This is a genomic window from Brevibacterium senegalense, assembly GCF_000285835.1.
Taxonomy (GTDB): Bacteria; Actinomycetota; Actinomycetes; order Actinomycetales; family Brevibacteriaceae; genus Brevibacterium; species Brevibacterium senegalense.
The window spans coordinates 180,140-237,810 of record NZ_HE978602.1; the positions used below are offsets into that span (position 1 = coordinate 180,140).

Sequence of the window (57,671 nt, forward strand, 5' to 3'; positions counted from 1 at the left end):
GTCGCTGGGACCCGGATTCCCGCTACGCCCGGCTGGCGCACCGGGAGGCGACGGAGACCGCCGCGTTCCTGCTGGAGCGGATGCAGCTGCCGGACGGCGGCTTCGCCTCGGGGCTGGACGCGGACTCGGTGGACGACGCCGGTGAGCGCACCGAGGGGGCGTACTACCTGGAGACCGCGGACGGGGTGCCCGCCCCGTTCCAGCCCCTGGGCCCGGTCGAGGCCGCGCACCCGGACCGCCCCTTCGCGGTGGGCTTCCCCACGGTCGCGGAGTGGGCGCACGGGGAGGATGGCTCCGACGAGGAGAGCTCCGAGGACGTCGCTCCCTGGGCAACCCCGGAGGCCGTCGCCGCCCGCGAGGAGATCGCCGGCAGGCGCGCCGACCGACCGCTGCCGCAACGCGACGACAAGCTCGTGACGGAGTGGAACGCGCTCGCCATCACCGCGCTCGCCCAGGCCGGTCGCGTCCTGGACGACGAGCGGCTCACCACTGCGGCGCGGCGCGCCTTCGATGCGGTCCTCGCGGCGAACCGCGGTGACGCCCCAGCAGCCGGCGACGCGACCGCACCCACCGATGGAGCTCCGGCCGGCACGAGGCCGACCACGGATGCGACGGGCGGTGCCGACGCGGGTGCGGAATCAGGTCCCCGCGTCGTCCGCAGCAGCACGGATGGAGTCGCCGGTCCCGGCCAGGCGACCCTGGCGGACGTCGCGCAGCTGTCGATCGCGGCGCACGCGGTGGGGGAGACGGAGGCGTTCGACTCGCTCGTGCGCGAGGCGCTGGGTTTCGTCGTCTTCCCGGTCCGGCAGGACGGGACGGACGAGCCGGCGACCCGGCGGGGGCAGGCGACCGCACAGGGCGCGGCAGTCTCGGGAACAGGGGAGCCGGGAACGGACGGCACGGCGGCCTCGGGAACGGCCGGCGCACAGCGCTGGGAGGGTGCGAGCCTGCTCGACGCGCACGGTGACGGGATCGTGCCGGTGCGCGGCTCGGACCCGTTGGACGATTCGACGCCCTCCGGGCGGGCGGCCCTCATCGAGGCGCTGCGGCTGGCGGACGAGAGGGCCGGTGACCGGACCGCGGACCATGCGGACGATGCGGACCGCGCCGACGCCGCGGACCTGCGACAGCTGCGTGCGATCCTGCTCGCCTCCGTGCTGCCGGCGCTGCAGCAGGCGACCCGGTCGCTGGGGTGGGTGCTGGCGGAGGCGGAGCTGGACGCCGCGACCCGTTCTCAGTCGGATCCGTTAGCGTGAGGGAATGAGCACGCACACGATCACGTCAGAGAACCTGCAGTCCACCATCGCGGACAACGACATCGTCATCCTCGACTTCTGGGCCGACTGGTGCGGGCCCTGCAAGAGCTTCGCCCCGGTCTTCGAGCAGGCGTCGGAGCAGCACACGGACATCGCCTTCGGCAAGATCGACACGGAAGACCAGCAGCAGATGGCCGCCGCGTTCGGCATCTCCTCGATCCCCACTCTCATGGTCTTCCGCGAGGGCGTGGGTGTCTTCCGCCAGGCCGGCGCGTTGCCCGCCCCGCAGCTGGAGGAGCTCATCAGCGGTGTGCGCGGCCTCGACATGGAGGACGTGCACGCGAAGGTCGCGGAGCAGCAGAAGAAGATGGCGGAGGAGCAGGCGGCGAAGGAGTCCCAGCAGGGCACCGGCGGAGCGCCGGGCACCTCGCCCACGGACTTCTGAGCGACGGACCCCCGAGCGACGGTCGGATGGGCGGAGGCCCGCCCAGCCGACCGTCAGTCAGCTCGCCAGGAACCGGCCCAGAGCCGCGCGGAGGTCGGCCAGGTCGGACAGCGCGCACATCTCGCGCGCCGAATGCATCGACCACAGCGCCGGCCCCACATCCACCGTCGTCATGCCCAGTCGCGTCGCGGTGAGCGGGCCGATCGTCGACCCGCACGGGATCGTGTTGTTCGAGACGAACTCCTGGAAGCCCACCCCGGCGTCGCGGCACGCCCGCGCCCACACGGCGGTCCCCACCGCGTCCGTCGCGTAGCGCTGCTGCGCGTTGATCTTCAGCAGCGGTCCGCCGCCCAGGACCGGCCGGTTCACCGGGTCGTGGTGCCCCTGGTAGTTGGGGTGCACCGCGTGCCCCGCGTCGGAGGACACGCACACGGATCCGGACAGTGCCCGGAGGTGGGCCGTCCGATCGCCGCCCAGTCCCGCGGTGATCCGCTCGAGGACGTCGGCCAGGAACGGGCCGCTCGCACCGGACCGCGTCTCCGACCCCACCTCCTCGTGGTCGAACGCCGCCAGCACCGCGATCCCCGTGAGGTCGGCCGGATCAACCTGTGCCAGCGCACTCGTGCCCGCCCACACGGAGGCCAGGTTGTCGAGCCGCGGCGACGCGAGGAACTCGCTGTGCGCGCCGAACACCGCCGGCTCCTGCACGGGGAACGTGTGGACGTCGTAGCCGGCGACGTCTGCGACGTCGACCCCCGCCGAGGCCGCCAGCAGCCCCAGCACCAGCGACCCCGCCGCGTGGTCGGTGTCGGTGGTGCCGGACATCGCGCCGCCGCTGGTCCCGGCCGCCGCGCTCGCTGCGCCATCCGCCCCGCCGGTCGCGGCAACTCCCGCCGCACCGGTCCCCACCAGGTCCGCGAGCCCGATGACCGGCTGCGTGTGGCGCTGCCGATCGAGGGTGAGGCCGTCGTTCGCCTTCCGATCCAGGTGGATCGCCAGCTGCGGGATGCGCGCGATGGGCCCGGTCTGCGCCAGCACGGCGGTGCCGTCCGTGAGGACGAGGCGCCCGGCGAAGCACAGCTCGCGGTCCAGCCAGGAGTTCAGCAGCGGGCCGCCGTAGACCTCCACCCCGGTCTGCAGCGCGCCGGCGGCCGTGAAGTCCGGTTGCGGCTTGAGCTTGAAGCCCGGCGAGTCCGTGTGCGCGCCCACGACGTGGAAGGGCAGCGCCGCGATGCCGGCGCTGCCCGCGCCGGAGCCCGCGCCTGTGCCCGCGTCGTTCGCGCGGTCGCCGCCCGCCTCATCCGCGGCCGGAACCGCGAACGCGAGGACCGCACCGTCGCGGACCACGACGTACCGACCGCCGGGCTCGATGACCCACGCCTCGTCCTCGTCGAGTTCCGCGAAGCCCGCGTCCACCAGCCGCTCCCGCACCGCGTACGCCGCGTGGAACGAGGACGGCGACTCCATCACGAGCGCGGACAGGTCCGCCGCCAGCGCCGCGTGCACCGCGGAGGTCGACCCCCCGCCGCTCGCCGCGTCGTCCCCGCTCACCGCCGAGGTCGATCCGCCACCGGTCACGTCACCCTGAGGAGCTGAGTTCGTCATGCTCCCACGGTAGCCGGTGGGGCTATCGTTGACTCACGTGTTCGCCACTCTCATCCGCCTGCTGGGCTGGGGGTACATCCCCATCGCCGTCATCGCGAAGCTGCCCTTCGCGATGTCCGTCGTCGCGGTCATGACGGCGGTGTCCGCGCTGCGGGGCTCGTACTCGGAGGCGGGTGCCACGGCCGCTCTGGTGGGCGTGGGCACGGCGATCTCCGGCCCGCTGCTGGGCGCCGCCGCCGACCGCTGGGGCCAGCGCACCGTCCTCCTCATCCTGGGTGTGGCGAACACGGCCGCCCTCCTGGGCCTGGCCTGGGCCCTCCTCGAGAGCGCCGCCTCCCCCGTCATCCTCACGACGGGCCTGCTCATCGGCCTCACCGCCCCGCAGGCGTCCTCGATGGTCCGCTCCCGCTGGCTGCTGGCTATCGACGCCGAGGTCCCGGTCGCCTCCCGCAGCCGTTCCACCAACGCGGTCCTCTCCTACGAGTCCATGACGGACGAACTCATGTTCGTCTTCGGCCCCGTCATCGTGGGCGTGGCCGCCGTCGCGTGGGGCACCGTCTCACCCGTCGTGGGTGCGGCGACCCTCACCGCCGTGGGCATCACCGCGTTCGCGCTGCACCGCTCCGCGCAGTACGCGCAGGGCCGCACCGACCCCCGCCCGGGCACCTCGCCCCAGGGCCCGGCCACCGCCGAGGCCGCCCCGGCGGCACTCCTCTTCCGCCCGGTCGTCCTGCTGCCGGTGGGCGGCATGGCCTGCATCGGCCTCTTCTTCGGCTCGACGCTCACGAGCCTCACCGCCTTCATGGAGACGCTGGGCCAGGCGGATGCGACGGGGATCCTCTACGGGGTCATGGGCGTGGGCTCCGCGATCTGCGCGCTGTCCGTCGTCGTCCTGCCCGAGGCGTTCCGCCTGCGCGCCCGCTGGCTCGTCTTCGCGACCCTCACACTGGCCGGCTGCCTCCTCTACACACAGGGGCAGACCCTCACAGCCTTCGTCATCGCGCTGCTCATCATGGGCTGCGGCGTGGGCCCCAGCCTCGTCACCCTCTTCGCGATCGCCTCCCAGCACGCACCCGCCGGTCGCCTCACCACCGTCATGGCGATGATGAGCACGGGCGTCGTCGTGGGCCAGTCCGCCAGCTCCGCGCTGAGCGGCACCCTCCTGGACGGAGCGGGACTGGCCGTGGGACTGTGGGGCCCGGCGGCCTCGGGCGCGCTGCTGGTGGCGCTGGGACTGGCCTACCACTGGAGCGCACCGCGCACCCGGCGATCTCGCACAGAGGTGCCCTAGGATGGCGACCGGGCCGTGGACAGCGCGGCCGTGCCCGCGTCGCGGTGCGATCGAACGCGACGCACACCCCACTCCCTGACGATCTGAGGTACTCGTGGAACAGTTCACCTCCGAATGGCAGGCGTGGCACGATGAGCGCCTCGCCGCGCTCGCCACACCCTTCGGCATGCTGAGCATCACCGGCCTCCACTGGCTGCAGCAGGGCGAGAACACCTGGGAGGGTGCTCCCGGCCGCTTCGACCTGGACGGCGACACCATCACCTTCCGGATCGGCGCCGGACACAGCGCGGGACCCACGCGCGCCGCGCTCGAGGCGGCCGCCCAGCAGGAGACGCAGACGGACTCGGCGGTGGAGCTGGGGTCGACGGCGGACGGCGCGTCCTGGATCCGCCTGCCCCGCGACGGCGCCCTCACGTGGCTGGTGTCCGACCACACGGCGTACGAGGCGATCGACCGCGACGGCCGGATCGGCATCCGCGTCCACGATTCGAAGTCCGCGCTGCTGGCGCATTTCGTCGACATCCCCGCGTTCCCCGTCACGGAGGCCGCCGTGGTGAGCGGCCGCTTCGAGCCCTACCCCCAGCCGCGCGTGCGCCGCATCGCGACCGCGCTGCCCGGCCTGGAGATGGACCGGACGACCGTGGGCACCGTGACCTTCGCCCTGGGCGGCCGGACCCACACACTCACCGCCGCCGGCAGCCCGGAGACCGGTCTGGTCCTCGACTTCCACGACACGACGAACGGGGACACGACCCCGTCCTGGCGGACGCTGAGCGTGGGTCTGCCCGCCGCGGACGGCTCCGTCACCCTCGACTTCAACCGCACCGTCATCTACCCCTTCGCGTTCCACCCGTGGGCCACGTGCCCGGCACCGGTCGAGGAGAACATCCTGCGGCTGCCCGTGCGCGCCGGCGAGAAGACCCCCACCCGCACGCTCACCGAGGAGGGCCTCACCCACCCCGTGGGCGTCGTCGCCCTGTCCGACGCGTTCGACGGCCCCGAGGTCTTCCGCTGGATCGAGGAGTCCGGCGCCCAGCTGTTCGGCCACCGCGTGCGCCGCGGCACGCAGATGCCCGGCCCGGCCAGCGCCTCCGCGTTCATCGTCTACGGCATGCGGGACGCGCAGGACCACGCGGACGCCGCCACCGAGGCCGCGGTCCGCGAGTTCGCCGACGACGCCCTCGCCGTGGGGACGCCGCTGGTGGGAGTGGGGTCCTCCGGCGCTCAGATCGTGTTCGAGGCCGCCCGCCACCTGCAGCGCACGACGCACGGCGTCGACGGCGGGCAGGCCGCTCCCGAGGCCGCGGGCACCGGCGCCGGTGCCTCCGGTGCCGCTGCGGCCGGGTCGGGGGACTCCGCCGCCGCGGACGACGACCCCGGACTGCGGATCCTGCAGGAGTCGCCCCTGCCGGTCGTCGTGAGTGCGGACTTCGCCCACGACCGGCTGCTGCGCGGCAGCGTGACGATCTGCCCGGACTCCGCACTGGGCTTCGTCGACATCGAGGGGCTCGCCGCGCAGGTGGGGGACGACACCCCCACCCGCAGCCGCGTGTGGAACGACCTCATCGACCGGTTCACCCGGCTCGTCGTCACGAGCGGCTGAACCCGAACACGACAGAACACGAATTGAGGGCGGGGCCCACCCGGTCGGGTGGGCCCCGCCCTCGTCCGTCTCACGGGAGCGCGCGGGTCACCAGATCGAGACGCGCTCCTGGGGCGCCAGCCACATGCCGTCGCCCTCCTGCGTCCCGTAGACCTCTGCGAACGCGTCCATGTTCTTGACGATCTGGTTGCAGCGGAACTCCTCCGGCGAGTGCGGGTCGACGGTGAGGCGGCGCCGGCGCTCCTCGTCGCGCATCGCTGTCTGCCACGCGCGGGCCCACGCCTCGAAGAAGGTGCGACCGTCCTGGGCCGTCACCTCCGCGCCGCGGGCGGCGGTCCGCGTCTGCAGCGCCGTCCACGCGATCGACAGACCGCCCAGATCGCCGATGTTCTCGCCGATCGTGAGCGCGCCGTTCACGTGGTCGTCCGGTCCCAGACCGCGGGGCACCAGCACCTCGAACTGGTCGATGAGCGAGCGCGTCTGCTCGTCGAAGCGCGCGCGGTCCTCCTCCGTCCACCAGTCCGTGAGCGTGCCGCGGCCGTCGTAGCGCGAGCCCTGGTCATCGAACCCGTGCCCGATCTCGTGGCCGATGACCGCGCCGATCGCGCCCAGGTTCTGCGCGTCGGAGGCCTCCGGGTCGAAGAACGGCGGCTGCAGGATCGCTGCGGGGAACACGATCTCGTTCATGACCGGGTGGTAGTACGCATTGACGGTCTGCGGGGTCATGAGCCATTCGGTCCGGTCGATGGGCTGTCCCAGTCGGCCGATCTGTCGGTCGTGCTCCGCCTGGGCGGACCGGCGGACGTTGCCCACGAGGTCGTCCGCGCGGATCTCCGCGGGGTACTCGCGCCAGCGGTCCGGATACCCCACCTTGGGGGTGAAGAGTCGCAGCTTCTCCAGCGCGCGACCCTTCGTCTCCTCACCCATCCAGTCGAGGGTGCGGATCGAGGAGTCGTACGCGTCGATGAGAGAATCGACCAGTTCCGCGATCGCGTCCTTCGAGGTGCGGGGGAACTCCTCCTCGACGTAGATGCGGCCCACCGCCTCGCCCAGCAGCGACTCGACGAGGCTCACGCCGCGCTTCCACCGGTCGCGCACCTGCGGGACGCCGGAGAGGGTGCGGCCGTAGAAGTCGAAGTTCGCCTGCAGCACCTCGTCCGCCAGATAGGGCGCGAACGCCTGGACGGTGCCCAGCATCGCCCACGCCTGCAGATCCGCCAGCGGGGTCTCCGCCCACACCTCGCCCAGGCCGGACAGGAAGCTGGGCTCGCCGATGATGACGTGCGGGACATCCGCCGCGCCCACCCCCTCGAGCCACGTGCCCAGGGCGAAGGCCCCGGCCGTCTGGGCGGCCTCGGCGGGGGTCATCCGGTTGTAGGTCTTCTGCGCGTCGCGGGTCTCGACGACGTCCCAGTGGTGCTTCGCCAGGCGGGTCTCGAAGTCCATGACCGCCTGGGAGATCTCCTGGGCGTCGCGGCCCGTGCGCGCGTCCACGCCGGTGAGGGAGACGAAGCGGGCCAGGTGATCCGTGTACTGGGTGCGGACCTCCGCGTGCTGGTCCTCGCGGTAGTAGGACTCATCCGGCAGGCCCAGCCCGCCCTGGTGGACGTAGAGGACGTAGCGGTCCGGTTCCTTCGCATCCGCGGACACGTAGGCGGCCAGCACGCCCGGCCCGCCCGCGCGCTCCAGCTGCGCCAGCACGCGGACCAGATCGTCGTGGTCGGTCGCCGCGGCGATCGCGTCGAGATCTCCCGCCAACGGCTCCAGGCCCAGGGCCTCGACCCGGTCCTCGTCCATGAACGAGGCGTAGAGGTCCGCGACCTTCCGCGCCTCCTCCCCGCCCTGGCCGCCCGCATGGGTGATGATGTCGCGGACCTTCTCCTCCGCCGTGTCGAACAGGCGGCGGATGACCCCGTCAGCGGCGCGGTCGTCCGGGATGACGTGCGAATCGATCCAGTCGCCGTTGACGTGGAGGTAGAGATCGTCCTGGGGACGGACGGCGGTGGAGCCCTGCGGGGTCCCGGTGGTCTCTGCGCTGTGCTGTGTCGTCATGCCCCCACACTAGGTCGTCGGCCCCGCCGCGTCGCACCCTCCGCCCGCCCGGAGACGGCCCCGGGGATGAAGTTCCCAGGCTCATCGGGGATGATTGCGGGGTGTCCGGCCGCCCACAGGCGGTGCGGACGGACAGACGTTCATCCTGAGGAGGAATCGTGTCCCTGCGCTCTCGCACGTCTCCGCGCTCCCGCGCGCTCGCACTGGCCGTGGCCGGTCTGCTCATGCTGTTCGGCCTGACCGCGGGGCCCGCGGCGCAGGCGCATGATCAGCTGGTCGGCTCGAACCCGGAGGAGGGTGCGGAGCTCGACGAGCAGCCCCAGTGGATCGAGATGGACTTCAGCGGCGAGATCCAGGACGTGGGCACGGAGGTCCAGGTCCTGCAGGACGGCGGCGACGACGTCTCCGCCGGCGAGATCACGGTCGAGGGCACCACCGTCTCCTCCGCGCTGCCGGACAACCTGACGCCGGGTACCTACACGGTGCAGTGGCGGGTCGTGTCCTCCGACGGCCACCCCATCTCCGGTGAGTTCGACTTCACGCTCACGGACGCGGTGGGCGCCGGTCAGGACGGCGAGGGCGACGAGGCAGCCCAGGGCGAGGACGGCGACGGCGCCGCAGAGCTGGGCGGCGCGGCCGTCGACCAGCCGGAGGACGGCGCGCAGGACCAGGGCTCGCTCAGCGAGGACGCGGACTCCTCCGGTCTGTCCACCCCCATGATGATCCTGCTGGGCGTGGGCGGTCTGGCGATCGTCGTCCTGATCGTCATGCTCCTGACCCGCAAGCAGAAGGGCCTGCCCGGCACCCCGGGCAACCCGGAGACCGGCGACAAGCCGGCGGGCTCCGACAAGCCGGGCACGCCCAAGGAGTGACCTCCACCCGCCCCTGAGGCCGGAGCCGGCTGACGGCCGGACCGGCTCACCCTGGACGGCCCACCCCGGACACGACGACGCCCGCGGAGCACACGCTCCGCGGGCGTCGTCGTGCGTGCGTGCCGCTCAGCCCCCCAGACGCCGAGCCAGCTCCGCGCCCGCCTGTGCGACGACCGGCTGGGGGTCGCGCAGGCACGTCTCCTCCGGAGCCAGGGAGCGCAGCTCGATGATCCCGGTGACGCCGGGGGAGTCGTCCGCGGTCAGCTCGGCCGCCCCGCACACGACCCAGACGGGCAGCCCCGCCTCGCGTGCCCGGTCGATGACCTCGCCGGGTCCCTTCCCGTGCAGGGTCTGCGCATCGAAACGGCCCTCGCCGGTGACGACCAGGTCTGCCGCCGCCAGTGCGTCCGCGAAGCCCACGAGCTCCATGATGTAGTCCGCCCCCGGGCGCATCTGCGCGCCCAGCACGGTCATCGCGCCGAACCCGGTGCCTCCGGCCGCACCCGCGCCCGGGGTGAGCGCCAGGTCCTCGACGGTCGTGCCCTCCGGCAGCAGCGCACCCAGACCCGCGGTCTGCGCCAGCCGGTCGCGGAAGTGGGCCAGGGCGCGGTCCAGGAGGGCGACCTCGGTGGGTTGCGCACCCTTCTGCGGCCCGTAGACGGCGGCCGCCCCCACCTCGCCCAGCAGCGGGTTGTCGACGTCGCTGGCGAGGATCACCTCAGTGCCGCGCAGACGCTCGTCCAGACCCGTCAGGTCGATCCGGTCGACCTCCAGCAGGCCCAGCCCGCCCGGTGGCACCGGCTGGCCGGAGTCGTTCAGCAGCTGCGCGCCCAGCGCGGTCAGCATGCCAGCGCCGCCGTCCGTCGACGAGGAGCCGCCCACCGCCAGCACGATCCGGGTGCAGCCGGCGTCCAGCGCGGCGGTGATGACGGCCCCGGTCCCGTGGGTGCCCGCGTTGAGCGCGGAGTCGCGGGACGGGGTGACGAGGGCGAGGCCCGAGGCCTGGGCCAGCTCGACGAGGGCGGTGTCGCCGGAGCGCGCCCACTGGGCCTCGACCGGGTGTCCCAGCGGACCGCCCACGGTCGTCGTGCGACCCTCGAAGCCCGCGGCCAGCGCTGCGGCCACGGTGCCGTCCCCGCCGTCGGCGATCGGCACGGACGCGACGGTGTGCCCGGCGTCCGTGAGAGCGGGGGTGAGTGCGGTCGCGACCTGGGCAGAGGTGAGGGTGCCCTTGAACTTGTCGCAGGCCAGGAGGATGTGCATGATCTCCACCCTATCGGGGCGGGGCGGGGCGGGTGACCGTGACCCACGACGCCGTGGCCCGGTCCGCCGCATCGCGTCTCGTCCACGCGGAGCGCTGTGCGTCCCGTGGACGTCATGCCATGACGGCCACACATGTTTCAGCGTGACCGCCACGGTGCACTCAGTGTAGCGGAGGAGTCCGCGGCTGTCGCCACGGAGAGTGAACGCGTTCGTGCAGGTGGGGACGCAGGTCAGCGGCCCGGCTGAGTCTCGTCCGGGGAACCGTCGCCGGTGGGTGGCGGGACGACCGCCGGGATGGAGGCGGTGTCGATGGTCTCGCGGCGGGGACGGTGCGGGGTGACGGTGCGTCCCGGGTCCATCGCCCGCAGCCCGGCCCCCGCGATCACGAGAGCCGCGGTCGAGCAACCAGCCACGATCCAGATCGCCTCGTGGGCACCCAGCCGCTCGATGACGCTGCCCGCTGCGGCGGACCCGATCGCCACCCCGAACCCCAGCGCCGTGGAGATCCACGCGAGCGATTCCGTGAGCCGCTCCGGCGGGGCGAGGGTCTGGATGACGGAGCTGACGGCGATGAGGCTGGGCGCGATGCCTACGCCCACGACGAAGAGGAGGATCGCGAAGAGCACCATGTCGTTCGCCAGGAGGAGCAGCCACGACCCGGCGGTCAGCACCACCAGCATGAGCGGGAAGCGGAAGCGGGCCTGCAGCCGCCAGTCCATCGCGCCGTACACGGCGCCGGCCAGCAGAGACCCCGCTGCCAGGGCGCTCAGCGCGATGCCCGCGAAGGCCTTCGCACCCTGCTCATCGCCGAAGCCCACGGCGATGACGTCAATCGCGCCGAACACGACGCCCAGGAACACCTGGCAGACGACCGCGACGAAGATGCCGGGATGCGTGAGCACACGGCCGGACCGGTCGACGGACCGACCGCGGGGCACCGGCTCCGTCGCCTTCTGCGGGTAGAACAGCAGGGCGCCGGCCAGAGTCGCGACGCCGGAGATGAGCACGCCGGCCGGTGCGATCCACAGGGTCGCCAGGGCCGTCACGACGACGGGGCCGGTCACGAAGAGGATCTCGTCGGCCACCGCCTCCCAGCTGAACGCGGTGTCCAGCTGCCGGGAGCTGACGACGATCGCGTTCCAGCGGGCGCGCACCAGCGAGCCCAGGCTGCCCACCGAGGCCCCGGCCAGTCCCGCACTGAGGAAGACGGTCCCCACCCACCAGTCCAGGAGCACGGACGCCAGCAGACCGCTGAGGGCGACGAGGTGGATGCAGACGACGGGCACCATGACCCGCGCCTGACCGTGCGCGTCGACGAGGCGGGCGATGAGCGGATTCGTGATCGCCTGGACGACCATGAACACGCTCGTGACGAGGCCCGCGATCTCGTACGAGCCGGTCTCGCCCTGGATGAAGAGCACGATGCCGATCCCCAGGACAGCGATCGGCAGACGGGCGACGAGCCCGGCGAGGGAGAACCTGAGCGCCCCGGGCAGCGCGAAGATCTCCTGGTACATCCGCAGCATGAAGGTGATCCTACGACCGCCGTGGGAGTCCGGAGGACACGAACGCCGGTGTCAGGCCAGGGCCGCGTCGACGACGGCGCGGGCCTCGGCCTGCACCTGCGCCAGGTGGTCTTCGCCGCGGAAGGACTCCGCGTAGATCTTGAAGACGTCCTCGGTGCCGGACGGCCGCGCCGCGAACCACGCGTGCGCCGTCCGCACCAGGAGCCCGCCGATCGCCTCGCCGTTGCCCGGCGCCTCCGTGCGGATCTCCTCGATGGGGTCGCCCGCCAGCTGCGTGCTCGTGACGTCCGCGGCGCTGAGCGTCCCCAGCGCCGCCTTCTGCGCGGGGGTGGCCGGTGCGTCGACCCGTGCGTACGCGGTGGTGCCGTGCTCCTGGGCCAGCTGCGCGTACCGCTGCGAGGGGGACCGCCCGGTGACGGCCAGGATCTCCGCCGCCAGCAGGCCCAGGACGATGCCGTCCTTGTCCGTCGACCACGTGCCGCCGTCGCGGCGCAGGAACGACGCGCCCGCGGACTCCTCGCCGCCGAACGCGACGGTGCCGCCCAGCAGCCCGTCCACGAACCACTTGAAGCCCACGGGGACCTCGAAGAGTGAACGCCCCGCCGCACGGGTCACCCGGTCGATGAGTGCGGAGCTCACCAGTGTCTTGCCGATCCGCGCCGCCTGCGGCCAGTCCGGCCGGTGGGTGAGCAGGTGATCGATCGCGACGGCCAGGAAGTGGTTGGGGTTCATGAGGCCCGCGTCCGGGGTGACGATGCCGTGGCGGTCCGCGTCCGCGTCGTTGCCCAGCGCCAGGTCGTAGTCGTCGCGGGCGGCGATGAGGGAGGCCATCGCCCACGGCGACGAGCAGTCCATCCGGATCTTCTCGTCCCAGTCGAGGGTCATGAACGAGAAGGTGGGGTCCAGCTCCGGGTTCACGACGGTGATGTCGAGGTCGTAGGTCTCGCCGATCGCCACCCAGTAGTCGACCGCGGCGCCGCCCAGCGGGTCCGCGCCGATCCGGATGTCCGCACCCCGGATCGCGTCCATGTCGATGACGGCGCCCAGGTCGCTCACGTAGGCGTCGAGGTAGTTGAAGTTCGTCGTGTTCTCCAGGTGGAACGCCCGCTGGAACGCGGTCCGGGGGATCGACTCCCACCCCTGCTCCAGCAGCTCGTTGGCGCGCCGCTCGATCCACGCGGTCACGTCCGTCCCCGCCGGACCGCCGTGGGGCGGGTTGTACTTGATGCCGCCGTCCTGGGGCGGGTTGTGGCTGGGGGTGATGATGATGCCGTCGGCGGTGCCGTGGGCCCCCGCCCGATCGCGGTTGTGCGCGAGGATCGCATGCGACACCACCGGCGTGGGGGTGAAGCCGTCCCGGTCGTCGATCATCGCGGGCACGTCGTGGGCCGCCAGCACCTCCATGACGGTGAGGAAGGCGGGTTCGGACAGAGCGTGGGTGTCGCGCCCCACGAAGACGGGACCGGTGAAGCCCTGCTCGCGGCGGTAGTCGACGATCGCCTGCGTCGTCGCGGCGATGTGCGCCTCGTTGAAGGACCGGCGCAGACTGGAGCCGCGGTGCCCCGATGTGCCGAAGGTGACCCGCTGCTCTGCGACACCCGGGTCCGGAACGAGGTCGTGGTAGGCGTCCAGGAGGTCCGGGATGTCGACGAGGTCGCGGTCCTCCGCCTGCTGGCCTGCTCTGTTCTCCATGCTCACACTATGCACAGATCCGGGGGCCACCGGGGCGAAGTTCTCGCATAGTGGCCCCCGGATCTTGCGGGAGTGGTCGCTCAGTCCCGGATGCAGCCGCGGCCGGAGGTCATCCGGTCGATCATCCCGGTCGCGGCGGTCCCGCCCACCACGTCGATCGTGTAGCGGTTCCCGTCGTCCGTCACGAGTCCGGGGTCCTCGCCCTCCCGCACGTAGGGTGCGTCCGCGACGTCCAGCTGTGGGTGCTGCTCCATCGTGCTGCCCGGCTGGACGGCGGAGCCGATCGTGACGGCCTGCGGCATGTCGCCCAGCTCCGCCTCCCAGGCCAGGCAGGTGCCCACCCAGTCCGGCTCGCCGTCCGCGGGGGAGTAGAGCGTGACGCGGAAGCCGTCCCACTCCTTCGTCTCCGAGCGGTAGCCCTGGTGGTCGCCGGTCTCCGCGAACTCGGAGGACTCGTCGACGGGGTCGCGCAGGAACTCCGCGATCGCGTCGAAGGTCTGAGCGTCGTCCAGATCCTCCTCGCCCACGATGACGCCGTCGTCGCCGTCCGCCGCGATCACGAGGGTCTCGTCCGGGCGCGGCACTGTCTCGAGGATGTCCTCCGAGTGCACCAGCTGCCGGATCGCCCCCGCCTCGTCGTCCCACTGGACCGTCGTCCAGCTGCGACCGCTGGGGGTGTCCGTGTCGCCGTCCTGCGCCTCGCGGATGAAATACCGGTAGCCGTCCCCGTTGCGCAGGCTCGAGTGGACCAGCGCGGTGCCGATGCCGGCGGGCTCGCGCAGCTGGATGTCCGCGGCGGAGGAGGCCACCGCCTCGCCGCCGGAGGCACCGCCGCCGTCGCCGTCCTCGTCCAGGATGTCCCCCGCCGTCACGAGGCCCACGATCTGCATGGCGTCCTGGGTGCCGCCCACGATGAGCTCGCCGGAGTCCAGCAGCGCCTCCGCACCGCTGGGCGCGTCCCCGCCCGTCGCCTCGCAGCGGAAGGGGACGGACGCGTACACCCGGCCGCCGGGCCCGATCTCCAGGTAGGTGGGCGCTCCCGTGATGGTGAGCTCGACCTCGGCGCCCATGTCCGTCAACTCGTCCGTGGGGTCCGACGGGGTGAAGGCGGACCGGCTGCCCTGCACGGTCACCGGGCCGTCGTGGTGGCAGGCGGTGAGCCGGTCGTAGGTCGTCGCACCGAAGTCCAGGTCCAGGTCGCGGGAGACGGCCGCCGGGTACTGGTCCCCGGCCTCCGCCGTCGCCGAGGCCGTGGTCGTCGGCTCTGCCGCCGCGGCCGTCTCCTGGGGCTGGGGATCGGAGGAGGGGATGCAGGCGGACAGCAGCAGGAGTGCGGCGGCAGCGGCGGCGGTCGCCGCGGCGGGTCGGAGGCGGTGGTTCATGCGCGCGTCACATCACCCAGGGCTCGTCATCGCCGTCCGCGACGATCGGCTTGCCGTTGTCCAGGTTCCACGACCCCATGCCGCCTGACACGTCGATCGCGTCGAAGCCGTTGGCGTTGAGCCACGCGACGGCCTGGCGCGATCGACCGCCCGTGCGGCAGATGACGTAGACGTCGACGTCGTAGGGGAGTTCCCCGTAGCGGGCGGGCAGGTCCGCCAGCGGGATGTGGAGGGCGCCGTCGATGTGGCCGGCCGCCCACTCGTCGTCACCGCGGACGTCGAGGATGGGCGCACCGTCGGGGATGTCGTGCACAGAAGCTGTGGGATTGTCCATGCGCCCAGTCTAGGAGGACCGCCCGCAGTGCGAACGGGTCGCGGTGTTGCGGTTCGGCAACCGATGCCGTCCCGCGGGGACCGCGCGGCGGGGAGCCGCCCGTGCGCCGGAGTGCCCAGGGCTCAGAGGCGCGTGCGCAGCTCCGTCTTGAGCACCTTGCCCGCAGCCGAGGTGGGGAGTGCGTCGACCAGGTGGACCTCGCGGATCTTCTGGTATGGCAGCACCTGCCCCGCGAACCAGTCCATGATCTCGACGGCCAGGCCCGTGTCCTGGGCACTGCCCACCCGATCGTCGGATCCGGCAGCGGCGGGGGCGGCGGCCTCGGCGGCTGTCGCAGAGGTGACCGCCGCGGCCAGGGCAGTCGGCACGATGAAGGCGACCGGGATCTCGCCCACGTCCGCGTCCGGGCGTCCCACGACGGCGGCCTGCGCGACGCGGGGGTGGGCGGTCACGATGTCCTCCAGCTCGCGGGGGTACACGTTGTAGCCCTTGTAGAGGAGCATGTCCTTCGCGCGGTCGTGGATGCGGACGAAGCCCTCGTCGTCGATCGAGGCGATGTCACCCGTGCGCAGCCAGCCGTCGACGTACTGGGCGGCGGTGAGTTCCGGGGCGCCGTGGTAGCCGTCGGTGACCTGGGGGCCGTGTGCCCAGAGCTCGCCCTCGGTGCCGGTGGGGAGGACCTGGGTGCCGTCGGCGCTGCGGATCTCCACACGTGTGTCCGGGATCGGCACGCCCACAGTGCCGGCACGGCGCAGGCCGGCGGGTGTCAGGTCCGAGGCGGTGACGATGCACGTGCCCTCCGTCAGCCCGTAGCCCTCGCCCACGATCGCGTTCGGCATGACCTGCGCGATGCGCGCCAGCGACGTCGCGTCGAGCGGTGCGGCGCCGGACAGGGCGGCGCGGATGGAGGTCGCCTGGCGGCCGGTCGTCGCGGAGTGCGCGGCGAGTGCGAGGTACATGGGCGGGTTGCCGGAGGTGTACTGGGCCTGCCAGCGGTCGCACAGGTCCAGGAACGTGTCCGGACGGAATCGGCCGGTCAGGACGGTCGTGATGCCGCCCAGGACGAACATCGCCAGGCTCGAGATGCCCTGCGCGTGGAACAGCGGCGGCACCTGGATGGAGACCCCCTCGCCCGGCTGCAGGAGCGGTGCGCCCAGCCCCTCGATCGGTGCGAGGGCCAGGTCGCCGTCCGCGTCGCGGACGACCCGCGAGTGCAGGCGCCACGCGGCGGCCTGCGTGAGGTTGCCCAGGACGTTGCGGTGGAGGACCCGCACGGCCTTCGAACGGCCGGTGGTGCCGCCGGTGAACTGGAAGTGCGCGACCTCCTCCCGGTCGACGATCACGGGGGCGAAGGCGGTGGGGGTACCGGCGGTCTCGGCGGAGGAGGTGTCTGCAGAGGTGCCGGCGGCGGTCGGGTTCGGCGTGGAGAAGGCGACGAACACGGGCTGGGCCGGATCGGAGGTGAGGGAGCGGGCGATGGTGACCTCGGCCTCGGCGGCGGGGCCGGCCCACGACGGCTCCGTCACGAGCACGCGGGTGAGGCCCGCCTCCGGGGCGGCCGCACGGGCGGCCTCGAGGTGCGCGGGGTGGACGATCAGCAGGTGCGCGCCGGCGTCGGTGAGCTGGCGGGCCAGCGCGGGCGCCGGCTGGAGGGGGTTCACGAGTGTGACGGCGGCACCGGTGAGCAGGGCGCCGAAGTACGCGACCGGGAAGTCGAGGACGTTGGGCAGCTGGATGCCCACGACGCGGCCGGGGCCGGCGCCGTCGGCGGCGAGCCGGGAAGCCAGGTGGAGGGCGCGGTCGCGCAGCTGGGCGAAGGTGATGGTGTCCTCGCCGTCGACGAACGCGATGCGGTCGGGGACGCGCTTCGCGGCGGACAGGAGGATCTCCGGCGCCGCGGCCGGGACGTAGTCCAGGGCCCGGGGCATGTGCGCGGGGTAGTACCCCGGCTGGGCGCCGGGGGTGGCGGTGCCGGTGGGAGTGGTGGCTGCGGCTGTGCCCGTGGTCGTCATCGATCCTCCGTGTCCTGCGTCCGCGCGAGGCCGCGCGTCAGCCTCCGAGCATAGGACTGTCTGATCGTTCGATCAAGACGGGGTGCGGCCACCACTCAGCGCGACACGCCGCAGTGGTGTCCGACGGGACCGCGGCCGCCGGGGTGCGTCGGGCACGCAGGGTGTGCGTCGCGGACGCACCCTCACATGCGACCGGTCGCGGCGGCGCGCTGGTGCCAGCTCAGTGCCTCGTCCAGCAGGTGCGGGGCGTGGCGCGCAGAGGGGTTCGCCGCGTAGGCGCGGTCGTGGTAGTCGTGCAGCCGGTCGCGGAAGTCCGGGTGGGCGCAGTTGTCGATGATCCGGCGGGCGCGCTCGTTGGGTGCGGTGCCGCGCAGATCCGCGATGCCCTGCTCCGTCACGATGACCTGCACGTCGTGCTCCGTGTGGTCGACGTGGGGGACCATCGGCACGATCGCGGACAGGGCACCGCCCTTCGCGGTCGACGGGGAGACGAAGAAGTTGAGGAACGCGTTGCGGGCGAAGTCGCCGGAGCCGCCGATCCCGTTGATCATCGTCGAGCCGTTCACCTCCGTGGAGTTCACGTGGCCGTAGATGTCCGCCTCGACCATCCCGTTGATCGCGATGACGCCCAGGCGGCGGACGATCTCCGGGTGGTTCGACATCTCCTGGGTGCGCAGGAGGATCCGGCCCTTGTACGACTCGATGTTCTCGTTGAACCGCTCCGCCGTCTCGCGGGTGAGCGAGAACGCGGTCGCGGAGATCGAGTCGAGCTTGCCCGTGTCCAGCAGCGCCAGGAGGTTGTCCTGGATGACCTCGGTGTACGAGGTGAGGTGCTGGAACTCGGACTCCGCCAGGCCCGCCAGCACCGCGTTCGCCACGTTGCCCACACCGGACTGCAGCGGCAGCAGGTTCGCGGGCATCCGGCCGGCGGACACCTCGTGGCGCAGGAAGTCCAGGAGATGGTCGGCCATCGCGCGCGAAGCCTCGTCCAGAGCTGCGAAGGCGTTGTCGCGGTCCGGGGCGTTCGTCCGCACGATCGCGACGACCTTGTCCGGGTCGACGCGCAGGTAGGGGTCGCCGATCCGCTGCAGGGGGTCCTGGATCTCGATGGGCCTGCGGTGGGGCGGCAGCTTCGTGCCGTAGTAGACGTCGTGGAAGCCCTCGTACTCCCGCGGATGCCACTCGTTGACCTCGAGGATGACGCGGTCGGCGAGGTCCAGCCAGGTCTTGTTGTTGCCCACGGAGCTGCCCGGGACCAGAAGGCCGTTGGGCAGGATCGCGGCGACCTCGACGACGGCCACGTCCAGGTTGCCGTGGAACCCGAACCACACCTGCTGCGCCAGGTGCGACAGGTGGATGTCCGTGTACTCGACCTCGCCGGCGTTGATCTGCTTCCGCAGGGTGGGGTCCGCGACGAACGGTGCGCGCTTCGCGATGCCGTTCACCCGTGCCAGCTCGCCGTCGACCTCCTCGCCCGTGGACGCGCCGGTCAGCAGCGAGATCCGGAAGTCCTCGCCGCGGTCGTGCGCCGCTTCGATCCGATCCGCCAGCGCGGCGGGGACGGCCTTGGGGTGGCCGGCGCCGGTGAACCCGCTCATGCCCACGGTGTCACCGGGGCGGATGTGGGTGGCCGCCTGCTCCGCGGTGGTAACTTTCGAAGCCAGAGCCGAGTCGGTGATGCGCGTCATGCCCGCATTCTCTCAGCGCGCGTTCAGGACGACGAATCGCCGGCGGACCCGGAAGGACCCCGCACATGCTCGATGCCCTGCTGACGCTCACAGAAGTCGGCCCGGACTCGTTCACGGGAGAGCCGCGGCCGGGGTCCCGGCTGCCCAAGACCTTCGGCGGGCAGTCGTTCGCCCAGGCGCTCGCCGCGGCCTGCAGCACGGTGGATCCGGCCAGACCGCCGGTGTCCGCGCAGGGGCTGTTCCTGTCCGCCGGCGACACGGAGGGGCGGATCGGCTTCGACGTGGAGCGGGTGCGCGACGGCCGGTCGATGGACATGCGCGCGGTGCAGGCGCATCAGGGCCACCGGCAGATCCTGCGACTCACGGCCGCGTTCCAGGACCCGGTCGACGGGTTCGCGCACGCCGTGCCCGCGCCGCAGGTCCCGGCCCCGCAGGACACGCGTCCCATCGCGGATGTCATGGAGCAGTACAGTTCGCTCGATGCGTCCGGCTGGCGCACGGAGTGGGCGTTCCTCGACCTGCGCTACGTCGAGGGGAACCTCATCGACCCGTCACCGGACGAGGGGCGCCAGCAGATGTGGCTGCGCCTGCCCGAGGCCGGAGAGACCCGTGCGCAGCCGTGGCGCCTCCGCTGCGCCCTGGCCTACGTGAGCGACTTGGGGCTGCTGGCCGCATCCCTGGTGCCGCACGGGCGGATGCTGGGAGCGCCGGACATCCCGCGCGCCACGCTCACCCACTCGGTCCACTTCCACGCGGATCCTGAACCGGGCGGCTGGATCCTCATCGATCAGCGATCGAGGTGGGCAGGCGGCGGCCGCGGCCTGTCGGAGTCGACGCTCTACTCGGAGGACGGGACGCCTCTGGTGTCGTGCGTCCAGGATGGCCTCATCCGGCAGCGGAAGCCCCGGCCCCAGTCGGGCTGACGCCCGTGGGCGTCCCGGCCCCAGTCGAGCTGACGGTCCCGGACGTCCCTCTCCGGTCCGTCCCGATCCGAAGCCTCGGATTCGACAACGGCCCGGTTCCGACCATGCGGAACCGGGCCGCGGCCTCGGCGGGTGTGAGCCTGTCAGGTCACGTGTTCACAGCTCACTTCCCGGTCCACTGGGGCGCGCGCTTCTCCGCGAACGCCCGCGACCCCTCCTTCGCGTCCTCGGAGGTGAAGACGTCCGCGATGAGCGGAGCCTGCTTCTCCCACATCTCGTCCTGCGTCCAGTCCTGGGACTCGGTGATGACCTGCTTGGACACCTGGACGGCCAGCGGCCCGTTCGCCGCGATCGTCTGGGCGAGCTCCAGCGCGCCGTCCAGGGCCTTGCCCTCCTCGACGATCGTGTTGACGAAGCCGTTGGCCTTCCCGAACTCCGCGGGGTAGAGGTTCCCCGTCAGCGCCATCTCCATCGCGACCGCGCGCGAGGTGCGCTGCGGCAGGATCGTCACGCCACCGGCCGCTGCGACCAGGCCGCGCTTGACCTCCGGGACGCCGAACTTCGCGGTGTCCGCCGCGACGACCAGGTCGCAGGCCAGCATCGTCTCGAAGCCGCCGGCCAGGGCGTAGCCCTCGACCGCCGCGATGAGGGGCTTGCGGGGCGGGGCCTCCGTGAGCGCCAGGAAGCCGCGCCCTTCGATCGACGGGCGCTCGCCCCGCAGGAAGCCCTTGAGGTCCATGCCGGAGCAGAAGGTCCCTCCCGCGCCGGTGATGATGCCCACGAACAGGTCGTCGTTCGCGTCGAACTCATCGAGGATCGTCGCCATCTTCTGCGCCATGGCCTGCGAGGCGGCGTTCTTCGCCTCGGGACGGTTGAGGGTGATGATGAGGACGTTCCCGCGGACCTCGGTGAGGACCTCGGCCTGGGTCTCCTGGTTCTCCGACATGCGTGCTCCTTCGCTTCGAATGCATCGACCGTTCCATCGACGTGGTGGTGTGCGCGGCCGACCCCGCGGGTGCGACCTGCACGTGTGTTCAGTATTGCAGGTGGGGTGGTGACGGCAGGCGATCCGCGCTGGGCCCTGCCGCCCGGTCCGCCCTCAGTCGCGGCGGGCGGACAGCCCCATGTCCTTCGCGATGATCGTCTTCATGATCTCCGACGTGCCGCCGTAGATGCGGGTGACGCGCGCGTCCGCGTAGAGGCGTGCGATGGGGTACTCGAGGATGTACCCGTAGCCGCCGTGCACCTGGAGGCACTTGTCGATGACGCGCCCCTGGACCTCGGTGGTGAAGAGCTTGAGGCGGGCGGCGTCCGCGGGGCTCAGTTCGCCGTCGTCGTGCGCGTCCAGGGCCTGGTCCAGCATGGCGCGGGCGGCTGCGACCTCCGTCGAGCACTCCGCCAGCACGAACTTCGTGTTCTGGAAGTTCGACAGCGGCGTGCCGAACGAGGTGCGCTCCTGTGCGTACTCCGCGGCCAGGCGGATCGCCGCGTCCGCCGTGCCCACGGCGTTGACCGCGATCGTGAGCCGCTCCTGCGCCAGATTCGCGGACAGGTACCGGAAGGCGCTGCCCACCTCGCCCAGGATGTCCGCCTCCTGCACGACGACGTCCGTGAAGTGCAGCTCCACCGTGTCCTGGCTCTTGATGCCGATCTTGTGGAGGGTCGCGCCCACCTCGAACCCCGCCGAGGCCGTGGGGACGACGAAGATCGTGAGCCCGCCGCGGCGGTCGGCCGGGTCGAACGCCTGCGTCCGGGCGACGACCAGCACCACGTCGGCGTTCGCGCCGCCGGAGATGAAGGTCTTCGACCCGTTGAGCGTCCAGGTCCCGTCGTCGTTCCGCTGGGCGCGGGTCGTGATGCCCGTGAGGTCGGAGCCGGTGCCCGGCTCCGTCATCGCGATCGCCGTCATGAGGGTGCCGTCGGCCATGCCCGGCAGCCAGCGCTTCTTCTGCTCCTCCGTGGCGTACTCGAGGATGTACGGCGTCACGACGTCCTGGTGGACGCGCAGGGTGCCCAGGCTGGTGGCGGCGCGAGCGGTCTCCTCCGTCAGGATCGCGTTGTACTTGAAGGTGTCGGTCTGGCCGCCGCCCCCGTACTCCTCCGGGATCTGGAGGCCGATGAGGCCCAGCTCGCCCATCCGCGCGAACACGGCCTTGTCGACCATGCCGGCGTCCTCGTACTGCTGGAAGGCGGGCGCGAGCTCGCGTTCGACGAAAGTCCTGCACAGCTGCCGGAACTCTTCGTGGTCGTCCGTGTAGACGGTTCTGCGCATGGTGATCTCCAGTGATCTGTGTCGAGGGACGGCGCGGACCGGTCGAGCGGGCCGGGCGTCCCCGGGGCGTCGCGGTGTCGAGGCGCGGACGCCCCTTCCCGCTGAATCGAACAATCGTTAAGGTAGCAGACACGTACATCCCTGTCTGCAAAGGCCGCAGCAGGGCACACCTCGGGAAGGTTCTGGATCCATGCCTGAAGCCGTCATCGTCGACGCTGTCCGCACCGCAACAGGGCGCAGGGGGGGTGCCCTGCGGGACGTGCACCCGGTCGATCTGGCCGCGCACGCGCTGCGCGGACTCCTCGACCGCACCGGTGTCGATCCGGCACTCGTCGAAGACGTGATCCTGGGGTGCGTGACGCAGGCGGGCGAGCAGTCGTCGAACGTGGGGCGCTGGGCGGCGCTGGCGGCCGGCTTCCCGGAGACCGTCGCGGGCACGACCGTCGACCGCGCGTGCGGCTCCTCGCAGCAGGCGCTCACCTTCGCGGTCGCCTCCGTCGCGGCCGGACACTGCGACATCGTCATCGCCGGCGGGGTCGAGTCCATGACGCGCGTCCCGATGGGGTCGCAGCGCTCCAACGGACCCGGCAAGGCGTTCGGCCCCTCCATCGAGCAGCGCTACGGACGCGACTCCTTCAGTCAGGGTGAGGGGGCGGAGATGGTCGCGCAGCAGTGGGGCTTCAGCCGCACGGACCTCGACCAGCTGGCGCTCGATTCCCACGCGCGCGCCCTCGCGGCGACGGAGGCGGGCCTGTTCGCGGACCAGATCCTCCCGATCGAGGGCCTCGACAAGGAGGGCAACGCGATCGAGCTCCGCACGGACGAGGGCATCCGCGCGGGCGGCACGCTCGAGTCCCTGGGCAAGCTCAAGACCGTCTTCCAGGAGGACGGCGTCATCACGGCGGGCAATTCCTCGCAGATCTCCGACGGGGCCTCCGCGCTGCTCGTCATGACGGACGTGAAGGCGAAGGAGCTGGGGCTCACCCCGATCGCGCGCGTCCACACCGCGGCGCTCGCGGCGACGGACCCCGTCATCATGCTGACCGCGCCCATCCCGGCGACGCAGAAGGCGCTGGCGAAGTCCGGACTGTCCGCCAGCGACATCGACGTGTACGAGGTGAACGAGGCCTTCGCCTCCGTCCCGCTCGCATGGATGAAGGGCATCGGCGTCGACTGGGACCGCGTGAATACCAACGGTGGGGCGATCGCCCTGGGGCACCCGCTGGGCGGGTCCGGTGCGCGCATCATGACCGATCTCGTCCACCACATGCGCCGGACCGGCTCCCGGTACGGTCTCCAGACGATGTGTGAGGCCGGCGGCCAGGCGAACGCGACGATCCTGGAGCTCGTGGCGTGAGCGCGCAGCAGACCTCGACCGACCAGCAGGCCGCGCACGACCAGCGGACCGCGCAGGACCGCCCCGCACCAGCCGCCCCGCAGCCGGCCAGCCGCACGATGGGTGAGCTCGTCTACTCCGCGCTCACCCGCTACGACCGGCGCACCGCGTTCGTCGACGGCGGTCGCACCTTCACATACGCGCAGTCGGCGGCCGGCGTCCAGCGGATCCGCCGCACCCTGCAGGAGGCGGGAGTGCGGCCCGGTGACTTCGGCGCGCTCCTGGGCGGCAGTCGTCCGGAGACCTTCTTCTGCACGGCCGCTCTCTATTTCGAGGGCCTGCGGGTGAGCCCGCTGCACCCGGAGAACGGGGTCCGCGACCACCGGCAGTCCCTCGAGCTGGCGCAGGTGCAGTACCTGCTCTACGAGGAGGGCCGCTTCGACGCGATGGCGGCGGAGCTCGCCGCGACCATCCCCGGACTGACCGTCATTCCAGTCCCCATCCTCGACCCCGCCACGGCGTCGGATACCGCCGAGGTCGTGTCCGGCTTCTCCGTCCTGGACCGCCCTGTGCGGGTGGACCCGGAAGCGGATGCGTCCCTGGGCTTCTCCGGCGGCACGACGGGCACACCCAAGGGCATCGTGCGCTCGCACCGGACGATGGTGACGAATGCGATCTACACGATCGTCGACTGGGACTGGCCGGTGGAGAACCGCTTCCTCGTGACGACCCCCATGTCCCACGCCTCCGGTGCGATGGCCCTGCCCGTCCTGCTCAAGGGCGGGTCGATGGTCATGCTCGACAAGTTCTCGCCGCAGGCGTTCGTCGATGCGGTGGAGGAGCACCGGATCACGTCGACCTTCGTGGTGCCGACGATGATCTACCGGATCCTCGACCTGCCGCAGGAGCAGCTGGACCGGCTGGGGTCGCTCGAGACCGTCGTCTACGGCGCGTCCCTCATGGATCCGTCGCGGCTGCAGGAGGCGATCCGGCGGATCGGCCCTGTCTTCCTGCAGCTGTACGGGCAGGCCGAGTCGCCCAACCTCATCTCCGTCCTCCGGCAGGAGGACCACGATCCGGATGATCTGGTGCGGCTGGCCTCGGCCGGCCGGGCGACCTCGTCCGCGGATCTGACGATCCGGGACGACGAGGACCGGGAGGTGCCGGTGGGCGAGGTGGGCGAGATCTGCGTGTCCGGCCCCATCGTCATGTCCCGCTACTGGCAGAACCCGGAGCTCACGGCGGAGACGCTGCGCGGCGGTCGCCTGCACACGGGTGACCTGGGCCGGCTGGACGAGCACGGCTATCTCAGCATCGTGGGGCGCAAGAAGGACATGATCATCACCGGTGGTCTGAACGTGTACCCCGCCGAGGTCGAGGCCCGGCTGCTCGAGCACCCCGCCGTGGCGCAGGCCTGCGTCGTGGGCGTTGCGGACCGCGACTGGGGTGAGCGGGTCGTCGCGGCGATCGTGGTGCGGGCTGGGACCCCGGTGGAGGATGAGGCGGCACTGTCGCAGGAGCTGCGCGACTTCGTCCGTGCTGAGAAGGGCAGTGTGCAGACGCCCAAGGACCTGGAGTTCGTGACGGACATCCCCGTCACGAAGATCGGGAAGCCGGACAAGAACGCGCTGCGCGCCACGATGGAGGAGCTGCTGGGGTGAATCACCCGGGCGTGCGGCCGTTCGTGATTCGTTCGTGACCAGAATGAACAGAACTCCGAGCGAACGCACAACTCTGGCACAGTTGCCGTTGAGAGCCGCCGGTGCGATGTCGCCGACGACCCCAGGAACGCACACATCAGTCTGAGATGCAGAGGAAGAGCGTATGAGGATTCCCCAGGGAGGCAAGCGTTTCGTCGCGCTGAGCGCGGCAGTGGCCATCGGCATGAGTGGGGTGGCCGCCACGGTTCCCGCCATGGCCGCGAACGACGGGCCGAAGGCGCTGGGCGAGGCTGTCGCCACTGTCGCTGAGGACACGAGCATCGCCGGCAAGATCGCGGCGATCGGCTACAACGCCGACGGCGAGATCGTCGTGCAGACGGTCGCGGGTCAGGGCGTCACGGCCCAGTCGAAGGTCCTGGAGCCGGTCCGCGAACTCGCGGAGGCTGAAGGCCAGGACGAGCTCCACATCAAGCCGATCGCGCACGGCTACAGCCCGGTCAACGCGACGGACGTCGTGGGTGGCGCGGGCTACGCGGTCGACAAGGGCGGCAACCAGTGGGGCCTGTGCTCCTTCGGCTTCCCGGCGACGGGCCCCAACGGCGAAGAGGCGATCCTCACGGCCGGACACTGCGCAGAGGTGGGCGAAGAGGTCTATCTCGAGAAGCCGTCGCAGTCGAACGCGGGTGCGGACGATTACCACAACCCGCAGCGTCCGTTCGAACTGCTGAAGAACGAGCCGATCGGCTCGTTCACGCACTCGGAGTTCGCGGAGACGGACTTCATCAACGACGGTCAGTGGGACACCCCGGAGCGCTACAGCCCGGAAGACGCGCAGGACTTCGCCGTCATCACACTGAGCGATGACACGATCACGACGCATCCTGAGGTGACGGACTGGACGACTGCGGGCGGCGACGACCTCTCCGCCTCGACGCGCGAGGTCGCGGGCGTCCACGATGTGACGTTGGAGGACGTGGGCAAGGAGATCACCCGGTCGGGTCGCACCAGCGGCCAGCAGTCGGGCCCCATCGGGTCGAACGATGAAGAGGGCAAGGCCTACGTCGGCGAAATCGTCGACGGCTACGGCGTTGCCAACGACGAAGGCCGCCTCTCTCTCGTCTACGGCTTCGCCGCGCAGACGCTGGGCATCCCCGGCGACTCCGGTGGAGCGGTCATGATGGGCGACCAGGCCGTGGGTGTCACGTCGCTGTCGAACTACAACCGGACGACTCAGCAGGGTGACTGGATCTGGGTCGCCGAGCTGGCGTCCGGACTCGAGCACGTTGCCGACGGCTACACGGTGAAGACCACCGCCGACGAGGAGCCGGAGCCCACTCCGACGCCGACGGAGACTCCGGAGCCGACCCCGACGGCTACCGAGACGCCTGAGCCGACGCCGACTGCGACGGATTCCCCGGAGCCGACCCCGACGGCTACCGAGACGCCTGAGCCGACGCCGACTGCGACGGATTCCCCGGAGCCGACCCCGACGGCCACTGAGACGCCTGAGCCGACGCCGACTGCGACGGATTCCCCGGAGCCGACCCCGACGGCCACTGAGACGTCCGATCCGACGCCGACGGAGACCGACGATGCTGACCTCGATCCGGCGCTGGCGATCGATCCGGAGGAGATCGCTGCTGAGCGTTTCGTCGCGGATGGCGAGGAGCAGGCCATCGAGGACGACCGCGGTGTCACCTACACGGTGACGGACGTGGAGCCGGGTTCGGAGGTCACGTTCGACACGTACATGGATGCGGATCCGGCGAACGCGGGTTCGGCGGCGGCTCCGGCTGCGGATGCTGCTGATGAGCCAGCGAAGTCGATCACGGTGACGGCTGATGAGGACGGTACTGCGACCTCGCGCGTGTGGGGCGAGACGACTGCGCCGGCTTCCGCGTACGTCGGTGACTACTCGGTCGTCGCGACGACGGAGGACGAGACCCTCGAGGGCTCCTTCAGCGTCGTCGAGGGATCGGGTGACGGTGACGGCGGTCAGGATGACGGTGACAACGGGGACGATCTTCCCCGCACCGGTTCCACGACCGCTCCGCTGGTCGCCGGTGCTGCCGGACTGGTCGCGCTGGGTGGCGCGCTGGTCTACGTGGCACGTCGCCGCCAGGCCTGAACGAGCATGGTCCTGATGTTCGCGAGCTGATCGGGTTCGCGCGCTGACTGGGCGCTGGAGGGGGCATCCGCTGAGAAGCGGGTGCCCCCTTTCATGTGTCCGAACATCTCATTCTGGGAGCACCGTTGCCATGCCGTGACCATCTGTGATCATTCCGTGACCACAATGAACAGAACTGTCTGGTGATCCGCATCTCTGGCACAGTGGCACACCGAGTGTCGCCGGGCGGCTGTATCTGTCGACGACCAACTCAGGCTCTATGTCACCGAACAGCAGAGGAAGCAGTATGAAGACTCCCCAGGGAGGCAAGCGGTTCGTCGCGCTGAGCGCGGCGGTCACCATCGGTCTGGGTGGAGTGGCCCTCACGGTCCCCGCGATGGCCGCGAATGACGGCCCGAAGGCGCTGGGCGAGGCGGTCTCCGCCGTCGCCGCTGCAGACGAGAACATCCTCGACAAGGTCGCCGCGATCGGCTACGACGCCGAAGGTGACGTCGTCGTGCAGACCGTCAAGGGTGCGGACGTCCAGGCCGACGACGAGATCCTCAAGCCCATCGCTCAGTTCGCGCAGGCGACCGAGGACCAGGACGAGGTCGAGGTCATCGAGATCGCGAACGGGTACGGTCCCGTCAACGCGACGGACGTCGTGGGTGGCGCGGGCTACGCTGTCGCCCCTGACGGCGGTGCGGCGCAGGACATCCAGGGACTCTGCTCGTTCGGCTTCCCGGCAACTGGCCCCGACGGCGAAGAGGCCATCATCACGGCCGGCCACTGCGCCGAGGAGGGCGCGAACGTCTTCCTGGAGAAGCCCTCGACGTCCAACGCCGGTACGGGCGACTACCACGAGGATGCCACGCTCGAGCTGCTGAAGAACGAGCCGATCGGCACTTTCACGGCGTCGGAGTTCGGTGAGACGATCCTCGACCCGAATGACCCGGACAACGGCAATCCGGACAACTACTCGCCGGAGGAGACGCAGGACTACGCCGTCATCACACTGAATGACGACACGATCAAGACGCACCCCGAGGTCACCGACTGGACCACGGCGGGTGAGGACGATCTGTCCGCGTCGACCACGTCGGTCGCCGGCGTCCACGATGTGGAGCAGGAGGACATCGGTCAGACGATCACTCGCTCGGGCCGCACCTCCGGTCAGCAGGAGGGCCCCATCGGTGGGGAGGAGACCGGCACGATCGGCGGTATCGTCGATGGCTACGGCCTCGTCGGCATGCCCGACAGCCCGGATCCGGATAACCCGGAGGTCGGTCTGGTGTACGGCTTCGCGGCTGAGGCACTGGGCATCCCCGGCGACTCCGGCGGAGCCGTCATGATGGGCGACCAGGCCGTGGGCGTCACCTCCCTGTCGAATTACCAGGGAGAGGGCCAGGGCGGCGACTGGATCTGGGTCGCCGAGCTGGCCAAGGGCCTCGAGACCGTTGCCGACGGCTACGAGGTGAAGACCACGGAGCCCACGGAGGAGCCCACCGAGACCGGTGAGCCCACGGAGGAGCCGACCGAGACCGGTGAGCCCACCGAGACCGGTGAGCCCACGGAGACGGCCGACCCGACGCCCACGGCGACGGAGACCGAGGATCCGGAGCTCGACCCGGCGCTGGCCGTCGATCCCCAGGAGATCGCCGCCGAGCGCTTCATCGCCGAGGACGAGGACCAGGCCATCGAGGATGACCGCGGCGTCGCCTACACGGTGACGGACGTGGAGCCGGGCTCGGAGGTCACCTTCGACACCTACGCCGCCGGTGGCGACGATGCGAACGCCGGTTCCGGCGCCGCTGCCCCGGCTGCCGACTCCGACGACGAGCCGGCGAAGTCGATCACCGTGACCGCTGACGAGAACGGCACGGCGTCCTCGCGCGTGTGGGGCCTGCCCACCGCGGACGCCTCGGCCTACATCGGTGACTACGAGGTCGTCGCGACGACGGAGGACGAGACCCTCGAGGGTTCCTTCAGCGTCGTCGAGGGTTCGGGTGACGGCGATGGTGGCCAGGACGACGGTGACAACGGGGACGGCGATGACCTGCCCCGCACCGGTTCGACCACCGCTCCGCTGGTCGCCGGCGCTGCCGGACTGGTCGCCCTGGGTGGCGCACTGGTCTACGTGGCACGCCGCCGCCAGGCCTGAGCGCATCTGATCCGGAGGCGGACGGGCTGACCGGGCACGGACGCTGACGGAACAGAACGAAGGGGGCATCCGCTGAGAAGCGGATGCCCCCTTCGGCGTGTGCCGGGACGACCCCCGGCGGGTGGATGAGCCCGAGGATTCAGCGGCGATGCACGGGAACCCACCCCCGCGGCCCCAGCCTGGGCCGATAGCATGGGACGGTCCGGCCAACGACTCGGGAGACTTCATGAAGCGACAGATCACCGTGGCAGCGGTTCTCGCGGCCTCCGCTCTGGCCCTGACCGGTTGCGGGGGATCGGGCGCACCCGGCGAGGATTCGACGACCTCGGCCGCTGCCGAAGAGCCCTCGTTCGACGGCCGCTGGGAGGCGGACGACCCGGAGGACGCATTCCTCCAGTTCACCGTCGTGGATGACGGCGGCGGCACCCTTTCCGGCGGCGACGGGTGCAACGGCATCGGGGGCGACTTCTTCATCGACGGCGACACCGCCCGTGTGGAGCGCGGTCCCAGCACCCTCAAGGGCTGCCCGGGCGTCGACACGTGGCTGGGCGGCGTCAACACCGTCGTCGTGGACGGCGACACGATGACCGTGCAGGACGAGAACGGCGAAGAACTGGGCACCCTCACCCGTGCGGATGAGGCGGAGGCGACGCAGCCGGGATCGACCGGCAGCCCGTCCGTCTCGATCGATGAGGCGACCGAGGACGCCGACGACGGCGACAGCTGACGAAGAGCGACCGATCGCGGGCCGGAGGGGATCCCCTCCGGCCCGCAGTCGTGTGGGACGAGGCGTGCCCGATGGTCATCGCTGGTCCAGGAACTCGTGCTCGATGCTCATCGACCGGATGAACTCCCGGACGGCGGGCGACGGCCGCTCGTCCCTCCGCCGGATGATGGAGATCTCACGGCGGACCGCAGGCCGCAGCGGCACGAAGGCGAGCTGCGCGAACTCCATGAGGGGTCGGACCAGACCCGGCACCGCCGTGACGCCCAGGCCGGAGGCCACGAGGCCCGCGACCGCTCCCACGTTGTGCGCGACCATCGTCGAGGCGGGGCGCACATCGGCCGCCTCGAACGCCAGCTCGACCGGTCGGGAGATGCTCGTGTAGGGCGAGAACACGATCGTCCGCTCACCGCTGAGCTCCGACCAGTCGATCGACTCCCGTCCCGCCAGCGGATGCCAGGGCGGCAGGGCGCAGAAGAATCCGTCCGAGCCGATTCTCCGATACTCCAGGTCTGGGACGCGCTCCGTCCCGGCCGTGATCCCGACATCCACCTGCCCCGCCCGCACCTGCTCCACCACCTGACTGGTGAATGCATCGCGCACCTCGACCTGCACCTGGGGGTGCTCGCGCAGGAAGTCACGGATGACCGAGGGGAGGAAGCTCGAGGCGATGGACGGCAGGCAGCCGATCGCGATGGACCCGTGATCGCCGCTCGCCAGCTGCTCGATCTGCGCCAGCCCCTTGTCGAAGGAGACGAGGGTCGCGCGCATCTGCGCCAGCAGCGCGCCCCCGGCGGGACTCGGTTCCACCGACCGCGTCGTCCGGTGGAACAGGCTGACTGACAGGATCCGCTCCAGATCCGAGATCCGACGGCTCAAGGACGATTGCGAGATCCCCAGGATGCGCGCCGACTCCGTGAAACTGTGCGTCTCCATGACCGCCACTGCGGCCCGGAGATGCCCCACCGTCACCCGACTATTCATCCGCATGGTGCATGACACTATCCGAAACTGTCTATTGTGCACATAAGTGGGTGTGGAGAGGATGGAAGCGATCGCACATGTTTCAAAGGAGCGACAGTGCTTGCAGCCATAGGTTTTCTCATCATCGCGGTGATCCTCGTTCTTCTTCTCACTCAGAGAGTGAACGCGATCGTCGCGCTCGCAGGCGTCCCTTTCGTGGGCGCACTCATCGCGGGGTTCTCGCTGGCGGACGTGTCCGAATTCGCCATGACGGGCATCAGCGGCGTCGTGGGCGTCATCGCGATGTTCGTCTTCGCCATCATCTACTTCGGCATCGTGAGCGATGCCGGGATGTTCGACCCGATCGTGAACCGGATCGTGCGCTTCGCCGGTGACAAGCCGGCGACGATCACCGTCGCGACGACTCTGCTGGCGATCGTCTCGCATCTGGACGGGGCGGGGGCGTCGACGTTCCTCATCACCATCCCGGCGATGCTCCCCCTCTATGAGCGCATGGGCATGAGCAGGCTGGTCCTCGCCACCTGCGTCGCGCTGGGCGCCGGAGTCATGAACATCCTCCCGTGGGGCGGGCCGACGCTCAGGGCCGCGGCCACTGCCGAGGTGCCAGCCAACGAGCTGTGGGTGCCGCTGATCCCCGCACAGATCGTGGGGCTGATCGCCGCGCTGGGCATCGCGTTCCTCCTGGGCGTGCGGGAGAAGAAGCGCCTCGCCCGGCTCGATGCCGGTGACGAGCGCGCGCTGGTCCCGGAGTCCACGGCGCGGATCGGTGAGTCTGGGATGGTCATCGTCCAGGATGCAGGAGGCGCCGCGTCGCCGGACGCCGCCGCGAGCGAGGCGGAGGTCGCAACGCTGCGCCGCCCCCGACTGCTCTTCGTGAACCTCGCCGTGACGCTCCTGGTCGTCGTCTTCCTCGTGATGGGGTGGGTGGACCCGGCCGTCTGCTTCATCATCGGCGCGATCATCGTCCTCGTCGTCAACTATCCGGACATGAAGCAGCAGGGGGAGAGGATCAACGCTCATGCACCGGGCGCCGTGCTCATGGCGAGCACGCTCATCGCTGCGGGGATCCTCCTGGGCGTCCTGAGCGAGTCCGGGATGGTCGAGGCGATGGCGCAGGGCGGAGCGAACCTCCTGCCGGAGTCCCTGGCTCCCGGCCTCCCGCTCCTCGCGGGCCTCCTGGGAGTGCCGCTCAGCCTCCTCTTCGGCCCGGATGCCTACTACTTCGGCGTCATGCCCGTGCTCATGGCCGTGGGCGAGGGGTTCGGGGTCGACGGGATCCACATCGCCCAGGCGTCTATCCTCGGACAGGAGACCGTGGGCTTCCCGATCAGCCCGATGACCGGATCGTTCTTCCTGCTGGTCGGCCTGGCCAAGGTGGACATCGGTCGCCACATCCGCCATTCGTTCCTCTGGATGTGGCTCCTCAGCATCATCATGCTGCTGGTCGCCGTCGTGACGGGAGTGATCCCGGGATGGGTGTGAGTATGGAACAGATCCGGCTGGGCGCCGGTGCGGGCTTCGCGGGTGATCGGATCGATCCCGCGGTCGAGCTCGCGCAGCACGGAGAACTCGACTACCTGATCTTCGAGTGTCTGGGCGAGAGGACTGTCGCGGCCGGACAGGTGCGGCGGCGAACGGATCCCGGGGCTGGATACGATCCCCTGCTCCTCGCCCGCATCGACGCCGTGATCGAGCACACGCTCGCCGCCGGCACGACGATCGTGACGAACGGAGGGAGCGCGAACCCGTTGGCGGCCGCGAACGCCGTCGCCGCGCTCCTGGGGGAGAAGCGCCTGGGCCGGACCGTGCGGATCGCCGCCGTCACCGGGGACGATGTGGAGGCGGCCATCCGTGAGGTCGACCCCCTCGTGTGGGAGACCGACGCGCCGGTCTCCGCGCACCCGGACGAGCTGCTCTCCGCGAACGCGTACATCGGCGCCGATGCCCTGGTCGATGCACTGAAGCAGGACGTCGACATCGTCATCGCGGGACGGGCATCCGACCCCTCGCTGTACCTCGCTCCGATGATCCACGAGTTCGGCTGGGGCCCATGCGACCACGCACTGCTGGGCGCCGGCACGTGCGTGGGCCACCTGCTCGAGTGCGCCGGTCAGCTGACCGGCGGGTACTTCGCGGACCCCGGACCCAAGGACGTGCCCGGACTGGCGCGCCTGGGCTTCCCCTTCGCGGACGTGTCCGCGGACGGCACCGCGGTCATGGGCAAGTTGGAGCGTTCCGGGGGGCTCCTCACGGTGCAGACGTGCCGCGAACAGCTCCTCTACGAGGTGCACGAACCGCACGCCTATCTCACCCCGGACATCACCGCGGACTTCTCCCGCGTCTCCTTCACACAGACGGGACCGGACCGGGTCGCGGTGACCGGGGCCTCGGGCCGGGAGCGGCCGGACCAGCTCAAGGTGAGCCTGGGATTCCGGGGCGGCTGGACGGGGGAGGGACAGATCTCCTACGCGGGGCCTCGGGCGGAGGAGCGGGCCCGGCTGGCAGGCGACGTCGTCGTCGAACGGCTGGCCCACGTGCACGGGGTGCCGGAGGACCGGCTGACGGTCGAGCTGATCGGCACCGGCTCCGCGTTCCGCGGCGCCCCCGGCAGTCGGGGCAGCGACGTGGGTCCACTCCCGGAGGTGCGGCTGCGCGTGTCCGGCGTGCTGGACGACCGGGCGCAGGCGGACGCCGTGCGCTGGGAGGTGGAGAGTCTCTACACGAACGGGCCCGCCGGCGGCGGGGGAGCCCGCGGCTCCGTGACGGAGGTCGTCGCGATCCGCGCAGCCTCGCTGCCGCGGGAGGCCGTGACGACCACCGTGCACATCCAGGAGGTGCGGGGATGATCCTCGACGCGATCGCGGACGTGCGGACCGGCGACAAGGGCGACGACCTCATCATCGCCGTGCTGCCCCGGGACGATGCGGACGGCCAGACAGGTCACGCGTACGACCAGGTGGTCCGGGCGGTGACGGAGGAGCGGGTCGCGCAGCACTACGGACTGCCCGTGGCGACCGTCCACCGGACGCTCATGCCCACCGTGTCCGCGATGGTCTTCCACCTGCGCGGAGTGCTGGGCGGGGGAGTGACCGGCAGCAGCTACCTGGACGGCCACGGCAAGACGATGGGCTACCACCTGCTGACGCTGCCGGTGGAGTGACGGCAGAGCGGGCGTCGGATCGGGATCCGACGCCCGCTCATTCCCGCATTTGACCTACTCCCGCAGCATGCGCCGCAGGATCTTGCCGGTCGCGGTCTTGGGCATCTCATCCAGGACACCGATCGACCGCGGCACCTTGTACGCGGACAGCTGCTCGCGGCAGTGTGCGGTCAGCTCCTCGACGGTGGCGCTCTGCCCCGCCTTGAGCGTCACGTACGCCGCGACGGTCTCGCCGCGGTAGTCGTCCGCGACGCCCACGACCGCGGCCTCGGACACGGCGGGGTGGTCGTAGAGCACCCCTTCGACCTCACGGGGCCACACCTTGTAGCCGGCCGCGTTGATCATGTCCTTCTTGCGATCGACCAGGTAGATCCACCCGTCGGCGTCACGGAAGGCGACATCGCCGGTGTGGAAGAACCCGCCATCGGTGATCTCCGCCGCCGTCGCCTCCGGGTTCTCCCAGTAGCCCGGCGTGATCTGCGGGCCGCGCGCCCAGATCTCCCCGTACTCGCCGTCGGGCAGGTCCTGCCCGGACTCGCCGACGATCCGCACCTGGGTGTCGTAGACCGCCTTCCCCACGGACAGGGAGCCGGACTCCGGATCGACCGGCGCCCGCTCGCCCCGCAGCACGACCGTGAGCGGCGACGCGGACTCGCTGAGGCCGTACGCCCCGTGGATGTACGTCCCGTACACCTGCTCCAGCCGGTCCGACAGCGACGGTGCGACCGGCGCCCCGCCCGTGTACACGGTCTGCAGGCTGTCCAGATCGCCGTCGCGCAGCTGTGAGGAGTCCGCGACCGCCATGAGTGCGGTGATCGCGCCGATCGTGAAGACCGGACGCCACCGCCGGATCGACTCGAGCACTGCGACGGGGTGGAACCGATGGCTCAGCACCAGCGGGTGCCCGCCCCGGATCGCGTACGACAGATGGCCCACCGATCCGGTGATGTGGAACAGCGGCGCGATCGCCAGGATCGGCTGTCCCGCCTCCAGCCCGCCCATCTGCACGTACGTCTCCGCGTTGAACGCGAGGTTCCCGTGCGTGTTGATCGCTCCCTTGGGGCTGCCCGTCGTCCCAGAGGTGTAGGTCAGCAGCGCCGGGTCGTCGGGTCCCAGCTGGGGCCGGGACACCGCTCCCGAGGCCCCGGCCGGCTGACCGCCCCCGTCGCCGGCCAGCTCCTCGAGGGAGGCCAGCCGCACCCCTGCGGGGGCGGCGGTCGCGGTGGAGACATCGGCCTCGACCGCCTCCTCCCGGATCCCGTCGCCCTCGGTGACCCACCGACGGAACCGGCCGATCACGGTCAGACGGACGGAGGTGTCCGCGACGACCTCGGCGGCGACGTCGTCCCACAGCGTGGGGAGAGTCACGAGCGCGACGGCACCGGAGTCCTGCAGGTGGTAGCGCAGCTCGCGGGCCGTGTTCATGGGGTTGATGGGCACGCCCACCGCCCCCAGCTTCCACGCCGCGACGACGCCCACCGCGAAGAGCGGGTCGTTCTGCGTGTAGAGCGCGACCCGGTCGCCCGGGCTCACCCCGTCCCCGGCGAGCGCGGCCGCGAGCGCCCGCGCCTGCCGATCGACCTCGCCGAAGGTGAGAGTCTCCGCGAACGCGTGGAGGAAGGGCTGCTCCGCTGACTCCCGGACCCGGTGCTCCCACGCGTCCAGCATCGTGGGGTGGGCGGGCGCGAGGGATTCGGAGAACGGCTTCATCGGATCGCCAGGGGGTTGACCGGCGAGCCCGTCGCACGGTGGATCTTGAGGGGAGCGGCGGCGTAGAGGAAGTCCCAGCGGCCGTCCTCCGCGCACGCGGCGGCGAGACTCTCCAGGTCGCAGATCTCCGTGAGCGCGATGCCCAGATTGCGCATGAGCGCGTTGTGGAGGGTGAGCGCGACACCGGTGTCCGGGTCCGTCGTCACCTCGTTCGCGATCGTGTCCGTCACGAGGTTGGGGATCTCCATGTCGTGGAACCACTGGACGAGCTCCGGGCTGTACTGGAGGCCCGGCTCGCAGAAGTCCTCGTAGAACTTGTCGCCCTGCTCGAAGAACAGCTGCAGGTGGTTCGTGCGGATGAGGAGGATGTCGTGCTTCTCGATCGTGACGCCCTGCGCCTCCGCCGCCTCCTGGAGGTCGTTGTGGTCGAAGGTGCGCTTGGCCTCGATCGCCTCGACGCCCAGGTGGCGGGCCATGTCGACGAGGACGCCCCGGCCCACGACGCCGCGCTGGGCGATCGGCTCGACGCTCGCCTTGTCCAGGCCGCCCACGGTCGTGCGCGCGTCGTATCCGTTCCAGATCTGACCGCCGTACCAGACGTGGCCCAGCGCGTCGTACTGCGTGGAACCCTGGAGGAAGGCGACCAGCTTGTCGTCCGCGTAGTGGAGTCCGCCCGGGAATTGGGGCGCGTCGTCGCTGTCCCATGCGGACTCGTCGATGACCATCTCGCGCTCCGCGGGGAGGCGGGACGGCCACACCGGGTCACCCTTGGGATCGCCGATGAGTCTCTGGAGGGTGTGCACCTCACCCGTCCTGATGCTGCGGACACCGCGCAGCACCTCGTCGGAGGTGAGGAAGTTGAGCGAACCGACCTCGTCGTCGTCGCCCCAGCGGCCCCAGTTGGAGGGGGCATTCGCCAGGAGGTCTGTGAGCTGCGGTGCATCTGCCATGGATCTCGCCTTTCATCACGGTGAGTGCCGAGGAGACTGGCGCCTGCCGGCGTCTTCGACGGCTGGTGTCCGGCACGCCTCGACTGCGGGGCGCGCCGGGTCCGGAACATCCGTCCGGGACTGCCAGCATTGCCCTGTTCCGGGTGCCGCGTCAAGGGGTTGTGCGCACGTGCCTCGAACAAGCGTTCACGACCAAGAGCGCAGACTACACCCAGAGACTGGGCGTTCCGGGAATCCTTGACGAACAAGTGTTCGCATGCGCATGATGGGGCGGAACAGGAGGGCGGCAGCGGCGTCGCCCCGACCCGGCAGAGGCGGTGAGCGACGATGCAGGCACGGTCCGGACGTGCGGCCGTCCTGGACGCCGCGGTCCAGAACTTCCAGCGGGTCGGCTACCACGGCACCTCGATGCGCGACATCGCGACGGGCGCCGGCTTCACGGTCGCCTCGATCTACAACCACTTCCCGTCCAAGCAGCGGATCCTGCAGGAGATCATGGTCGGGATCCTCACCGATGCGCTCGCCGCGACCCGCAGCGCGGTGCTGCGGGCGGGCGCGCTGCCGCACGACCAGCTGCGTGCCCTCATGCACGCGTGGCTCGTCTTCCACACGGAGCGGCGCGACGAGGCCGTCGTGGGCGCGACGGAGATCCGCAGCCTGGACCCGGACGGCCGCCGCCTCGTCGTCGCGCTGCGCGACGAGCAGGAGCACCTGTTCCGCGAGGTCGTGGAGCACGGTGCGGAGACGGGCGCCTTCGGCACACCCCACCCCGCCGAGGCCGTCCGCGCCCTCATCGCGATGGGCACCTCCGTCGCCTCCTGGTACCGCCCCGGCGGCGGCCTCACTCCCCACCAGATGGGAGAGCGCTACGCGCGGCTCGCACTCGGCCTCATCGAGGCCCGCACGGACCCGGCCACCGGCCCCGCAGTGTCCCTGGAACCCTCTTCATCTCCGGACTCCGCTCCGGTGGATCCACCCGCACAAGGAGACGCATCAGATGACTGACACCGCACTCAAGGGCATGCCCGTCCGCCCGGACGTCGAATCGCTGGACCTGAGGCCGTCTCAGAAGGCGCTGGATCTGCGTGAGGCCCTCGTCGCGTTCATGCACGAGCAGGTCTTCCCGGCGGAGGCCCGCTACGACGAGTACCGCGCACAGCACGGGCCCCACGACCACTCGGTCCCGCCGGTCGTCGAGGAGCTCAAGGCCGAAGCCCGGAAGCGCGGCCTGTGGAACCTCTTCCTGCCCGCGGAGTCCGGGCTGAGCCAGCTGGACTACGCGGGCCTGGCGGAGATCACCGGGTGGAGTCTCCACCTGGCTCCGGAGGCCACGAACGGGCAGGCGCCGGACACCGGCAACATGGAGCTGCTCCACATGTTCGCGACGGAGGAGCAGCGCACGCAGTGGCTGGAGCCTCTGCTGGACGGGACGATCCGGTCCGCGTTCGCGATGACGGAGCCGGAGGTCGCCAGCTCGGACGCGACGAACATCGAGACGACGATCGCCCGCGACGGCGACGAGTACGTCATCAACGGACGGAAGTGGTGGACCTCCGGTGCGTCCGACCCGCGCTGCCGGATCCTCATCCTCATGGGCAAGACGGACACGGAGGCGGAGACGCACCGCCAGCAGTCGATGATCCTCGTCCCGGTGGACACGCCGGGGGTGCGGATCGTCCGCGACCTGCCGGTCATGGGGCACCACGACCAGCACGGGCACGCCGAGGTCGTGTTCGAGGACGTGCGCGTCCCCGTCGCGAACCTGCTGGGGGAGGAGGGGTCCGGCTTCGCGCTGGCCCAGGCCCGCCTGGGACCGGGCCGTATCCACCACTGCATGCGCGCGCTGGGTGCGGCGGAGCGAGCGCTCGCCCTTCTGGTGTCCCGGGCGCAGCAGCGCGTGGCCTTCGGGAAGCCGCTGGTCGAGCAGGGCACGATCCAGCAGGACATCGCGGAATCCCGCATCGCGATCGACCAGGCCCGGCTGCTGTGCCAGTACGCGTCGAAGGTGATCGACACGCACGGCAACAAGGCGGCCGCCGCCTACGTGTCCGCGGCGAAGGTCGCCGTGCCGCGCACCGCGCTGCAGGTCATCGACCGGGCGATCCAGGTCCACGGCGGCGCAGGCATCAGCGACGACGTGCCGCTGGCGGCGATGTACGGCTGGCACCGCGCGATGCGGATCTTCGACGGTCCGGACGAGGTGCACCTGCGCACGCTCGCCAAGCGCGAGGTCCGCTGACGCGCGGGCCTCTCCCGCATGCGGGGCTCGAGCCGGCACCGCGGCCCGCGTGCGCCTCACCCGGCGGTGGCGTCCCACGTGGCGAGGAGCTCCCGGGCCCACGGGGGCTGCGGCTGGTCCTCGCCGTACCGACTGTCGTCCGTGCGGTCCGCGGTGCCGGTCGCTGTGGACGTGAAGGAGACGCGGTCGCCGTCGTGCTCGACGGCGACCGAGGCTCTTCCCGGCCAGTCGCCGTTCCGCAGTGCGGTCACCAGGGCATCCAGGCCCGCGGGCTGTGAGACGTCCGGCCCGGCCGCGTCGCCGATCGAGAGGCCGAAACCGGCGCCGCGTGAGCCGCTGCCGGTGAGCACGGCGGTGAATCCCGCGTCCCACAGCGCCGCGATGGTCTGGCGGTGGGCGGGCCACGCCTGCGCCTCGAAGTCCGCACCGTAGTGGTGGAGGTCGCGGTGGCTCACCTCGACCGGCTCGTCCGGACCCAGCGGCCAGTCCGCATCCGACACGAGGTCGACCACCTCCTGCAGCCCGTCCGAGTCGTCGACGGTGACCGCGACCCCGCCGTTGTTCATCTCGATCCTCCGCACGGACGCGCCGGCATCCGTCAGCCGGGTGTGCGCCGCGAGGACGTCGTCCAGGCTGTCTGCGCCGTCGCCCAACTCGATCGTCAGGCCGTCGTCGGTGCGGACGGAGAAGCCGTCCTGCGCGGCGGCGCCGTACTGGGTCACGAGTGCGTCGTGGAGTGCGGAGACGTCATCAACGGAGGGCACTTGCAGATCGCCCTGCTCCGTGCGCTGCTGGGTGCGGTCGTCCACGGAGCCGGCCAGCACGGTCGCCCCGCCGGCGTCCGCGGTCTCGAAGAGGGTCCGGACGGCCTCGGGCGCGGTGTCCGATCCCAGGCTGAAGGAGAACCGGGTCGTCGGCGGCTCCGCGGAGGCGGTGGAGTCCAGCGCGGCCGCGTCGTCGGAGTCGTCTGAGCAGGACGATGAGCCGGTTGCGGCGGAGGCGGTGACGTCCAGACGGACGGATCCCGGGGCATCCGTGTTCTCGAGCAACCAGTCGCGCAGATCCGTGCCCGGACTCAGACGGGCGGTGGCCTGCGTGTCCTCGAGGGCGCCCCCCTCGACGTCCGGCAGATCGGCCAGGTGCGGCAGCTGCGGGAGATTGAGGGCGGCCGTCCCGTCGCCCGATCCAGCGGCAGCGCGGGAGTAGCCGTCGAACCGGGGCGCGTCCACGCGGAAGCGGCCGCTCACCATCGTCATCTGTGGGGGCCCGTCCGGATACCGGTGGTCGGAGTAGAGGTTGAGGATCGCGCGCTCGGCGACACGGAGAGCGACGGAGTCGGCCTCGTCGTCGAGGTGGACGACGGTCCGTGGGGGAGCGGCTGGCTCCGGGGTCGGATCGTCCGGGCCGCAGGACGGCTGGGGGTAGGTGGGGGCGGGGTCCACATCGTCTGCGTCCACAGCGATGCGGTCGATGCCTTCCACCGCATCGAGGGATTCGACGACCTCGAAGAACTCATCCGCACTGGACACGGGACGGGTGTCCGTCTCCGTCCCCTCCGTGCAGGCGGTCAGAGCGACCAGCGCCAGGACCGTCGCGGGAGCGAGGACGAGCAGGCGGGAGGAGCGGTGCGGGGAAGCGGGACGTCGCGTCATGCCTCCAGCATCCGCCGACCGGCCGGCCCACTCGTGCCGCACGTGTAGCGGGATCGAGAGCCGTGTGCCAGATCGGCTACAGACGACGGATCGGAGGAGCCGACGGGTGCGGACCGCGGCCGGTGCGCCGTCAGCGGGAGGCGGCGGCGACCTCGGCGTCGGGGTCGCCCACGGCACCGTCGATGGCGGGAAGCGGCAGGGCGATCAGCCGCTCGATCTCCGCATCGCTGGGGTCGAGGCCCAGAAGGCGGAGGCTGAAGCGGGTGTACTGCTCTTCCAGCTGGTCGATCGTGAGAGTGCCGTCCTTGGAGAACCACAGCGGGATCGAATTGATGATCGAGAGGATCGCGCGCGAGGCGATGTCCGCGTTGTCGACGTGGAAGACACCGGAGTCGCGACCCTGCTGGACGACGCCCACGAAGATGTCGCGGGACTCGCGCTGCAGACCGCGGATCGTCGTGAAGCTCTCCTGGCTGAGGCGCTCCGTGTCGCGCAGGATCACGCGGCTGACCTGGCGGTAGGTCGAGCGGTAGCGGACCGTGAAGCGCACGAGCACGGCGATGCGGTCGACCGGGTCCGGGCCGGTGGTCTCGACCGCCTCCTGCGCACGGGCGCTGAACCAGGTGAAGGCGTTGTGGATGAGCTCGAACAGCGCATCCTGCTTCGACGGGAAGTAGTAGTACAGGGCGGACAGGCTGAGCCCGGCCTCCTGCGCGATGTCACGGATCGAGGCGCCGTCGAACCCGTGCCGGGCGAACGTGATGCGCGCGGCACGCAGGATCTCTGCGCGTCCGTTGGTGGTCGCCACGTGAAACTCCTCTTCTTCTGCTGTCGCCGAGGCCCTGCGCGGTGCGGCGTCCTTGTCGTACCATGTCCCTCGGCTCGAACGGTCCGGTTCAGTCTGGATGGTCGCAGTCTGAGTGATCGTTCGGTAAGAACTGTTCCCGACAGTACCCGAAAAGATCGGCGGATGCCGAGCCGCGGGCCCTCCGAATCGTGTGATCCCCGCCGCGGTCCGTGATGCGCGTCGCGGCGTTCCGCGATGAGACCGCTCCGCCGAATGCACGGCTTCGCTGACATACTGGGGGGCGGACATCGACGCCGCACGGACCCCAGGGGGACTACTGTGACCATCACCGTCAAGGCACTGCAGAAGACCGGGCCGCACGAGCCGTTCCAGGTCGTCGACCTGGAACGTCGCGAGGTGGGACCCCATGATGTGCTCATCGACATCCGGGCCGCGGGCATCTGCCACAGCGACATCCACACGATCCGCAACGAGTGGGGCGAGGCGCACTTCCCTCTTGCCGTGGGCCACGAGATCGCGGGTCACGTCGAGGCCGTGGGTGCGGAGGTCACCGGCTTCGCGGTGGGCGACCGCGTGGGCGTGGGCTGCCTGGTGAATTCGTGCGGCGAGTGCGACGCGTGCCGGTCGGATCAGGAGCAGGAGTGCTCCGGCGGCAAGGGGCGCAAGGTCGGCACGTACAACTCCGTCGACGTCGACGGCTCGATCACACAGGGCGGGTACGCGCAGAAGGTCGTCGTGGACGCGGACTTCGTATTGCGGATCCCGGAGGGCCTGGATCTGCAGCAGGCCGCGCCGCTGCTGTGCGCGGGCATCACGTCGTACGCGCCCATCGCGCGCTGGGGCGTGGGCCCCGGCTCGAAGGTCGCGGTGCTGGGTCTGGGCGGCCTGGGGCACATGGGCGTCCAGATCGCCGCGGCTAAGGGCGCGGACGTGACGGTGCTCAGCCGTTCGCTGGCGAAGGAGGAGACGGCGCTGAAGCTGGGTGCCTCGCGCGTGCTCGCGACGACGGAGGAGGACTTCTTCCGGAACCACCGCGACGAGTTCGACTTCATCCTCAACACGATCAGCGCGGACATCCCGGTCGACCGGTACCTGGGTCTGCTGAAGCCGCGCGGCGTCATGGCCGTCGTGGGCCTGCCGCCGGAGAAGCAGCCGCTGGGCTTCGGCGCGCTGATCGGCGGATCGAAGGTGATCGCCGGATCGAACATCGGCGGGATCCGCGAGACGCAGGAGATGCTCGACTTCTGTGCGGAGCACGGGCTGGGCTCCTGGATCGAGACGATCGGCGTCGATGAGGTCGACGCCGCCTACGACCGCGTGGTCGCCGGTGACGTCCAGTTCCGCTTCGTCATCGACACGGAGACGTTCGCGGGCGCGGCGGTCGTCGCCAGCTAAGCGGGAAGTCTGCCATGGCGCGCATCGCCCCTCGTCGGAATGGCTTCGGGCGAGGGGCGATGCGTCTGTCCGGCCGGACGTCACTCCGCGAAGGAGAGTTCCGGCAGGATCGTCACCAGATCCGGGAAGAAGATGAGGATCAGCGCGACGACGATCGTGATCGGGATGAACGTCACGGACGCACGCATGACATCGGTGATCGAGATCTTCTGACCCAGATTCACCTCGGGCGCTTGTGCCACTCGGAAGATCACGTACAGCAGCACGCCCACGGGGGGCGTGATGACGGCCAGCTCGCCCAACAGGACCACGAACGCACCGAACCAGAGGGGGTCGATCCCGAAGGCCGGCATGACGGGGAGCAACAGCGGGACCGTCAGCAGGATCATCGCGATCGGATCGAGGAACATGCCCAGGACGATGTAGAAGGCGACGAGTGCCAGTAGAAACTGGACACGGGTCATGTCGCTGTTCGCCAGTGCGTCGGTGGCCGCCTGCGTCACGCCGGTGAGGGACAGCGCTCGGGCGAGCACCGTCGAACCCACGAGGAGCAGGAAGATCGACCCTGTGGAGGCGAGCGAGTCGCGGACTGCCTGCCACAGTGCCGCGCCGCTCTCATTCCGACGGTAGATCAGCAGCATGATGAGAGAGACGAACGCACCGAAGGCGCCGGCCTCCGTCGCGGTGAAGAAGCCCGAGTACAGCCCGCCCACCACCAGGAGGATGACGAGCGGAACCTGCCACAGGTCGCCCAGGCTCCTGCGGCGCTGGGCCCACGTGGTCTTCGGGGTCTCCTTGATGTCGAACTTCGAGCGCATGATGATGCTCGAGGCGATCAGGTAGACGATGTACGCCCCGACCAGGACGAGACCCGGCAGAAGTCCCGCCAGTAGCTGCTGGCCGACGGACGTGCCGGCGATCCCCGCATAGACCACCATGATGATGCTGGGCGGGATGAGCTGTCCGCCGCTGCCGGCCATGAGCACGGAGGTGAGCGCAATGCGCTTGGGGTACCCCGCGCGCAGCATCTCCGGGAGGGCGATGCGGCCCAGCGCGTAGGCGATGCCTACACTCGAACCGCTCGCCGCGCCCATCGCGGCACCTGCAACCTTGGTCGTGACGGCCAAGCCGCCCGGCAGCCAGTTGAGCCAGACACCCGCACCACTGTAGAGCTTGTTAGTGATAGACGATCGCCACAACAGGAATCCCATGAAGATGAACATCGGCAGCACGCTGATGGACCATCCGGACGCGGAGTCGTAGGGGGTGTTCTTGAGTGCGGAGACCAATCCCTCGAAGCCGTATATGACCCAGATCGCGTAGACCCCGCTCAGGGCCATCGCCGCCCCCACATGGAGGCCGGCGAGGATGAGGCAGAGGAGTAGGCACAGGGAGTAGACGCCCACGGACACTGTCGAGGTGCTCGTGTACGCGAGTCCCATGAAGACGACTCCGGCGACCAGCAGGGCGATCGGCAGCGCGCTTCCCACTGCTCGGAACCGCTTCGGTGCCACGGGAAGGGACGCGCTCGGTGCGGTGGGCGGTGTGGCGGTGTCAACTGTCATGACCGACTCCTGTCTCCTGTGCCTCGGGGCCCGTCTGTTTCTGTGCATGCCTTCGTCTGGCGAGCCACCGGACCGCATCGTGCAGAAGGTAGCCGATGAAGATCACGGCGAAGGCGGGGATGACGTATCGGGTCAGCCATACGGGCCAGCCGGTGTCGATCCCGTACTCACTGCGTGCCTGGTTCTCCATCGCGCCCAGAAGACCCGCGTAGGCGATGAGCGCGAGGAAGAGGATGAGCAGGAGGCCGTTGATCACGGCCATCGCAGTCCGCACCCGACTACCGGCGCCGTCGACGACGAAGTCGACGATGATGTGCTCGCGGACGTGGTGGGCAAGGATCCACCCGGCGAAGACCAGAGGGATCATCCACCAGCGGGTCGTCAGTTCGATCGCCGCGGGCAGCGGGGTGCCGACGGTCGCGCGGACGATGACATTGAGGACGGTGTAGAACATCATGAGCAGCAGCGCGGCTGCTCCGATGAGTGTGATCGCTGTGCGCAGCATGTCACTCCTATCGGGGCGGTTCGAGAGTGTGCGCCCTCGGCGCCGACATCACTGGGGGATCGCGTCTGCGTAGACGTCGTCGTACACGCGCTGGGCGAAGCCACCGGCATCGATGTCATCGGCAGTCCCGCCGGCGTCGTGCCAGTCGGCCCAGCTGTCGTAGGGTTCGATGCCCAAGTCTTCCGACACGATGCCGCCCCACTTGTCGTGCAGTTCGACGAAGCTGTCGACCGCCGCCTGCGGGTCCGCGAGCGTGTCCGGTGCGTTCTCCGCAGCCTTGTCGAGGACCGACTGCTGGTGGTCGGTAAGCGCATCGGCGAGGTCGTCGTCCATCGTGTGGAACTCCATGCCCGAGGTCTCGAGCAACGCCTCCTGCAGCTTCAACCCCTCGTGGGTGAGGCTCTCCAGGTAGACGGGGATCTGCTCCCAGATGATCGACTGCAGTTCAGGATCGAGCGAGTCCCACGTCTGCTGGCTCACGAAGATCCCATATGCGGTGAAGCCCGGGAGATTGACGGACGTGTAGTGCTTCGCGACCTCGGTGAGGTCGGACGAGACCATGTCCGTCGCGTCAGCCATGACGCAGTCGACGATCCCGCGCTGTAGCGCCTCGTACATCTCTGCACCCGGGAGCGAGACCGGCTCCATGCCGATGGCCGTCGCCGTCTCCGCCCATGCTTCGCCGGGCGACCGGACCGACTTGCCCTGGGCGTCGGCGAGGCTCGTGATGGGCTCAGTGCAGATGAGGTGATACGTGGTGTGCGCGTTGTACCCCGGCGTCAGGGGCATGAGCCCCTGGTCGTTGAAATCGGACTGCATCGCCTCGGGGTGGGAGTACCACCAGTCGGTGACCGCGGCAGCGCGGTCCAGAGCGGAGACGGGCGGGCCGGCCTCGCCTGCGAATGCGAGCTTGGAGGCCCAGTTGCTGATGGGGAACTCCGAGGGGTTGTAAGAGGTGACGACGAGTCCGGAGTCGACGGTGGCGTCAGCCATCGAGCTTCCCACCTCTGCGGGCGGAACGATCGCGTTCGCGTAGCTGAAGTCGTACGTGAGGCGGCCGTCCGAGGCTTCCTCGACCGCGGTGAAGAATGCATCGATGGGGACGTTGTGGTAGTTATCCGGGCCACCGATCGTCGTCGTGACCGTCAGATTCACGGAATCCGCGCCGCCTTCTGCGACGCGGGAGGTGCCGCTTCCGCCGCAGGCGGACAACGTGAGGGCGGCGGCGCCGGCGATGGCTGCCGTGGTGAGTGTGATCGGGCGCATGTCGATTCCTATCGTCATTGATGGAGGGTTGTGAGTCGTTCGGATCTGTGGGGTGGGAGAGCTGCGAGTGCGCGGATGAGTGTCACTGCCTCTGCTGGGACAGCCGCTGGCGCGTGCGTGCGTCTTCTGCGCCGACGGCCGGCGGGAAGTCGAAGCGCGCGGCGTCCCAGCCGGACTCCAGCGACGACCAGAAGAAGAAGGAGACCTTCCGTGTGCGAAACCGCCATCCGCTGGCGGTCCTCACCATGACGTCCTCGTAGCGGCCGGCGGCGATCTGGGACTGACCGTCAACGACGCAGGGCTGGAGCAGCCACGTGACGCCGGATGCCTCGTCGCCGTCGATGTCGACGGTCTCATTCGAACTGAAGTGCCACCACGACGTGACGGTCGAGGCATTGAGCGTGGGGAAGAACTCGAGCATCTCCTCGCGACCGCGCGCCGTCGACAGGCCGATGAATGCGCCGTCGTCGGTGAACGTGTCCGCCAGGTCCTCCCAGCGCCCGTCGTCGAGTGCCTGGCAGTACCGGGCGCGCAGCTGGGAGATCTCGTGAATGTCCTCCAGGCGCTGAACACGGGCGAGGAGATCTGCGTGCGCTGAACTCAAGGGGATCACTCCTTCGTGATGGCTGCCGCGGGATTCGGTGGGCGGGTCCCGACATTCGCGGGTCGATGTGAGGTCCGGCGGTGATCCGCGTTGCAAGCAAGAACGTTCGTTCTTAGAATGAAGTGTCCCATCTCACGTCGCGGTTGGCAACTGGTGGTTCGAGGGGAGGCGTGGTTCACCCGGACACCCGTCGCGGAGTCGGGGCTCGTCGGCGGGGTGTGCGACTATTCGGTGAATGAGTGTCAGGTGTTCGATGGAACGGAGTGAGGTTGTGGCTGTGAGCGAGCGCGGCGCGCGGCGACGGGCTGCGCCGAACTTCATCGACCGGGAGACGGTCATCGGCGCGGCGCTGCAGGTGTTCGCGGACCGAGGCTTCCATGGCGCCTCCATGCGGGGGATCGCCGGCGTCGCCCGTACGTCGCAGTCCAACCTCTACAACTACTTCGATTCGAAGGACGGACTGCTCGCCTTCGTCCTCGAGGCGACCGCCCGGGAGCTGGCGGAGAAGCTCGAGGCCGCAGTTCAGATCGCGGGGGGTGATCCCGGTGCCCGCCTCGAGGCGGCCGTGACCGCGTACGTCGACTTCGTCATCGCCGGGCCGCGCGCCTCCACGGTGGGCATCACGGAGTTCCGCTACTTGTCTGGCGAGGCGCGCGCGGCCGTCGTCGTCGAGCGCGACCGGACTGAGGCGGTCTTCCGTGGAATCGTCGAAGACGGGATCCGGTCCGGAGACTTCCAGGTCATCGATGCGGGGTTCGCGATGCGCGCCGTCGTGACGGTCTGCAACTCGATGTCCAACTGGTACCGCCCCGACGGCGAGCTGTCCCGCGACGAGATCGTCGCGCGGCAGGTCGATCTGGCGCTGGGCCTCGTCCGCAGCGACCGTCGCGGCTGAGCGTCCGCCGCGCCAGAGACGACGAGGCGGGCAGTGCATCGCACTGCCCGCCTCGTCGCTCGTTCGTCAGGCGCGGCCCAGGAGGTCGTCGCTGATGATGCGCATCTGGATCTCCGAGGACCCCTCGAAGATCTTCGTCAACCGCGCATCCCGCCAGTGCCGCTCGACCGCGAAGTCCTTCGTGTAACCGGCACCGCCGTGGATCTGCACGGCCTCGCTGGTGACCTTCTCCGCCATCTCCGCGGCCAGGTACTTCACCATCGCCGCCTCCCGGTCGCACCGGCGACCCGTATCGATCTGCGTGCACACGTGGTACATGAGCTGCCGGCACGCCTCGATCTGCGCGGCCATGTCCGCGATCTTGAACCGCAGATGCTGGAAGTCCGCCAGCTTGTGCTTGAACTGCACCCGCTGCTGCATGTACTCGATCGAGTCCTCCAGCGCGGCCTGCGCCAGCCCGATCGACCGGGCCGCCGTGTGCGCACGACCCACCTCCAGGCCGGACACGGCCTGGTAGAAGCCCTTCTCCTGCTCACCCAGCAGCGCGTCCGCAGGCAACCGCAGTCCGTCGAAGTTCAGGTCCCAGGTCTTCCACCCGAAGTAGCCGATCTTCCTGGCCGGGGTGCCGGTCATGCCCTCCGGGAACGAGCCGCGCTCCTTCTCCAGCAGGAACGTCGAGATCCCCCGGTGCCGCTTCTCCTCGTCCGGCGACGAGGTGCGCGCGAAGAGGATGATGTAGTCCGCCTGGTCCGCGTACGTGCACCACATCTTCGTGCCGGTGATGATCCACTCACCGGTGTCCGGGTCCTGCTCCGCCTTGCACTTGATGTTCGCGACATCGGAGCCGGCCTCGGCCTCGGACAGCGCGAACGCGCCCAGGTACTCGCCGGTGGCGACCTTGGGCAGCAGGCGCTGTTCCTGCTCCTCGGAGAACCCGCCGCCCATCCCGTTGCCGCGGGCCAGCAGCCCGGACACGCTCATCCAGGCGCGGGAGAGCTCTTCGGCCACGAGGCAGTACTCGAAGACGCCCAGGCCCAGACCGCCGTACTCCTCGGGGATGAGGATGCCGAAGAAGCCCATGTCGGCCATCTGCTGGACCATGTCCTGCGGGAAGTCGCCCTCCTCGGGGTCGACCTCGTTCGCGATGGGGAGGACGACCTCGCGGGCGAACTGGCGGGCCAGCTGCTGGAGCTCGACGCGGTCCTCGGTCATGTAGTGGGGTGTGTCCGGACGCGGACGCGGCTTGTGGGTCATGCGGACTCTCCTTCGACCGTTGATGACGGTATCAATCGATCATGGGTCATTCTACGAAATGGATCAATGCGTGGAGGTGATTGTCTCGATCCGTGAGGGCCGGTCCGGTCCGCGGACCGTCACCCCGCCGGCTGGGTCGCCCATTCGCGCAGGGTGACGGTGCGGATCTTCCGCCCGTTCGTGCCGGCGGTCGTGGGCATGTCATCGACGATGCGCACCTCCGTGGGGACCTTGTACCGAGCCAGGTCCGCGCGCACGTGCTCGCGCAGGTCCTCACCGGTGACCGTCGCCCCGTGCGTCGTGACGACGAACGCGACGGCCTCGGTCTCGCCCGCGGCGTCCGGCCGTCCCACGACCTTCGCGACCACGACCTCCGGGTGCTCCGCCAGGTGCATCTCGATCTCTGCGGGATCGACCATGAACCCTTTGAGCCTCAGCACGTCGCCGATCCGGCAGATGTACGCGTACGTCCGCTCATCGACGGCCTCGCCCAGGTCGCCGGTGCGGAACCAGCCGTCTGCGGCGAAGGCCTTCGTCCCTTCACCCTGGTCGCCCAAGTACTGACTCACGACGTTGGAGCCGCGCAGCTGCAGCTCGCCGCGCTGCCCGGCCTCCAGCTCCTCGTCCGTGACGGGGTCCGCGATCCGGTAGGCGTAGCCGTCGCCCACGAGGCGACCGCCACCGCCCACGCGCGGCTCCACTCCGCCGTCCAGCGGCCAGAAAGACGTGAGCGCGAAGACCTCCGAGGATCCGTAGACGCCCACGGTCACGGTGTCGAACCGGTCCTTCGCCCATGCCGCGATCTCCTCCGACATCCCCTGGAAGTCGCCGATCCCGGTCCACCGCCACGTGCTCAGGTCGGTCCCCAGCTCTTCCCGGGCGTCGCGGATGCGCGCGAGCATGTCATCTCCGCCCACGTAGTGCGTGCCGCCCAGATGTGCCCAGACGCGCACGAGGTCGGCGGGGTCGAACACCGGCTGGATGAGGACGCCGGCCCCGCCGAACAGCGCGACCATGCCCGCCACGTACCCGAACACGCCGGAGTACGGCAGCGGCTCGACCATGAGGTCGCCCGCGCCGATCCCCAGCTGCGCGGCCGCGGACTGCATGTGGTGGATCGTCGCGGCCTCCGCGTGCGCGGCCAGTTTGGGCATCCCCGTCGATCCCGAGGTCGTGAACGCGACCGTCAGCAGGTCGCCGTCGCCGTCGGTGCGGAGGCCGGCCACGGCCTCGGGCGCGGGGGTGCCGATCGTCGCGGCGTCCGCACTGCCGGCGCCCACGTCCCAGGCGTCCAGGTCCGGGCCGTCGCCGGTGGCGCCCGGCGCGGTCGTCACGAGGACGAACGGGCGGGGTGTGTCCGCCGGCAGCTCCGCGGCCACGCGATCGAGCGTCGTCAGGAAGTCGACGCGTTGGAAGCCGTGCGCGGCGACGAGCACGGCGGGACGCGCCTTCGTGAGGACGTGGCCCACCTCGGCCACGTTGTAGCGGGTGTTCACGCCGATCACGTGCGCGCCCACGGCCGAGGCCGCGAACTGCCACGCATACGAGTCGATCCACGCCGGCAGCCACACGGCGATGCAGTCGCCCTCGCCCACCCCCCTCTCGCGCAGCCAGACGGCCAGTGCGCCGGCGCGGGCGTGGAGCTTCGCGGCGGTGGCCGCGGTGAGCTGGGAGGCGACATCGGGCTGCGTGCCGTCGTCGATCGTCGCGTCGTCGCGGGCGGGGTCCAGCTGCGTCACGAGGACGCGGTCGGGTGTCTGCGCGGCCCAGTCGGTCAGGTGCCCGAAGAGTGTGCGGACGGTGGTCGCCCCGGAAGTGGGTGCCTCGGTCGTCGTTGCAGTGTCGGTTGTCATGTCAGTCCTCCTGCGCTTCCCGCCTCGTCGCCGGCGCCCGGGTCTCATCCTGCCCGTCCGCGCCCGTGCCCGCGAGGGCCTCCCGGATCCAACCGTCCAGGACCGGGGCGAAGTCGTCCATCTCCTCCATCGGGTAGTGGCCGATGCCCGCCAGCAGCGAGTAGCGGGCGCCGGGGATCTGCTGTGCGGCACGCCGCACGGACTCGGGGTCGATCCAGAGATCGCCGCTGCCGGCGACCAGGTGGGCGGGCGCGGTGATCCGGTGCAGATCGTCGAAGATGTCGTGCGTGCCCCACCCGATGAGGTCCGAGTGCGAGATATCCGGGTCCTCCCGCCTGTGCATCCGCGCGATGATCTCGCGACGGGCCTCCGGGACCTCGCTGCCCACGACGGCACGCGTGCCCCAGTAGGTGCGGTCGGAGCGGGACGGGGTGGAGATGTCGTTGAGCTCGCGGCGCATCGCCTGGACGTTCACCTGTCCCCGGTCCGCGTTCGCCGCCATCGCGACGATCGCACGCACCCGGTCGGCCAGCCGGATCCCGACGTCCAGCGAGATCTTCCCGCCGATCGAGCACCCGATGACGACGGGGCGCTCGATGCCCAGTGCCTCGAGCACGCGGATGTGGAAGACCGCGTAGTCGCCCAGGTCCGTGACCGGCCCACCCGGCGCCTGTTCCGAGTGGCCGTGCCCCGGCATGTCGGGAACGACCACCCGGTAGCCCCGCGCTGCCAGTCCGCGGGCCGCGTCGCGGTACTGCACGCCCGACTGCCCCGCCGTGTGGATCGCGAGGATCGGCACGCCGTCCTCCGGCCCCCAGTCCTGCACGAAGGCCAGTCGGCCGTCCAGTTCAAGCTGGTGCGCCCGCAGCTGCGTGTGCGAGGGCCTGCCGGCCGCGATCGGGTCGGCTGCCGCGGTGGTCGTCGCCGCCGTCGCCGAGGCCGTCTCCGGTGTCCGTGTCACCGCGGTCATGCTGTGGCTCCGTTCTGTGTGGGGGCGTGGGTCGCGGGGTCGTCTGCCCGGTCGGTCTCCGCGCCCGTCGGCTGTCCGGCCGCGGCGCTGCGGTGGCCCCAGCCGGCGTCCGCGGCGAGTGCGCGGCAGACGTCGATGATGCGGATGAGCGCGGTCGTCATGCGCAGGTACTCGTAGCCGGAGCCAGAGGAGGAGATCCTGCGCTGCATCGCGGACTCCATGAAGGTGTTCGACTCCGCTGTCATGAGCGCGACGAACTCCGCTCCGCTGATGTCGACGAGGAAGTCCGCGCCCCGGATGGACCGGGGGACGGTCTCCAGCACCTGGCCGCGGTAGCAGCGGATGTGGACGTCGCGACCGCCGATCCGCAGGCCGATCGTCCCGTCGTAGGTCTCGATGAGTTCTGCGAACTGTGCATCCGCCTGCAGCCGCTCGTGGAGCAGCGCTGCCCACGGGCGCGATCCGGGTGCCTGATCGGCGGTGGGTTCCGGCAGGTTGGTCGCGACGGTGAGGTCGAGCGTGCCCAGTACCGGTGCGTCCGCGGCGGAGACCTGGGAGGAGGGCTGCGCCGTCAGGGTGACCGCGACCTCGGCGACGGTGCCGGCGCGGCCGGGCACCAGGGCGGTGACGGTCGCCTCCGCCTGGGCGGTGACCGGCGTCCCCGCGGGGACGTCCGCGTCCGGCGCCATCGTGAGGTGTGCACCGGTCACCCGGAAGGAGCCGGAGAACGGCCGCACGGCCTCGGCGGTCGCACGCGCGGCCAGGCCCAGGGGGCCGTCCTCGCTGGAGACGGCGATCGTCGTGAGGAGGGTTCCGGGGGCCGGCGCAGTGCCTGGCCCGGTGAGGGTGGGCAGGGACGTGGTCACAGAATGTCCTTTCCGGAGGTGGGGGCCGTCATCACAGGAAGCCCAGCAGCAGGATCGAGGCGCCGTAGACGACGCCCATGAAGATGAGGACGAGGAAGAGGTAGCCCATGACCTCGCGTAGCTTGATGCCGGAGATCGCGAGCACCGGGATGATCCAGAACGGCTGGATCGCGTTCGTCCACTGGTCGCCGTAGGCCACGCCCAGCGCGGTCGCGCCGTAGTCCGCGCCCATCTGCTGCGCGGCCTCGATCATGATGGGGCCCTGCACCGCCCACTGCGCTCCGCCCGAAGGAGCGAACAGGTTGATGAAGCCGCCGGAGAGGAAGCTGAAGAACGGCAGGGTCTCCGGGGTGGAGATCGCGGTGAACAGGCCTGCGAAGGTGACCATGAGGCCGGAGCCCGCCAGGATGCCCATGATGCCCGCGTAGATGGGGTACTGGACGAGCACGCCGCTCACCACGCCGATGCTGGTGCGCAGGGACTCGAGGAACCGGTCGGGGCGGCCGAACAGAAGCAGAGCCAGCGACAGGAAGGTGAGGTTGATGATGTCGAAGTTCACGCCCTCGCCGCCCGCGAAGTGCAGGACCATGTAGACGAGGCCCAGGACGCCCATGAGGATGCCCACGAACGGATTCCGGTTGAGGCGGTCGGCGAAGGTCTCACGCGCCTCCTCCTCGACGTGCGCCTCCTGCACTCGCCGCTCCGGGGGTGCCTGGAACTCGATGATCTCCGCCTTCTTCGCGGGGTGGAGGAACGCGACGAAGAACGGCATGACGAGGATGATGACCGCGCTGGTCAGCAGGACCACGGGGTGGAAGATCGTCAGGGAGGTGGGGATGATCCCCATCTGCTCCTCGAGGAGGTGGCCCGGAGTCGCGATCGTGAGTGGGATCGTGCCGGACAGCCCGATGCCGTAGAGGGAGAAGCCCGCGTAGCCGCCAGCGACGGCCAGCGGGTAGTGCATGCCGGGTACGGTCTTCGCGAGCTTGCGGGCCAGCACGACGCCGATGACCAGGCCGAAGCCCACGTTCAGCCACGTGCCCAGGGCTCCCGCGAACGTCGCGATCCCCACAGCGACGCGTGGGCTGCTGACTCGGCTGGCCAGGGCGTTGAGCCCGCGATCGACCAGCGGCGTGTTCGCCAGCATATAACCGGTCAGTAGGAGCATCGCGATCTGCATGGAGAACGCGAGGAGGTCCCACGCGGACCCGCCCCACATCTGAGTGACGTCGATGGGGTTCTGCCGCTCGACGACGACCGCCAGCAGGAACGTGACGACCGTCAGGAAGACGGCCACCACAAGGGATTCGGGCAGGAAGCGATAGAACGCGCGGGACAGGCCAGCAGCGAGGGACTTCATCGTCACTCCGATCGGAGGGGGTCGTGGGGGAGGGCGCTGGAGCCGGGTCTCATCGGTGGACCCGACTGCCGAGTTCTGTGCACCCGCATCACGCAAGAACGATCGTTCTTGAAGTCCCATGGTAGGTCTCACTCCCGTGAGGGGCAAGGAAGAAGGCCGCGGAGGCTGCATCGTGCAGTCTCCGCGGCCTCAGCGGTCGTCTCCGTGGATCGGGGCCCTCCGCGTCACTCCGAGGTGAGCCAGGCGCGGATCGCGTCGCCGTCCTCGCCCAGTGCGGGCGGTTCCTTCCGGTACGTCGTCGGGGTTGCGGACATGGAAAGGGAGTTGCGGATCGTCGCGACGGAGTCCGGGTCCTCGGTGTGCCAGACCGGGTCCAGGCCCAGTTCGATCGCGGTGCGCAGGCCCTCGCCCACGTTCTGCACCGGCGAGCACGGCAGGCCCGCAGCGCGCAGCTGACGGAACCACTCCTCCTTGCCCTTGTGCGACAGCGCCTCCTCGAGGAGCGGGCGCAGCTCATCGCGGTTCACGTTGCGCTTCTCCGGGGAGTCGAAGCGTGAGTCCTCAGCCCACTCCGGGTGGCCCAGCTCCGCGGACAGGCGCGCGAACTGTCCGTTGTTGGCGCCCACGATGATGAGTTCGCCGTCCCCGGTGGGCAGCGCGTGGTACGGGTAGATCGTTGCGTGCTCCTTGCCGCCGCGCGTGGGCACGGCGTCGTGCGTGGCCGTGGACTGGTACTGGTTGAGCATCGTGAAGACCGCGTTCGACATGAGGTTGTTCTGGATGAGCTGGCCCTCACCGGTGAGGTCGCGGTGGCGGACGGCCGCGGTGATGCCCAGGGCCGTCATCATGCCGGTCGTCAGGTCGAAGAGCGAGATGCCCGAGCGGACCGGGTCTCCGTCCGGCTCCCCGTTCATGTCCATGAGGCCGGCCATGCCCTGGACGAGGACGTCGTAGCCCGGCAGCTCCGCGCCGCCCTTCGTGCCGAAGCCGCTGATGTGCGCGTAGATGATCGATTCGTTGAGCGCTCGCACGTCCTCGTAGCCGAAGCCCAGGCGCTCGATCGAGCCGGGCTTGAAGTTGTGGACGAACACGTCCGCGCGAGCGGCGATCTGGCGGGCGGTCTGGCGGTCGTCCTCGTCCTTGAGGTCCAGGACGATCGAGTGCTTGTTGCGGTTGACGGCCTGGAAGTAGCTGGCCTGGTCGCGGTACGTGGGCGGCATCCACGACCGCGTGTCATCGCCCCCGGGGCTCTCGACCTTGATGACGGTGGCGCCCAGGTCGGCCAGCAGCATGGTGGCGTACGGCCCGGCCAGAACCCGCGCGAAGTCCGCGACGATGATCCCGTCGAGCGGCCCGGCTCCGGGGGTGCGGTCAGCGGGGGTGCCGGAGGGGGAGGGCAGTGCGGTCATCGGGTGGAGCCTCGCTTCGAGTCGCTGGGTCACAGTGTCACAGGGGCGCGTGGCCGGGTGCGGCGGTGCGGTCCGGCCGCGATCCTCAGGTGACGGGTGTTCGTGCGCCCCGGTGCCCGCCATTCGCACGCATCCGAGGGACGGACGGCACTTGACGCTGAGGATCAGCCTTCCTAGCGTAAGCGCAAACAGGCCGAACGTTTGATCAGGTTGGATGATGAGACGGTCGGCGCACTGCGGAGCGCTCCGTGCGCGCCCAGGACCATGTCCCGTGCGCGGCAGAGAGGCCCCGCACGGGACACCAGCATGAGGAGCCCTCGCACCATGACCCCCACTTCCGACGGCACCCGGACTCAGCAGGATTCGCGCGACCCGGCGGAGGCCGATCCCCAGGGCATCGACGGCCCCGCGCTCCGGCGATGGATCTCCCGGACGCAGGGCGTTGACCCCGAGACGGTGGGCTTCTCCGTCCTGTCCGTGGGCCGGTCGAACCTCACCTTCGTCGTGACGCTCGCGGGTGAGCCCCGCTGGGTCCTGCGCCGTCCGCCGCTGGGTCACCAGGGCGGCAGCGCGCACGACGTCCAGCGCGAGGGGCGGATCATGGCGGCGCTGGGGCCCACGAACGTGCCCGTGCCCACCATCCTGGAGATCGTTGACGATCTGGACGTGCTCGAGGTCCCGTTCGTCTTCCAGGACCACTGCCCCGGCTTCCCGATCCATGCGCCGGAGGATCTGGCGCTCATCCCCGCCAGCGGGTCCGTGCGGGATTCGATGCTCTCGATGGTCCGCGCTCTCGGGGCTGTCCACGCCGTCGACATCGATGCGGTGGGCCTGGGCGACCTGCGCCGGCCCGGCGGCTTCGTGGAGCGGCAGCTGCGGCGCTGGCTGGGCCAGTTCGAGGCGATCACGACCCGCGAGCTGCCGGTCATCGCGGAGGTGCAGGCGCAGCTGTCGCGCAGCATCCCGCCGGAGACCTCGACCGGCCTGGTCCACGGGGACGTCAAGCCCAACAACATGCTCTTCGACCGCGACACCGGTGAGGTGCGCGCGATCGTCGATTGGGAGCTGTCCTCGATCGGCGATGTCGTGACGGACCTGGGTTACCTCCTGTCGATGATGTTCGTCGACGACTCGCTCACCGGGATCTGGACCCCGTCCGTCGAGGACGGGTCGCCCACCGCGGAGGAGCTCACGCGGACCTACGCGTCCCTCACTGGCCGGGACACCTCGGACGTGCCGTACTACGCGGCGTTCGCGGTCTGGAAGCTGGCCTGCATCCGCGAGGGCGTCTACACGCGCCTCAAGCAGGGGCGGATGGGTGACCTGGACGTCGACCCCGAGCAGGCCGGTGCCAGCGTCGAGGCGCTCGCGGCCTCGGCCCTCGACATCCTCAGCGGCGGCCGCATCTGAGCGTCCGCGCTGCTGGGTGGCCTCGTCGCCGCTGATCTCCGTCTTTCCAGGTGGAGATGCGTATTCCCTGATCCCGCGTGGCATGTCTCACCAGTGCAGAGGGTTGGGTGCTCCGAGTCGCACGCCTATAATGTAGTTGTAATTTTAACTATATGGCCCGGGTCGACCGGGCGGAGGAGTCGCGACATATGCGCATCGGAGTCATCGCAGGCAGCAGCCGTCCCGGAGCCCTCAACCCCCAGGTCGTCGACTGGGTCTCGGCGCAGCTGAGCGAGCGCGGCCTGGACCACGAGGTCGTCCACTTCGGCGCCTTCGACCTGCCGATCCTCGATGAGGCCATCCCCGGCGGTGCCGGGATGTACGAGAACGAGCACACGAAGGCCTGGGCCGAGGCCCTGCGCCCGTTCGACGCGTACATCGTCGTGACCCCGGAGTACAACCACTCCGTGCCCGGCCCGCTCAAGAACGCGATCGACTTCGTGGGCCAGGAGTTCGCCCACAAGCCCGTGGGCTTCGTGAGCTACGGCGCGGACAAGGGCGTGCGCGCGGTCGAGGCGTGGCGCCTCGTCTTCGCGAACTTCCGCGCGGCGACTGTCCGCGGGATCGGCGCC

The 57,671-nt window shown here is 70.3% G+C and carries 46 protein-coding genes (2 of these 46 running past the window's edge); 20 read left to right on the forward strand and 26 right to left on the reverse strand.

The features are described 5' to 3' along the window. Positions 1 to 1,256, forward strand: partial view of a DUF255 domain-containing protein gene (locus tag HGBR_RS16810; protein ID WP_019158559.1) — the 3' portion only. The gene continues 883 nt to the left of window position 1, outside the view; 1,256 of the gene's 2,139 nt are visible here — the last part of the coding sequence; its start codon lies off the left edge, out of view; the stop codon is at positions 1,254 to 1,256. Positions 1,257 to 1,260: 4 nt separating this feature from the next. Beyond that, on the forward strand, positions 1,261 to 1,701 hold the full coding sequence (gene trxA / locus HGBR_RS06670) for a thioredoxin (RefSeq protein ID WP_019158560.1): 441 nt from the start codon (positions 1,261 to 1,263) through the stop codon (positions 1,699 to 1,701). A 57-nt stretch (positions 1,702 to 1,758) separates the two neighbouring features. On the opposite strand, the gene HGBR_RS16815 is transcribed toward trxA, so the two are convergent. Beyond that, a complete protein-coding gene (locus HGBR_RS16815; protein ID WP_019158561.1) occupies positions 1,759 to 3,306 on the reverse strand; it encodes a M18 family aminopeptidase in 1,548 nt (515 codons plus the stop codon). A 37-nt stretch (positions 3,307 to 3,343) separates the two neighbouring features. On the opposite strand from HGBR_RS16815, the gene HGBR_RS06680 reads away from it, so the two are divergent. Together HGBR_RS06680 and HGBR_RS06685 are read left to right on the forward strand one after the other, a co-directional pair. After that, positions 3,344 to 4,597, forward strand: coding sequence for an MFS transporter (locus tag HGBR_RS06680; RefSeq protein ID WP_019158562.1), 1,254 nt, complete (start codon positions 3,344 to 3,346; stop codon positions 4,595 to 4,597). Positions 4,598 to 4,691: 94 nt separating this feature from the next. Continuing rightward, positions 4,692 to 6,200: a DUF1684 domain-containing protein gene (locus tag HGBR_RS06685; protein WP_019158563.1), complete on the forward strand. Its 1,509-nt coding sequence runs from the start codon at positions 4,692 to 4,694 to the stop codon at positions 6,198 to 6,200. An 87-nt stretch (positions 6,201 to 6,287) separates the two neighbouring features. Here the strand turns inward: HGBR_RS06685 and HGBR_RS06690 are convergent, their stop codons facing one another. Then, on the reverse strand, positions 6,288 to 8,252 hold the full coding sequence (locus HGBR_RS06690) for a M13 family metallopeptidase (protein ID WP_019158564.1): 1,965 nt from the start codon (positions 8,250 to 8,252) through the stop codon (positions 6,288 to 6,290). A 158-nt stretch (positions 8,253 to 8,410) separates the two neighbouring features. On the opposite strand from HGBR_RS06690, the gene HGBR_RS06695 reads away from it, so the two are divergent. Further along, positions 8,411 to 9,124, forward strand: coding sequence for a copper resistance CopC family protein (locus HGBR_RS06695; RefSeq protein WP_019158565.1), 714 nt, complete (start codon positions 8,411 to 8,413; stop codon positions 9,122 to 9,124). A gap of 126 nt (positions 9,125 to 9,250) precedes the next feature. On the opposite strand, the gene HGBR_RS06700 is transcribed toward HGBR_RS06695, so the two are convergent. The 7 genes from HGBR_RS06700 to scpC form a co-directional block, all read right to left on the reverse strand. Next, positions 9,251 to 10,387: a glycerate kinase gene (locus tag HGBR_RS06700; protein WP_019158566.1), complete on the reverse strand. Its 1,137-nt coding sequence runs from the start codon at positions 10,385 to 10,387 to the stop codon at positions 9,251 to 9,253. A 230-nt stretch (positions 10,388 to 10,617) separates the two neighbouring features. Further along, complete coding sequence (locus tag HGBR_RS06705; protein ID WP_019158567.1) at positions 10,618 to 11,913, reverse strand: MFS transporter; 1,296 nt, start codon at positions 11,911 to 11,913, stop codon at positions 10,618 to 10,620. Between the two features lie 51 nt (positions 11,914 to 11,964). Continuing rightward, positions 11,965 to 13,605: a phosphoglucomutase (alpha-D-glucose-1,6-bisphosphate-dependent) gene (gene pgm / locus HGBR_RS06710; RefSeq protein ID WP_019158568.1), complete on the reverse strand. Its 1,641-nt coding sequence runs from the start codon at positions 13,603 to 13,605 to the stop codon at positions 11,965 to 11,967. Positions 13,606 to 13,685: 80 nt separating this feature from the next. Beyond that, positions 13,686 to 14,987, reverse strand: a complete 1,302-nt coding sequence (locus HGBR_RS06715) for a hypothetical protein (protein WP_019158569.1) — start codon at positions 14,985 to 14,987, stop codon at positions 13,686 to 13,688. Positions 14,988 to 14,994: 7 nt separating this feature from the next. Further along, positions 14,995 to 15,321 carry a rhodanese-like domain-containing protein gene (locus tag HGBR_RS06720; protein ID WP_026077398.1) on the reverse strand — a complete coding sequence of 109 codons (327 nt, stop codon included), beginning with the start codon at positions 15,319 to 15,321 and terminating at the stop codon, positions 14,995 to 14,997. A gap of 122 nt (positions 15,322 to 15,443) precedes the next feature. Then, complete coding sequence (locus tag HGBR_RS06725) at positions 15,444 to 17,333, reverse strand: AMP-binding protein (protein WP_019158571.1); 1,890 nt, start codon at positions 17,331 to 17,333, stop codon at positions 15,444 to 15,446. A 182-nt stretch (positions 17,334 to 17,515) separates the two neighbouring features. Further along, complete coding sequence (gene scpC / locus HGBR_RS06730) at positions 17,516 to 19,021, reverse strand: succinyl-CoA:acetate CoA-transferase ScpC (RefSeq protein ID WP_019158572.1); 1,506 nt, start codon at positions 19,019 to 19,021, stop codon at positions 17,516 to 17,518. A 65-nt stretch (positions 19,022 to 19,086) separates the two neighbouring features. Between scpC and HGBR_RS06735 the strand changes: the two genes are divergently transcribed. Next, positions 19,087 to 19,944 (forward strand): acyl-CoA thioesterase, encoded by an 858-nt coding sequence (locus tag HGBR_RS06735; RefSeq protein WP_019158573.1) that lies wholly within the window; start codon positions 19,087 to 19,089, stop codon positions 19,942 to 19,944. Between the two features lie 163 nt (positions 19,945 to 20,107). Here HGBR_RS06735 and HGBR_RS06740 read toward each other — a convergent pair whose 3' ends face one another. After that, a complete protein-coding gene (locus tag HGBR_RS06740; protein ID WP_019158574.1) occupies positions 20,108 to 20,890 on the reverse strand; it encodes a crotonase/enoyl-CoA hydratase family protein in 783 nt (260 codons plus the stop codon). 153 nt (positions 20,891 to 21,043) lie between these two features. Continuing rightward, on the reverse strand, positions 21,044 to 22,216 hold the full coding sequence (locus HGBR_RS06745) for an acyl-CoA dehydrogenase family protein (RefSeq protein WP_019158575.1): 1,173 nt from the start codon (positions 22,214 to 22,216) through the stop codon (positions 21,044 to 21,046). Between the two features lie 190 nt (positions 22,217 to 22,406). On the opposite strand from HGBR_RS06745, the gene HGBR_RS06750 reads away from it, so the two are divergent. The 5 genes from HGBR_RS06750 (at position 22,407) to HGBR_RS18755 (ending at position 30,208) form a co-directional block, all read left to right on the forward strand. Continuing rightward, positions 22,407 to 23,573 (forward strand): thiolase family protein, encoded by a 1,167-nt coding sequence (locus HGBR_RS06750; RefSeq protein WP_019158576.1) that lies wholly within the window; start codon positions 22,407 to 22,409, stop codon positions 23,571 to 23,573. Then, positions 23,570 to 25,213, forward strand: a complete 1,644-nt coding sequence (locus tag HGBR_RS16820) for an AMP-binding protein (RefSeq protein ID WP_019158577.1) — start codon at positions 23,570 to 23,572, stop codon at positions 25,211 to 25,213. Before HGBR_RS06750 ends, HGBR_RS16820 begins: the two co-directional genes overlap by 4 nt. Before the next feature lie 163 nt (positions 25,214 to 25,376). Further along, on the forward strand, positions 25,377 to 27,341 hold the full coding sequence (locus tag HGBR_RS20425) for an LPXTG cell wall anchor domain-containing protein (RefSeq protein WP_147522340.1): 1,965 nt from the start codon (positions 25,377 to 25,379) through the stop codon (positions 27,339 to 27,341). Between the two features lie 286 nt (positions 27,342 to 27,627). Continuing rightward, positions 27,628 to 29,481, forward strand: a complete 1,854-nt coding sequence (locus HGBR_RS06765) for an LPXTG cell wall anchor domain-containing protein (protein ID WP_026077400.1) — start codon at positions 27,628 to 27,630, stop codon at positions 29,479 to 29,481. A 226-nt stretch (positions 29,482 to 29,707) separates the two neighbouring features. Then, positions 29,708 to 30,208 carry an META domain-containing protein gene (locus tag HGBR_RS18755; RefSeq protein WP_019158579.1) on the forward strand — a complete coding sequence of 167 codons (501 nt, stop codon included), beginning with the start codon at positions 29,708 to 29,710 and terminating at the stop codon, positions 30,206 to 30,208. 75 nt (positions 30,209 to 30,283) lie between these two features. On the opposite strand, the gene HGBR_RS06775 is transcribed toward HGBR_RS18755, so the two are convergent. Continuing rightward, positions 30,284 to 31,195, reverse strand: coding sequence for a LysR family transcriptional regulator (locus HGBR_RS06775; protein WP_026077401.1), 912 nt, complete (start codon positions 31,193 to 31,195; stop codon positions 30,284 to 30,286). A gap of 90 nt (positions 31,196 to 31,285) precedes the next feature. Between HGBR_RS06775 and HGBR_RS06780 the strand changes: the two genes are divergently transcribed. Genes HGBR_RS06780 through HGBR_RS06790 form a run of 3 tightly spaced genes read left to right on the forward strand, consistent with a single transcriptional unit; the run spans position 31,286 to position 34,349 of the window. Continuing rightward, the gene (locus tag HGBR_RS06780) at positions 31,286 to 32,671 is read left to right on the forward strand and encodes a CitMHS family transporter (protein WP_026077402.1); all 1,386 of its coding nucleotides are present in this window, start codon (positions 31,286 to 31,288) and stop codon (positions 32,669 to 32,671) included. Positions 32,672 to 32,673: 2 nt separating this feature from the next. Next, positions 32,674 to 34,035 carry an acyclic terpene utilization AtuA family protein gene (locus HGBR_RS06785; RefSeq protein ID WP_019158582.1) on the forward strand — a complete coding sequence of 454 codons (1,362 nt, stop codon included), beginning with the start codon at positions 32,674 to 32,676 and terminating at the stop codon, positions 34,033 to 34,035. Beyond that, the gene (locus HGBR_RS06790) at positions 34,032 to 34,349 is read left to right on the forward strand and encodes an AtuA-related protein (protein WP_019158583.1); all 318 of its coding nucleotides are present in this window, start codon (positions 34,032 to 34,034) and stop codon (positions 34,347 to 34,349) included. Before HGBR_RS06785 ends, HGBR_RS06790 begins: the two co-directional genes overlap by 4 nt. Before the next feature lie 54 nt (positions 34,350 to 34,403). Here the strand turns inward: HGBR_RS06790 and HGBR_RS06795 are convergent, their stop codons facing one another. Further along, on the reverse strand, positions 34,404 to 36,059 hold the full coding sequence (locus HGBR_RS06795; RefSeq protein ID WP_019158584.1) for a class I adenylate-forming enzyme family protein: 1,656 nt from the start codon (positions 36,057 to 36,059) through the stop codon (positions 34,404 to 34,406). Then, a complete protein-coding gene (locus HGBR_RS06800; protein ID WP_019158585.1) occupies positions 36,056 to 37,009 on the reverse strand; it encodes a cyclase family protein in 954 nt (317 codons plus the stop codon). The genes HGBR_RS06795 and HGBR_RS06800 overlap by 4 nt, the downstream gene beginning before the upstream one ends. Before the next feature lie 327 nt (positions 37,010 to 37,336). On the opposite strand from HGBR_RS06800, the gene HGBR_RS06805 reads away from it, so the two are divergent. Both HGBR_RS06805 and HGBR_RS06810 read left to right on the forward strand, forming a co-directional pair. Further along, entirely contained in the window at positions 37,337 to 38,014 is a 678-nt protein-coding gene (locus HGBR_RS06805; protein WP_019158586.1) for a TetR/AcrR family transcriptional regulator, read from the forward strand. Continuing rightward, on the forward strand, positions 38,007 to 39,248 hold the full coding sequence (locus tag HGBR_RS06810) for an acyl-CoA dehydrogenase family protein (RefSeq protein ID WP_019158587.1): 1,242 nt from the start codon (positions 38,007 to 38,009) through the stop codon (positions 39,246 to 39,248). Before HGBR_RS06805 ends, HGBR_RS06810 begins: the two co-directional genes overlap by 8 nt. Positions 39,249 to 39,304: 56 nt before the next feature. Here HGBR_RS06810 and HGBR_RS18760 read toward each other — a convergent pair whose 3' ends face one another. Further along, positions 39,305 to 40,900, reverse strand: coding sequence for a hypothetical protein (locus tag HGBR_RS18760; protein ID WP_019158588.1), 1,596 nt, complete (start codon positions 40,898 to 40,900; stop codon positions 39,305 to 39,307). Between the two features lie 130 nt (positions 40,901 to 41,030). Continuing rightward, positions 41,031 to 41,708: a TetR/AcrR family transcriptional regulator gene (locus tag HGBR_RS06820; RefSeq protein WP_019158589.1), complete on the reverse strand. Its 678-nt coding sequence runs from the start codon at positions 41,706 to 41,708 to the stop codon at positions 41,031 to 41,033. A 318-nt stretch (positions 41,709 to 42,026) separates the two neighbouring features. Here HGBR_RS06820 and HGBR_RS06825 point away from each other — a divergent pair, with 318 nt between their 5' ends. Continuing rightward, on the forward strand, positions 42,027 to 43,103 hold the full coding sequence (locus HGBR_RS06825) for an NAD(P)-dependent alcohol dehydrogenase (RefSeq protein ID WP_019158590.1): 1,077 nt from the start codon (positions 42,027 to 42,029) through the stop codon (positions 43,101 to 43,103). Between the two features lie 80 nt (positions 43,104 to 43,183). On the opposite strand, the gene HGBR_RS16835 is transcribed toward HGBR_RS06825, so the two are convergent. From HGBR_RS16835 to HGBR_RS06845, 4 genes are all read right to left on the reverse strand, one after another. After that, positions 43,184 to 44,668 carry a TRAP transporter large permease gene (locus HGBR_RS16835; RefSeq protein ID WP_019158591.1) on the reverse strand — a complete coding sequence of 495 codons (1,485 nt, stop codon included), beginning with the start codon at positions 44,666 to 44,668 and terminating at the stop codon, positions 43,184 to 43,186. Then, the gene (locus HGBR_RS18765; protein WP_019158592.1) at positions 44,658 to 45,173 is read right to left on the reverse strand and encodes a TRAP transporter small permease; all 516 of its coding nucleotides are present in this window, start codon (positions 45,171 to 45,173) and stop codon (positions 44,658 to 44,660) included. The genes HGBR_RS16835 and HGBR_RS18765 overlap by 11 nt, the downstream gene beginning before the upstream one ends. 48 nt (positions 45,174 to 45,221) lie before the next feature. Then, on the reverse strand, positions 45,222 to 46,439 hold the full coding sequence (gene dctP / locus HGBR_RS06840; RefSeq protein WP_019158593.1) for a TRAP transporter substrate-binding protein DctP: 1,218 nt from the start codon (positions 46,437 to 46,439) through the stop codon (positions 45,222 to 45,224). An 82-nt stretch (positions 46,440 to 46,521) separates the two neighbouring features. Then, positions 46,522 to 47,043 carry a nuclear transport factor 2 family protein gene (locus tag HGBR_RS06845; RefSeq protein WP_019158594.1) on the reverse strand — a complete coding sequence of 174 codons (522 nt, stop codon included), beginning with the start codon at positions 47,041 to 47,043 and terminating at the stop codon, positions 46,522 to 46,524. A gap of 277 nt (positions 47,044 to 47,320) precedes the next feature. On the opposite strand from HGBR_RS06845, the gene HGBR_RS16845 reads away from it, so the two are divergent. Beyond that, positions 47,321 to 47,938 carry a TetR/AcrR family transcriptional regulator gene (locus tag HGBR_RS16845; RefSeq protein WP_019158595.1) on the forward strand — a complete coding sequence of 206 codons (618 nt, stop codon included), beginning with the start codon at positions 47,321 to 47,323 and terminating at the stop codon, positions 47,936 to 47,938. 66 nt (positions 47,939 to 48,004) lie between these two features. Here the strand turns inward: HGBR_RS16845 and HGBR_RS06855 are convergent, their stop codons facing one another. From HGBR_RS06855 to HGBR_RS06880, 6 genes are all read right to left on the reverse strand, one after another. Then, positions 48,005 to 49,192 (reverse strand): acyl-CoA dehydrogenase family protein, encoded by a 1,188-nt coding sequence (locus HGBR_RS06855; protein WP_019158596.1) that lies wholly within the window; start codon positions 49,190 to 49,192, stop codon positions 48,005 to 48,007. Between the two features lie 119 nt (positions 49,193 to 49,311). Next, on the reverse strand, positions 49,312 to 51,045 hold the full coding sequence (locus tag HGBR_RS16850) for an AMP-binding protein (protein ID WP_019158597.1): 1,734 nt from the start codon (positions 51,043 to 51,045) through the stop codon (positions 49,312 to 49,314). A 1-nt stretch (position 51,046) separates the two neighbouring features. After that, on the reverse strand, positions 51,047 to 52,015 hold the full coding sequence (locus HGBR_RS16855; RefSeq protein ID WP_019158598.1) for an alpha/beta fold hydrolase: 969 nt from the start codon (positions 52,013 to 52,015) through the stop codon (positions 51,047 to 51,049). Next, positions 52,012 to 52,881, reverse strand: a complete 870-nt coding sequence (locus HGBR_RS18770; RefSeq protein ID WP_019158599.1) for a hypothetical protein — start codon at positions 52,879 to 52,881, stop codon at positions 52,012 to 52,014. Before HGBR_RS18770 ends, HGBR_RS16855 begins: the two co-directional genes overlap by 4 nt. 31 nt (positions 52,882 to 52,912) lie before the next feature. Further along, positions 52,913 to 54,241 (reverse strand): short-chain fatty acid transporter, encoded by a 1,329-nt coding sequence (locus tag HGBR_RS06875; RefSeq protein ID WP_019158600.1) that lies wholly within the window; start codon positions 54,239 to 54,241, stop codon positions 52,913 to 52,915. A 224-nt stretch (positions 54,242 to 54,465) separates the two neighbouring features. After that, the gene (locus HGBR_RS06880) at positions 54,466 to 55,650 is read right to left on the reverse strand and encodes a CaiB/BaiF CoA transferase family protein (protein ID WP_019158601.1); all 1,185 of its coding nucleotides are present in this window, start codon (positions 55,648 to 55,650) and stop codon (positions 54,466 to 54,468) included. A gap of 324 nt (positions 55,651 to 55,974) precedes the next feature. On the opposite strand from HGBR_RS06880, the gene HGBR_RS06885 reads away from it, so the two are divergent. Then, positions 55,975 to 57,060: a phosphotransferase family protein gene (locus HGBR_RS06885; protein WP_019158602.1), complete on the forward strand. Its 1,086-nt coding sequence runs from the start codon at positions 55,975 to 55,977 to the stop codon at positions 57,058 to 57,060. Positions 57,061 to 57,248: 188 nt separating this feature from the next. Then, positions 57,249 to 57,671 carry the 5' portion of an NADPH-dependent FMN reductase gene (locus tag HGBR_RS06890; RefSeq protein ID WP_019158603.1) on the forward strand. Its footprint extends 150 nt past the window's final position, so 423 of the gene's 573 nt are visible here — the first part of the coding sequence; its start codon is at positions 57,249 to 57,251; its stop codon lies off the right edge, out of view.

What these genes read in the sequence shown, in the direction of transcription:
- trxA (WP_019158560.1), top strand. Translation starts at nt 1,261, where the DNA reads ATGAGCACGCACACGATCACGTCAGAGAACCTGCAGTCCACCATCGCG.
- HGBR_RS16815 (WP_019158561.1), bottom strand. Translation starts at nt 3,306, where the DNA reads ATGACGAACTCAGCTCCTCAGGGTGACGTGACCGGTGGCGGATCGACC.
- HGBR_RS06690 (WP_019158564.1), bottom strand. Translation starts at nt 8,252, where the DNA reads ATGACGACACAGCACAGCGCAGAGACCACCGGGACCCCGCAGGGCTCC.
- HGBR_RS06700 (WP_019158566.1), bottom strand. Translation starts at nt 10,387, where the DNA reads ATGCACATCCTCCTGGCCTGCGACAAGTTCAAGGGCACCCTCACCTCT.
- HGBR_RS06705 (WP_019158567.1), bottom strand. Translation starts at nt 11,913, where the DNA reads ATGCTGCGGATGTACCAGGAGATCTTCGCGCTGCCCGGGGCGCTCAGG.
- pgm (WP_019158568.1), bottom strand. Translation starts at nt 13,605, where the DNA reads ATGGAGAACAGAGCAGGCCAGCAGGCGGAGGACCGCGACCTCGTCGAC.
- HGBR_RS06715 (WP_019158569.1), bottom strand. Translation starts at nt 14,987, where the DNA reads ATGAACCACCGCCTCCGACCCGCCGCGGCGACCGCCGCCGCTGCCGCC.
- HGBR_RS06720 (WP_026077398.1), bottom strand. Translation starts at nt 15,321, where the DNA reads ATGGACAATCCCACAGCTTCTGTGCACGACATCCCCGACGGTGCGCCC.
- HGBR_RS06725 (WP_019158571.1), bottom strand. Translation starts at nt 17,333, where the DNA reads ATGACGACCACGGGCACAGCCGCAGCCACCACTCCCACCGGCACCGCC.
- scpC (WP_019158572.1), bottom strand. Translation starts at nt 19,021, where the DNA reads ATGACGCGCATCACCGACTCGGCTCTGGCTTCGAAAGTTACCACCGCG.
- HGBR_RS06735 (WP_019158573.1), top strand. Translation starts at nt 19,087, where the DNA reads ATGCTCGATGCCCTGCTGACGCTCACAGAAGTCGGCCCGGACTCGTTC.
- HGBR_RS06740 (WP_019158574.1), bottom strand. Translation starts at nt 20,890, where the DNA reads ATGTCGGAGAACCAGGAGACCCAGGCCGAGGTCCTCACCGAGGTCCGC.
- HGBR_RS06745 (WP_019158575.1), bottom strand. Translation starts at nt 22,216, where the DNA reads ATGCGCAGAACCGTCTACACGGACGACCACGAAGAGTTCCGGCAGCTG.
- HGBR_RS06750 (WP_019158576.1), top strand. Translation starts at nt 22,407, where the DNA reads ATGCCTGAAGCCGTCATCGTCGACGCTGTCCGCACCGCAACAGGGCGC.
- HGBR_RS20425 (WP_147522340.1), top strand. Translation starts at nt 25,377, where the DNA reads ATGAGGATTCCCCAGGGAGGCAAGCGTTTCGTCGCGCTGAGCGCGGCA.
- HGBR_RS06765 (WP_026077400.1), top strand. Translation starts at nt 27,628, where the DNA reads ATGAAGACTCCCCAGGGAGGCAAGCGGTTCGTCGCGCTGAGCGCGGCG.
- HGBR_RS18755 (WP_019158579.1), top strand. Translation starts at nt 29,708, where the DNA reads ATGAAGCGACAGATCACCGTGGCAGCGGTTCTCGCGGCCTCCGCTCTG.
- HGBR_RS06775 (WP_026077401.1), bottom strand. Translation starts at nt 31,195, where the DNA reads ATGCGGATGAATAGTCGGGTGACGGTGGGGCATCTCCGGGCCGCAGTG.
- HGBR_RS06785 (WP_019158582.1), top strand. Translation starts at nt 32,674, where the DNA reads ATGGAACAGATCCGGCTGGGCGCCGGTGCGGGCTTCGCGGGTGATCGG.
- HGBR_RS06790 (WP_019158583.1), top strand. Translation starts at nt 34,032, where the DNA reads ATGATCCTCGACGCGATCGCGGACGTGCGGACCGGCGACAAGGGCGAC.
- HGBR_RS06795 (WP_019158584.1), bottom strand. Translation starts at nt 36,059, where the DNA reads ATGAAGCCGTTCTCCGAATCCCTCGCGCCCGCCCACCCCACGATGCTG.
- HGBR_RS06800 (WP_019158585.1), bottom strand. Translation starts at nt 37,009, where the DNA reads ATGGCAGATGCACCGCAGCTCACAGACCTCCTGGCGAATGCCCCCTCC.
- HGBR_RS06805 (WP_019158586.1), top strand. Translation starts at nt 37,337, where the DNA reads ATGCAGGCACGGTCCGGACGTGCGGCCGTCCTGGACGCCGCGGTCCAG.
- HGBR_RS06810 (WP_019158587.1), top strand. Translation starts at nt 38,007, where the DNA reads ATGACTGACACCGCACTCAAGGGCATGCCCGTCCGCCCGGACGTCGAA.
- HGBR_RS18760 (WP_019158588.1), bottom strand. Translation starts at nt 40,900, where the DNA reads ATGACGCGACGTCCCGCTTCCCCGCACCGCTCCTCCCGCCTGCTCGTC.
- HGBR_RS16835 (WP_019158591.1), bottom strand. Translation starts at nt 44,668, where the DNA reads ATGACAGTTGACACCGCCACACCGCCCACCGCACCGAGCGCGTCCCTT.
- HGBR_RS18765 (WP_019158592.1), bottom strand. Translation starts at nt 45,173, where the DNA reads ATGCTGCGCACAGCGATCACACTCATCGGAGCAGCCGCGCTGCTGCTC.
- dctP (WP_019158593.1), bottom strand. Translation starts at nt 46,439, where the DNA reads ATGCGCCCGATCACACTCACCACGGCAGCCATCGCCGGCGCCGCCGCC.
- HGBR_RS06855 (WP_019158596.1), bottom strand. Translation starts at nt 49,192, where the DNA reads ATGACCCACAAGCCGCGTCCGCGTCCGGACACACCCCACTACATGACC.
- HGBR_RS16850 (WP_019158597.1), bottom strand. Translation starts at nt 51,045, where the DNA reads ATGACAACCGACACTGCAACGACGACCGAGGCACCCACTTCCGGGGCG.
- HGBR_RS16855 (WP_019158598.1), bottom strand. Translation starts at nt 52,015, where the DNA reads ATGACCGCGGTGACACGGACACCGGAGACGGCCTCGGCGACGGCGGCG.
- HGBR_RS06875 (WP_019158600.1), bottom strand. Translation starts at nt 54,241, where the DNA reads ATGAAGTCCCTCGCTGCTGGCCTGTCCCGCGCGTTCTATCGCTTCCTG.
- HGBR_RS06880 (WP_019158601.1), bottom strand. Translation starts at nt 55,650, where the DNA reads ATGACCGCACTGCCCTCCCCCTCCGGCACCCCCGCTGACCGCACCCCC.
- HGBR_RS06885 (WP_019158602.1), top strand. Translation starts at nt 55,975, where the DNA reads ATGACCCCCACTTCCGACGGCACCCGGACTCAGCAGGATTCGCGCGAC.